This is a genomic window from Bradyrhizobium sp. LA6.1, from assembly GCF_040547805.1.
GTDB classification, from domain to species: domain Bacteria; phylum Pseudomonadota; class Alphaproteobacteria; order Rhizobiales; family Xanthobacteraceae; genus Bradyrhizobium; species Bradyrhizobium barranii.
The window spans coordinates 336,944-391,210 of record NZ_JBEPQK010000005.1; the positions used below are offsets into that span (position 1 = coordinate 336,944).

The window sequence follows — 54,267 nt, forward strand, 5'->3', positions numbered from 1 at the left end:
AGACGGTTGCGCGACAGGCCGGCGTTGACGTCGATGGTGACGGTCGGGTCGGTGTAGGGGCCCGAGGTGTCGTAGACCGGCAGGTTGGGCTCGCCGGCGCCCTCGGAGAGGATGATCTCGCGCAACGGCACGCGCATGTCGGGCGCAGCGTCCGGAGACGCGAAGATTTTTCGCGACGAGGGCAGCGGGCCGGTGGTGACGGCGGGGACGGTCTTTTCGGGGTTGGAGCGGATGTTCATGGGATCCTCCGTTGTATCTCTCGTTCAGGCGGCTTTGGCGGAATCGCCAAGCCATTGTTTGACCCGCGCGTCCGGGTCGGCGTTTTGGGTGACGTCGCTGACCACGGCGATGGAATCGGCGCCGGCGGCAAAGATCTCCGCGGCGTGCTCGAACTTGATGCCGCCGATCGCGACCAGCGGGATGGTGCCGATCCGCTTCTTCCATTCCGTGATTTTCGGAATGCCCTGCGGCTCGAAGCGCATCGATTTGAGCGTGGTGAAGAAGATCGGACCGAGCGCGACGTAGTCGGGCTCTGCGGCAAGCGCGGTCTCGAGCTCCGCGTCGTCATGGGTGGAGACGCCAAGCGACAGGCCAGCCTCGCGGATGGCCTTGAGGTCCGCGTCCGCCAGGTCTTCCTGGCCGAGATGCAGATACTTTGCGCCGGCGACGACGGCCGCGCGCCAATAGTCGTTCACGACCAGCTTGGCCTGCGTGTCCTTCGTGATCGCCAGCGCGTCGGTGACGATCTGGAGCGCGTCGGCGTCGTTGAGGTCTTTCGCGCGCAGCTGGATGGTGCCGACGCCGAGCTTGGTCAGGCGTTCGACCCATTTGAGGCTGTCGACGACGGGATAGAAACGATCAGGATACGGCATGCCAGAATGGTGTCCCAACGACAGGGGTGGAGGGGGAGGCGAAGTCGCGGGCGTTCATCAGCCCGGCTTCGTAGGCGGTGCGGCCGGCATCACAGCCGAGACGGAAGGCGTTGGCCATGGCGACGGGATCGGCGGCCTTTGCGATGGCCGTGTTGAGCAGCACGGCGTCGTAGCCGAGCTCGAGCGCCTCGGCCGCATGTGACGGCGCGCCGATGCCGGCGTCGACCACCAGCGTGATGTCAGGCAGCCGCTCGCGCAGCAGTTTCAGCGCGTCGCGGTTGGTGATGCCGCGGGCCGAGCCGATCGGCGCGGCCCAGGGCATGACGACCTTGCAGCCGGCATCGACCAGGCGGTTGGCGACCGAGAGATCCTCGGTGCAATAGGGGAACACTTCAAAGCCGTCCTTGATCAGGATGGCGGCGGCCTCGACCAGGCCGACGACGTCGGGCTGCAGCGTGTCGTTGTCGGCGATCACTTCCAGCTTGATCCAGGACGTGCCGAACAATTCGCGCGCGAGTTTTGCGGTCGTCACGGCCTCGCGCACGCTGCGGCAGCCGGCGGTGTTCGGCAGCACGCTGACGTCGAGCTCGCGGATCAGATTCCAGAACGCGTCGCCGGTCTTGCCGCCGGCGGCTTCGCGGCGCAGCGACACGGTGACGATGTTCGAGCCGGAGGCACGGATCGCCGCCTGCATGATCGCAGGCGAGGGATAGAGCGCGCTGCCGATCAGCAGGCGGGAGGGGAAGGTTTTGCCGTAGAAGGTCACCATGTCCGAGGTGTCTCCTCAAGTTCAACTGTCGTCCCCGCGAAGGCGGGGACCCATACCGCGTGATTTCTCTTGGGGCACGTGGGGAGAGACCGGCCGCCATAACCGCTCCCTGTGGTTATGGGTCCCCGCCTTCGCGGGGACGACAAGTGGAGAGAGCGTGCCATCATCACCTCACCCTCCCTGCCGCGGCGTGATGATCTCGATCTCGTCGCCGGCCTTGAGGTGGGTCTCCGCCCAGCGGCTCTTCGGCACGACGTCGTAATTGAGCGCGATCGCGAAATGGGTGCCCTCATAGTCGAGCTCGCTGAGCAGCGCGTCGACGCTGGCCGAGTTCACCTCGCGCTGCTCGCCGTTGACGATCACGCGCATTGCATCACCTCATTGTCGATCTGGCCGCGCTGGACGTACTGCAGCGTCAGCTCGGCGAGCGCCGGTGCGATCAGGAAGCCGTGGCGGTAGAGGCCGTTGACGGCGATCCTCTCGCCACGAATGCCGATGCGCGGCAGATTGTCGGGAAAAGCGGGGCGCAAGCCCGAGCCGAATTCGACGATGCGCGCCTCGCCGAAAGCCGGATGCACGGCATAGGCCGCACCCAGCAGCTCCAGCGCCGAGCGCACGCTGACGCCGGTGTCCTCGGCCTCGATCGAGGTCGCGCCCAGCATGAACAGATTGTCCTCGCGCGGGATCACGTAGAGCGGCCAGCGCGGATGGATCAGCCGCACCGGGCGCGCCAGCCGCACCTCGCCGGTCTCGATCAAAATCATCTCGCCCTTGACGCCGCGCAACTCCGGCTGCTCGTCGCGCGCGCCAAGGCCGCGGCAGTCGATCACGATACCGTCGAGGTCTTTGGCGGAGACGTCGCTATCAAACTTGATGGTGCCGCCGGCGGCGCGGATGCGCTCGTGCAGCTTCGGCAGCACGCGGCGCGGCTCGACATGGCCCTCGGTCGGGAAGAACAGCGCGTCGCGGAAGCGGCCCTCCAGCGACGGTTCGAGCTCGGCAAGGCTGGTCGCATCGAGCCGGCGGTGGCCTTCGGTCATCCGCGCAAAACGCTCGAAATCGTTGCGCTCGCGCGGGTGGGCGACGACGAGCGAGCCGTTGAAGGGCGTGTCCGGCAGCTCGCGCCGCCAGATGTCCAGGGAGCGCTGGCCGAGCCTGGAGATGATAGGTTCGGCGACCTCCGCCTCGCACCAGGGCGCGAGCATCCCGCCGGCCCAATGGCTGGTGGAATCGGTCATCGCGGCGTCACCGCGCTCGTGTAGCGTCACCGAATGGCCGGCCTGCGCGAACAAAAGCGCCTGCCAGGCACCTGCAATGCCTGCGCCGATGATGGATACCGGGGAATCCGGTCGCTTGGTGGTCTGCAACATCCCTGTCCCTTCGCCGGCATGACCCGGATCAGGTTCAAAGGGTCACCGCGGTCCTGGGCCTTCTGACCCATTTAGCGGTATCTCAGCTCCTCCTCGGAGCACCCCTCGGAACGGCTCTAATGTATGCCAGCGGGACGGGGTGGTCAACGCGCTAGCCACAGGGCTGACATTCCGGCGCGGTCCGCCGGACCGAACCCCGGGTGCGCAATTGCGCACCGGGGAAGCTCGAGATTCCGGGCTCGATGCTTCGCATCGCCCCGGAATGACGCTGGCTAGTGGTTGGGAACCTCCTGCGCCCGCGCATTGCTGACGCGCTGGGCCAGCTTCTTATGCGGCGCCATCCCGAGCATCGGCTGCGGATTGCCGTTCGGCTCGAGCCAGGTGTCGTTGCTGGCCTGCTGCACCATTTCCTGGCGCTGCCGCTTTGCAACGTAGTAATAGCCGCCCGCGAAATAACGCACGGCTCGGGCGTGGTCGCCATTGGCGGCGCGATAGGCGCCGGCGAGGTATTTGACGGCGTAGGTGAGGTTGGTGTTGGGATCGCGCAGGCCGGCGGCGTCGCCGGTGTAGCCGACCCCGCGGGCGGTCGCGAGCTTGATCTGCATCAGGCCGATGGTGCCGCCGCGACCGATCAGGCCGGGCTGATAGCGGCTCTCGCGCATGATGACGCGATGCACCAGCGCTTCCGGCACGCCGTTGGCGCGGGCATGGGCCGCGACCATCTCGGCATACTCGGCTTCGCCCGCGAATGCGGCCTGCGGCAACATCAGCCCGGCCGCAACGAGCGCGGCAATACGCAAAATTTTCATTGAATTATTCCTCGGCAGAACGAACCTGCACCCGTGCGCGTTAGGCCGTGGGAACACGGCGATGATGTGGCGAAACGCCGCCAGCGGCGATTTTCGCGGGGCCGTCGTTTTTACGACTCAAACCCAGGTTAGGATTGCACTTGGCGATGTGCGTTACGCGACAGCAGGTCTGTCTATTCGTGCATTCGCCCAAAAATCGCTATTCAAAATTCGGGAGAACGTCCATGACCCGAGCAGATATCGGCGACATCCCCAAGCAGAACCCCTGTGCGCAATGTGGGGCACCGATCCCGTCTCCGGACTGGATCGAGCCGGGCGAAGGCCGCGTTTCCTATCTCTGGAAATGCCACGCCTGCGGCTACCGCTTCGAGGCGGTGGCGATCTTCGAGGAGCACCCGATCGAGCATCCGCCGCTCGCCGCCTGAGGCGTGCCTTACGCCGCCCGCCGCGGCTGCTGCCACACCGGCAATTGCATCCGTACGATCAGCCCGTGCGGCGCGCGGTCGTGCAACGACAATTCGCCGCCATGAGCGATCGCGATCGCGCGCGCGATCGACAGGCCGAGCCCGAAGCCGGTGTGCTCGTCCATGGTGCGCGCGTCATCGCCGCGCGCGAACGGCTCCAGCATCTCCTGCTTGCGCGCATCCGAGATGCCGGGGCCGTCGTCCTCGACGTCGATGACGAGCGTGGTGCCGGATACGTCGAGGCGGATCGTCACTTCGGCGCCGAAGCGAACCGCGTTCTCGACGAGGTTGGTGACGCCCCGATGCAGCTCGTCGGGCCGCGCGGCGGCCGTCGCCGAAGCGGGGCCGTCATAGTGCACGACATGGCCCATGTCGCCGAACTGGTCGGCGATGACCTGGAGCGTGCTCGCGATGTCGACCAGCGTCACCGCCTCGATCTTGCGGTCGTTGCGCAGCAGCGACAACACGGATTCCAGCATCGAGCGCATCTGGTCGAGATCGATCAGCATGCGCCTGCGGTTGCCCTCGTCCTCGATGAACTCGGCGCGCAGGCGCAGCCGGGTGATCGGCGTTCGCAGGTCGTGGCTGATCGCCGCCAGCATCCGGGTGCGATCCGACATCAGCCGCGCGATCCGCTCATGCATGCGGTTGAGCGCGCGCGCGACCGAGCGGATCTCCTCCGGGCCGCGCTCGGGCAGCGGATCGGCCGCCCCGTCCAGGCTGAAATTCTCGGCGGCCCTGGCAAACGAGGACAGCGGCGCGGCCAGCGCGTAGGCCGCCCACAGGCCGAGCATCGTGACGCTGATCAGCGCGAACAGCAGCGTTATCATCCAGGGGCCGCCCCAGAACCGCGGCGGATGCGGGCCCTGCTCGACGCGACCTGCGATCACACTGCCGTCGGGAAGCTCGACCGCGACGCGGTGCACGCCGAAGTTCGGGGTCAGCGCGATCACCTTGTACTGATGGCCGAGATGCCGGCGCACGTTGCGCAGATGCGGGCCACCGCTGTCTTCGGCGACGGAGAAGGTCCCCGGCGCGAGGAGCTCGATGCCGGCATTCGGAAACGCACGCACGATATTGGCGAGGATGCGCGGCCGCTCGCTCGCATCCGTGCCGTTGAGCAGCAGGGCCGCGTCCGCAAGCTGATGGGCGGCGTCGGGCGGCGGCTCGGCCCGGTCCGGCCGGCTGATCAGGAAGCTGGCGGTGAGGATCAGATGCAGCGCGACGATCGACGCCACCACCAGCGCGGCGATCTGTCCACCGATGCTTTTGAGGTGGAAGAAGCGGAACGGCGTCATGACGACCGCTCCACTAACTGCTCAGGGTCGCCGCGACCGCTTCGTTGCCAGCTGCTTCAGTCCCGGCCGCTTCGGTTCTGGGCGTGAACAGATAGCCGCCGGAGCGCACCGTCTTGATGATGGTGGGATCGGCCGGATTGGGCTCGATCTTGCGACGGATGCGGCTGACCAGCACGTCGATCGAGCGTTCGAACGAGCCGGTGTTGCGCCCTTGCGTGAGGTCGAGCAGGCTGTCGCGCGACAGCACGCGGCCGGGCCGTTCGCAGAACGTCCGTAGCAGATCAAACTCGGCGCTGGTCACCGCGACGCGCGCGCCTTCCGGATTGCGCAATTCGCGCAGGCGCAGATCGATGCGCCAGCCCTCGAAGACGAGCGTGGAGGCGCCCTCGATCGAGCTTGCCGCCTGGGCTGCGACCTGGCGGCGTAGCACCGCGTTGATGCGCGCGAGCAGCTCGCGCGGGTTGAACGGCTTTGGCAGATAGTCGTCCGCGCCCATCTCGAGGCCGACGATGCGATCGACGTCCTCGCCGCGCGCGGTCAGCATGATGATCGGCGTCTGCGCCTCCGAGCGTACCTTGCGGCACAGGCTCAGGCCGTCCTCGCCGGGCAGCATGACGTCGAGGATGATGAGGTCGACCCTGTGATCGGCCAAGGCACGCGACATCTCCCGGCCATCGCTCACGGTGGTGACGTTGCAGGCGTTGTTGCGCAGGTACTTTGCAATCAACGTCCGGGTTTCGCGGTCGTCCTCGACGACCAGGATGTTGGGATTGGCCATGCGCTTTGTTTGTCCAAGATTCGGGCCAAAAGGCGAAGATTTTTGTTTCGGATTGTTTCTGACTGTCCGGGCGCAACAGCAGGCAATACCCGGGCAGGGAAGCGGCAAGGTCTCGTTAAGGCCGCTAACCATACCGTGGCGGTGTCGCTTACGAAACCCCGCAAAAGCCACGGAGCCATTATGACCTCGATTTCGGCGGCCTCCGCCGGTAACTACCAGTCGCCCCTGCAGCGGCTTCAGCAGCAATTGCAATCGGACGTTTCCGACGGCACGATCTCGTCGTCGGACCAGTCGGCGCTCTCGACCGCGCTGACCGACATCGACACCGCCTTGCAGTCGAGCCGATCCAGCGATCAGTCGAGTGGCACGCGTCCTTCCAAGGACGAGATGAAGTCGAAGATCGACGATCTCATCGCCAACGAAGTGTCGAACGGGACGCTGACCTCGGACCAGGCGGACGAACTGAAGAACGTGTTTCAGTCCGCTTTCGCCAAGGGGCCAGGCGGCGCCGGCGGTCCCGGTGGTCCGGGTGGTCCCGGTGGTGCGGGCGGACCGCCGCCCGGTCCGCCGCCGGATGACAGCTCGTCGGATTCGTCCTCGACGGACTCGACCAGCAGCACGTCGACCAACACGACCACGGCGGACATTCTCCAGCAATTCCTCCAGGCGCTCCAGCAGTCGCAATCGTCGAGCGCGTCCTACGGCGCCAGCGGCAGCTCATTCGGCGGTTCGGATTTCTCCGCACTTCTGATCGACTTCAAGAGCTGACCTGAGCGACGCAGGTCGGCGCGTTCCTCGCCGCGATCGTGCTTCACCCAGGGCGCATGATCGTCGGCGGGGAACTGTGCATCAGGAACGTTCCTCATCGAACCTTCCTGAGTGACGCAGGAACTTTCGTCGCAGCGCAGCGCCATCATCGCGTGACGAAATTGCCGCAGAAAAGGAACTGCGGATGATCGCCGCTGTTCTCTCCGCATAAGCTTTCTGCTGAAGGAGAGGACAACAATGTTGATGAAATCGATCGCCGCCGGCCTTGCCGGCACCGCACTGCTTGCGACCGTTGCGTTCGCGCAAAACCCGACGGCCACCACCGACAAGGCGGCGCCCGCGGCCACCACCACCACCACAACGACGACCGCGTCGGGCGAGTGGCGTGCCTCGAAGATGTCGGGCCTGAAGATCTACAACGACGCCAACGAGAACATTGGCTCGATCAACGACCTACTGATGGACAAGAGCGGCAACATCAAGATTGCCGTGATCGGCGTCGGCGGCTTCCTCGGCATGGGCGAGCATCTGGTCGCCGTCCCCTACGAGAAGCTGAAGTTCGTCAACGAGGCCGTCGCCTACACCGGCACCGGCGCGAAGCCTGCGGCGACCACGACCACTGGCGCTGCGACCGGCACCGAGAAGACCACGACGACCACGACGGCTACGACCGCCTCGTCCACGTCGAAATGGTATCCGGACCACGCCGTGTTCAATGCCAGCAAGGACGAGCTGAAGAACATGCCCGAGTTCAAGTACTCGGAGTAATGCTGCTCACGTGACGGCCGAAACGAGGCGCGCCCGGTTTTCACCGGGCGCGCTGTCGTGTCTTTCGTCTTTCACCTCGCCCCGCTTGCGGGGAGAGGTCGGATTGCATCGAAGATGCAATCCGGGTGAGGGGGAGTCTCGACGAGCCCAACTGGCGCCGTCCCCGCGGAGACTCCCCCTCACCCCAATCCTCTCCCCGCAAGCGGGGAGAGGGAGAAGACGTTCAGTGCGTCACCAGCGGGCAGCCGCCCTTGTCGAGGGGACGGAAGGCTTCGTCGCCGGGGACGGTGGCGATCAGCTTGTAGAGGTCCCACTCACCCTTGGACTCCTCCGGCTTCTTCACCTCGAACAGATACATGTCGTGCACCATGCGGCCGTCGATGCGGATCTTGCCGTTCCTGGCGAAGAAGTCGTTGACCGGGGTTTTGCGCATCTGCTCCATCACCTTCGGCGCCTCGTCGGTCTTGATGGCCTCGATCGCCTTCAGATAGTGCATGGTCGCCGAGTAGAGACCGGCCTGGATCATGGTCGGCATATGACCGACCTTCTCGTTGAACCGCTTCGAGAAGGCGCGCGTCTCCTCGTTCATGTCCCAGTAGAACGCGTCGGTGACGATCAGGCCTTGCGTCGCCTTGATGCCGAGCGAATGGGTGTCGGTGATCTCCTGGAGCAGCGCGATCATCTTCTGGCCACCCTGAACGAGACCGAATTCGGCCGCCTGCTTCAGCGCGTTGGTGGTATCGCCGCCGGCATTCGCCAGCGCGACCACCTTGGCCTTGGAGGCCTGGGCCTGCAGCAGGAAGGACGAGAAGTCCGAGGAATTGAGCGGATGGCGGACCTCGCCGAGCACCTTGCCGCCGCTCTCCTTGACCACGTTGGCGGCGTCGCGCTGCAGCGCCATGCCGAAGGCGTAGTCGGCGGTGACGAAGAACCAGGTGTCCTCGCCGCGCTTCACCATCGCCTTGCCGGCGACATTCGACAGCGCATAGGTGTCGTAGGTCCAGTGCACGGTGTTGGGCGAGCAGGCGACGCCGGTGATATCCGATGACCCGCCGCCGGAGTTGATGTTGATCTTGTTCTTCTCGCGCGTCAGCGCCGAGATCGGCAGTGCCACCGAGGATGTCGGCACGTCGAAGATCGCGTCGACCTTGTCGTTGTCGTACCAGTTGCGGGCGATGTTGACGCCGACGTCGGGCTTGTTCTGGTGATCGGCGGCGACCACCTGTACCGGCTTGCCCGCGACCTTGGCGCCGTAATCGGCAACCGCCATCTCGACGGCGGCGAGCGAGCCCTTGCCGGTCGCGTCCGCATAGAGGCTCGACATGTCCGTGAGCACGCCGATCTTGACGACGTCGTCTGAGATCTGCGCGTGGGCCGTGCCTGATGTGGCGGCGAGAGCAAGACCGGCCGCGACGGCGGCGATGAGTTTTTGCATATGTTTCTCCCTGTGTTGTTGTTTGGGTTTTGTTGCGGGGACTGTTCTAGCGACAATCGGTCGCGGGGGCAAAGCCGGGGATGTGTGAGGTGGCGTGAGAAATAAGTAGGGGGCTGCGGTGTTCTTACCCTCTCCCCTTGTGGGCCTGTTGCGTTATCGGCTTTTGAGGCTGAAGACGTCAGGAGAGAAGGCCTTGGTCCTGGCAATGCCTGCGAAGATCTGTAGTTGTTGCCCTCAGCGGGCAGCTCACGCGGCGATCGTGGCCCACCGCCTCATGTTGAAGGCGATTGAGGCGAGCAGAACTTGCCCGGTCGCCTTGATCAGACCGACGTAGCGGATGCAGGTCAGCCGCATGCGGCGTTTGAGAGTAGCGAAGGTGGTCTCGACCTGGGCTCGGCGGCGCGCGATGAGGAGGTTGTAGCGTTTGAGCCTCGGCGGCAACTCCGGGTGATGCCGGTTGGGCCGACGAGCAATGCGGGGTTTCTTGCCCTCCGCCTTCAGCCGGGCCCGTCGGGCATGGGTGTCGTAAGCCGCATCGGCCCACACCGCAGCTTCATCGCCGCGGATCAAAGCGTCCGCCGGTGTCGTGTCGTTGATGTTGGCCGGTGTGGTCAGTACCGTGCGGATCAAGCCGGATCCTTCGTCGACACCGACATGGGCCTTGTAACCGAACGTCGTGCCGCTCTTGCCTTGCCGCTTGGTGAAGCGGGCGTCGGGATCGTTTGAGGGGCGATCCTCCTTCGGAGGAGCCGACACCGCCTGGATCAAGGTCGCATCCAGCATCGTGCCGCGCTTGAGGATGACGCCGGCATTCTCAAGCTGACGATCCAGCTCACCAAACAGCTTCTCCAGCAGGCCTTGTTCGACAAGCTGGTTCCGAAAGCGGTTCAGGACCGTATGGTCGGGCGTCGCATCCTCAAGGCTCAAACCGACGAAGCGCTTGAACGACAACCGGTCGCCCAGCGCTTCCTCGAGTTCGCGCTCCGAAAGACCATACAGCGACTGCAACAGCACAGCACGAAACAGCACCAGCACCGGATAGCCTGGTCGACCGGGGCTCCCTTCATCCCGCAAATGGCCGATCAGCTTCTCGAACCGGTACCACTTGACCAGGCCAGCCAGCCGATCCAGCGCCGCATTGGCGCCGGCCCCCTTCGGCATCAGCGCTTCCACAAAGCTCGGCTGTCCCGTCCGCTTGACCGCCATCGCTACCCTCCAAGGCTTTGCCCTAGGGAATCACAATTGACGAATTACGCAACAGGCCCACAAGGGGAGAGGGAAGACAAACCTACTTCGGCAACAGCGCCTTCAGCTTGTCCATGTCGCGCACGTTCATCTTGAAGCCGCCGGGCATCACGATGTCACCGGGCTTCTGGTCGGGCTTGCAGGCCCCCAGCCACTTGGCTTCGAGCTGCATCGTGGTGTCGCGGCCTGCTGCGCCGGCGGCGCCGCCTTGCGCGTGCGACGAGGTCTTCACCGTATAGGCCGAGTTGAAATCGCCGGTGATCTCGGCATGCGAGGTCGTGCTGACGCCGGCGACGTTGCACTCGGAATCGCTGACATAGCCGGTCGCGGTCTTCTTGATGTCCTGCTTGGCGCAGATCTGCTTGGCCATCGGGGAGACGTTGTTGTTCATCTCCTTGTCGACGGTCTCGTCGGTGCAGTGCTGCATGGTCATCTCGGGCATAGGCGTGCCGGTCCTGACCATCTTCATTTCCCAGAGACCGGCCTTGCGCACCGGCAGATCGTCGGCGCTGGCGCTGCCTGCCGACACCACAAGACAAAGGGCCGAGCCGAGCAAAGCGAGCTTGCGCGTCATGTGGAAGCTCCCGACGTTCCGAAAGCGCCTCAGTACAGCGTGCGGATCGGCTGTTGGGCAGCGCCATAGGGCACCCAACGGCAGGAGAACGAGATGTAGCCGCCCTCAAAGGCCTGCACCGCGAGGAATTTCACGACCTTGCCGTAGCGCGCGCAGTGATCGACCGCGACCTGCCGCGCATCCGCCTGGGTCGCCAGCGAATAAGCGATGATGCCGCCGGTGTCGTTGCCCTTGAACGGAGGCACCGGAAGGAGATCGGCGCGTGCCGACTGGCTGGCCATCATACCCAGGGCAAGAAAGCCCGCGGCCGCAATGATTCGCATTCCCGTCACTCCAATTGGTTGGCGCCAGTTTACGGTGCCGGGAGGTCCATGAAAAGAACTGATGCCCCGCCGGCTGCGAGGTTGGGGTCAACTCTTGGCCAAGTGTTGCCGCGCTGCACTTGACCTGCCCCGGCCTTCGCGGCACCGTCCATCCTTCGCAAGACCCAGCTGTCCGGATTGCCCATGCGCGCCCTCCCCCTGAAATCGCTCCGCTTTGCCACCTTGCTTGGCCTCATGTTCGGAGCGCTGTCGCTCGGTGAGGCCAGGGCCGCCAATCCGCTGGAGCTGAACTTCTGGCTGAACGGGCCGCGCTATGACGGCGCCGTCGTCGATTGCGAGAGGGCGCTGCCGACAATCGCCACCCAGTTCTGGGAGAAGGAAAGCTCGTTCTGGAATTCCTCGTTGAAGATCACCGGCTTCGCCGCCGTTCACGAGATCGCGTTCCGGCCCTGGCAGTCCGACAACATTCCGCGCCGCTATTGCACCGGCGACGCCATGCTCAATGACGGCAAGGTGCGCAAGGTGCATTTCTCGATCATCGAGGATGGCGGCTTCTCCGGCTACGGCAATGGTGTGGAATGGTGCGTGGTCGGGCTTGACCGCAACTGGGCCTACAATCCGTCCTGCCGCGCCGCCAGGCCCTGAGCCTCGATCGAAAGGCCTGAATCGGACTGATCAGGCGCCCAGCGGGCCGGCCCGAATTTTGTTCTTGAAATGTTCTTGTTGCCTGCTAGGCTGATTGCACAGTCTAGTTGAGGGGCGTCGCCATGTTTCATTTTAGATTGCATTCGTTCACCCGTCTCGTGATCTCACTGACCCTTCCTCTGGTTCTGGTCGCGCTGCCGGGCGGCGCGAAGGCCCAGGACAAACGGCAGAACGCGCCCGGCGAATTCGATTTCTATGTGCTGTCGCTGTCATGGTCGCCCTCGTTCTGCGAGGAGGCGTCCGAGCGCAACCGCGGCGGCGGTGGTCGCTCGCAGATGCAGTGCAGCGGACGGCCCTACGCGTTCGTGGTGCACGGGCTGTGGCCGCAATATGAGAACGGCTTCCCCGAATATTGCCAGCGGCCGTCGCCACGCCTGAACCGCAACATCGTCTCTTCGATGCTCGATTTGATGCCGGCGCCGGGGCTGATCTTCAACGAGTGGGACAAGCACGGCACCTGCTCCGGGCTCGACAGCCGCAATTATTTCGAGACGATCCGAAAGGCGCGCGCCGCGATCAAGATCCCGGCGGAATATCTCGAACTGTCGCAGGCCAAGACTGTGGCGCCGGGCGAGGTGGAGGAAGCCTTTATCAAAGCCAATGCGGGCCTGAGCAACGCGGCCATCTCGGTCACCTGCAACCGGACCCGGCTCTCCGAGGTCCGCATCTGCCTCAGCAAGGACCTGCAATTCCGGGCCTGCGAAGAGATCGAGCGCCGCGCCTGCCGCCGCGACCAGGTGACGATGCCGCCGATCAGAGGTGGCTAGTCCAAGTGTTTGTGCCCCGGACGCAGCGCCGGTTCGGCGGTGCGCTGCAGAATCGGGGTCCATGCCGGCACAGACGCGTATGCCGCTTTGCTCAAGCCGTGACGTAGCGTAGTCCTGTCTCATGAACTACCGTCACGCCTTCCACGCTGGAAACTTCGCCGATGTCATCAAGCACATCGTGCTCGCGCGCATCATTACCTACCTTCAGGACAAGCCGGGCGCATTCCGTGTCATCGACACCCATGCCGGCGCCGGCCTCTATGATCTCGAAAGCGACGAGGCGCGCCGCAGCGGCGAATGGCTGACCGGCATCGCGCGGCTGATGCAGGCGCGCCTGTCGAACGACGCCGTGGCGCTGGCCAAGCCCTATCTCGACATCGTTCGTGCCTACAATCCGAAGGGCGAACTCAAGGCCTATCCGGGTTCGCCGCTGATCACGCGCGGCCTGCTGCGGCCGCAGGACCGCCTTGTTGCCTGCGAGCTCGAGCCGAAGGCGCGCAAGGCGCTGATCGGTGTGCTGCGCCGCGACGAACAGGCGCGCGTGGTCGATCTCGACGGCTGGGTCGCGCTGCCGGCCTTTGTGCCACCGAAGGAACGGCGCGGGCTCGTGCTGATCGACCCGCCGTTCGAGGCGAAAGACGAGTTCGAAAAGCTCGGCGACGCCTTCTCGGCGGCTTTCGTGAAATGGCCGACCGGTATCTATGTAATCTGGTATCCGGCCAAGAGCCGACGCGCCACCGACACGCTGGTGCAATCAGTGGCGCGGCTCGCAGCCGCAGCAAAACCACCAGGAAAATGTCTGCGTCTCGAATTCAGTGTCGCGCCGCAGCTTGATGGCGCCGCCCTCACCTCCGCCGGATTGTTGATCGTCAATCCGCCGTACACGCTGCATGGCGAGCTCAAGACGATCCTGCCCGAGCTGGAGATACCGCTCGGACAGGGCGGAGCTGCCAGATTCCGATTAGAGGTGCCGAGGCCGTAACACACCGGCATTCTTGGGAAAAAGATGCAGGAGCGGTAGTCAATCTGCAGAGAACCGTATTATGCTGTTTCCGTGACTGGCTTTACGTTCCGCTTCCGCGAATGGTTGCGGCGGAGTGAAGGCCTAAGAAAGATCCGATCGGACCGAAAGAAAGGTCCGCCCAAGGATGGCCAGCTCCCGGGCTTCGTAAGGCCCGGTCATGTCGTGACGTGAGTCTGCGTCGCGACGGAGGAGCAATGAGGGGGAGTTTCCCGATGGCCATGACGGGAACGGTCAAGTTTTTTAACGGCGAGCGCGGCTACGGTTTCATCAAGCCCGACGACGGCGGGCGCGACGTCTTCGTGCACATTACTGCTGTGGAGCGGGCGGGACTGAAAGACCTCGCCGAAGGACAGCGCATTACTTTTGAAGTCGAGCCGGACAAGAAGGGGAAGGGACCAAAGGCAGTCAATTTGGTCATCGTCTCCTAGAGCGTTTTCGAGCGAACACCTGGCGAAAAAAATCCCGGCCGCGAGCGGCCGGGAGGCTGTTGTCCGGTATTTTCTTCTTCAACTATCAGAAGTGATAGTTCACGCCTGCGCGCACAACGCTGGCGCTATAGCCGTTTGACACGCCGGTAATTGCGAACTGGCTCGTCGACAGATCGATGTAGAGATATTCGAGCTTGGCGCTCCAGTTCGGCGCGAAGCCGACTTCCGCGCCGGCACCGATGGTCCAGCCTGCGGTGGTGTGCGACTCCGTCCAGCCGAATGTCTGCGCGCGCAGTTCGCCGAAGGCGAGGCCGGCGGTGCCGTAGAACAGCACGTTGCTGAAGGCATAGCCCGCACGGCCGCGCAGCGTGCCGAACCAGGGGTTGGAGAACTTCCACGGCGCGAAGGTGTCATCAGCGCCCGCGGCCTGGATATCGCCCTCGACGCCGAACACCCATGGACCATTCTGAAAATTGTAGCCGGCCTGCACACCGCCGACGAAACCGGAGGGCTTGACGGGCGAATTACTCACCGAGCCCCACTCATAGCCGAGATTGGCACCGAGATACGGACCGGCCCAGCTATAGGCATTGAGCGGCTGATTGACGGTGTAGGGCGCACCCTGCCCGTAATTGAGATCGGCGGCCTCTGCCGAAGCTGTCCAGCCGGCTGCAACCAACACGGCTGCGCCTACAACGAACCCCCTCATCGGTACTCTCCAACGCAACGGCCGCCCCCCGCGATGCCTGCGCCGCCGCGCAAGGCAAAATCGCATGGTTACGGAACCTCCTCTTTTTCGCGTAAGATTTATCGAGAGTTTTAAGTTAAAGGCCTGTTAAGCCGGGTTACCGCGCTCTTAACAGGCTTAAGCAAGTGTTACCCGGAACCGCGCCGCCATCCTGTGTGTGCCGCAAGGCTGGAACTTCAAATCGGCACCCCCAGCGCTTAAATTCGCATCATGGCTCACGATTCCACCGACAATCCGGACGACGCACGCGCGCGCAAATCTCCGCGCGGCACGACCGCCGACGCCCCGCCGGAGAGCCTGGCGCCGCCGGACCTCGACCCCGCCACTACCGCTGGCGAGGACGAGGACGACGCGCTGCTGCCTGATATCCTGGAGGAGAGCGGCGCGGTCGGCGAAGAGCCGCTGGCGACCGGCCATGAGGCGATCGAGCGCGCGGTCCGCCTCGCGCCCACCTCGCCGGGCGTCTATCGCATGCTCAGCGCCAATGCCGACGTGCTCTATGTCGGCAAGGCCAAGAACGTCAAAAAGCGCCTGTCGAACTATGCGCGCCAGAGCGCGCCGCAACCGGCGCGCATCCTGCGCATGATCGCAGCCACGGTGACCGTGGAGATCGTCTCGACCAACACCGAGACCGAAGCGCTGCTGCTGGAAGCCAATCTCATCAAGCAGCTCCGGCCGCGCTTCAACGTGCAGCTGCGCGACGACAAGTCGTTTCCCTACATCCTGATCACCGGCGACCATTGGGCGCCGCAGATCCTCAAGCACCGCGGTGCGCAGACCCGGCCCGGCCGCTATTTCGGCCCGTTCGCTTCCGCCGGTGCGGTCAACCGCACCATCACCGCCTTGCAGCGCGCGTTCCTGATCCGCTCTTGCACCGATTCCTTCTTCGAAAGCCGCTCGCGGCCCTGCCTGCTCTACCAGATCCGCCGCTGCGCCGGCCCCTGCACCCGCGAGATCGATTTCCCCGGCTATACGACGCTGGTGCGCGAGGCGACCGACTTCCTCTCCGGCAAGAGCCAAGCGGTGAAGCAGGAGCTTGCCGGCGAGATGGAGAAGGCATCCGGCGAGCTCGAATTCGAGACCGCGGCACTCTACCGCGACCGCCTCGCCGCGCTGTCGGCGATCCAGTCGCAGCAGGGCATCAATCCGCGCACCGTGGAGGAAGCCGACGTGTTCGCGGTCCACCAGGAGGGCGGTTTCTTTTGCGTCGAAGTGTTCTTCTTCCGCACCGGTCAGAACTGGGGCAACCGCGCCTATTTCCCGCGCGCGGAGAAGACCTATACGCCGGAGGAAGTGCTGGGGTCCTTCCTCGCCCAGTTCTACGACGACAAGCCGCCGCCGAAGAACATCCTGCTCTCGCACGAGATCGAGGAGAGCGAGCTGCTCGCCAACGCGCTGTCGATCAAGGCCGGCCACAAGGTCGAGGTCACGGCGCCCAAGCGCGGCGAGAAGAAGGAGCTGGTCGCCCACGCGCTGACCAATGCGCGCGAGGCGCTCGGCCGCAAGCTCGCGGACACCGCGACGCAGAGCCGGCTGCTCGACGCCATGGCGACGACGCTGAGCCTGCCGCATTCACCCAAGCGCATCGAGGTCTACGACAACAGCCACATCCAGGGCACCAATGCGGTCGGCGCCATGATCGTCGCCGGCCCGGATGGGTTTGTGAAAAACCAGTACCGCAAGTTCAACATCAAGTCCGAAGGGCTCACGCCCGGCGACGATTACGGCATGATGCGCGAGGTGCTGGAACGCCGCTTCAAGCGCCTGATCAATCCGCCCGAGGACGCCGCCGGCAAGGCCAAGGACGACGACTTCCCGCAATGGCCCGATCTCGTGATCATCGACGGCGGTCGCGGCCAGCTCAACGCCGTCCGGGAGATCTTTACGAATCTCGGCCTGACCCAGGTGTCGCTGATGTCGGTCGCCAAGGGACCGGACCGGGATGCCGGCCGCGAAACCCTGTTCATGCCGGAGCGCGAGGCGATCAAGCTGGAGCCGCGCGATCCCGTGCTTTACTTCATCCAGCGCCTGCGCGACGAGGCCCACCGCTTCGTCATCGGCTCGCACCGCAAGCTGCGCAAGAAGGACATCCGCGAGGCCGGTTTGCAGGAGATTCCGGGCATCGGCCCGTCACGCAAACGTGCCTTGCTGCACCATTTCGGAACCCTGAAGGAGATCGAGCGGGCCTCGATCGCCGATCTCGGCAAGGTTCCGGGGGTGAGCGCCGAGAGCGCCCGCAGGATTTTCGACTATTTCCATCCCCAGCCGGGGTGAACTAAGGGGGCCGCGGTCATATGGTCGTCGCATGCTGCACCTCATTTGGGGAGCGGGACGGTTGACCTTCAGGCACGAGCGGTATTGGTAGGACGGATGAACATCGCCACGACACGAGGGACGACCAGCCGCGCGATGTCCCTCCCGAACATCCTGACCTATGGCCGGATCGCCGCGATCCCGGTCGTGGTCGGGTGCATCTATGCACAATCGATTCTGGATCAGCCGCTGTGGCTGCGCTGGGTCGCGGTCGCCATCTTCATCGCGGCAGCAGTGACCGATTACCTCGACGGCTATTACGCGCGGATCTGGAATCAGCAATCGGCGTTCGGCCGGATGCTCGATCCGATCGCCGACAAGCTGCTGGTGGCCTCCTGCCTGCTGATGCTGGCAGCCGACGGCATCATCCATGGCTGGTCGCTATGGGCCGCCATCGTGATCCTGTGCCGCGAGATCCTGGTCTCGGGCCTGCGCGAATATCTCGCGGCGTTGCGGGTGAGCGTTCCCGTGACCAAGCTTGCGAAGTGGAAGACGACCGTTCAGCTCATCGCCATCGGCTTCCTGCTCGCTGGCCCGGCCGGCGATGAGGTGGTGCCCGTGGTCTCGATGATCGGGCTGGCGCTGCTCTGGGCCTCGGCGATCCTCACCATTTACACGGGCTACGACTATTTCCGCGCCGGCATCCATCACCTCATCAAGGAGGATGAGGCATGAAGGTGAAGTACTTCGCCTGGGTGCGCGAGCGCGTCGGCAAGGCCGAGGAGACCATCGAGCCGCCGGCGACCGTGCGCACCGTCGAGGAGCTGATCGCCTGGCTGTCCGGCCAGAGCGAGGCCTATGCCTACGCCTTCGAGAAGCCGAAGGTGATCCGCACCGCGATCGATCATGCCCACGTCAAATCGGACGCCGTGATCGCGGGCGCCCGCGAGATCGCGTTTTTCCCGCCGATGACCGGCGGCTAGGCCATGACCTCCCCCGTAAGCACCGCCCCCGCCAGCCCCTGCCCCGTCACCATCCGAATCCAGCAGGATGATTTCGACATCGCGCGCGAGATCGCGATCCTGACCGGGAGCCGCACCGACATCGGCGCGGTCGTAAGCTTTTCCGGCATCTGCCGCGGCGACGAGAACAGCGCGAAGATCGCCGCCCTCACGCTCGAACATTATCCCGGCATGGCGGAAGAAGAGATCAAGCGCCATGCCGACGAAGCTACATCGCGCTGGCCGCTGAACGGCGTCACCATCATTCATCGCGTCGGGCGGTTCATGCCCGGGCAGAATATCGTGCTGGTGCTCACGGCGTCGCAGCACCGCCAGGCGGCGTTCCAGGCGGCCGAGTTCCTGATGGATTATCTCAAGACCAGCGCGCCGTTCTGGAAGAAGGAAGAGAGCGCCACCGGTACCGGCTGGGTCGAAGCCCACGCCCGTGACGACGAGGCCGCCGCACGCTGGACCCGATCCTGATGGCAAAAGCATCCAAGAAGACCACGCGCGGCCGCGCCGCGCCAAAGCTCGCGAAGATCGGCCGCGGCGAGCTGCTCACGCTGATCGATTTCGTGCGCTACGCCGTGAGCCGCTTCACCGAGGCGAAGCTCGCCTTTGCCCATGGCACGACCGATCCGGTCGCTGAAGCAGCCTTCCTGGTCTGCGAAGCCCTGCATCTGCATCCCGACCAGTTCGAGATCTTTGCCCATGCCTGCGTCACCTCGGCGGAAGGCAAGACCATCGTCGACCTCATCCATCAGCGCGTCACCACGCGCAAACCGGCCGCCTATCTCGTCAACAAGATCTACATGCGCGGCCTGCCCTTCTATGTCGACGAGCGCGTCATCGTTCCGCGCTCCTTCATCGGCGAACTGCTGGAGTCGCATTTCGGCGGCGACGGCGAGGCGGGCTCGCTGATCGACGACCCCACGGCCGTCGAACGCGTGCTCGATCTCTGCACGGGCTCGGGATGTCTCGCCATCCTCGCCGCGCATCATTTCCCGAATGCCACCGTTGATGCCGTCGACATCTCCAAGGGCGCGCTCGAAGTCGCCACACGAAATGTCGGCGAATTCGGGCTCGATGACCGGATCAGCCTGCATCGCGGCGACCTGTTCGCCCCGCTCGGCGACAACAGATACGACCTCATCATCACCAATCCGCCCTACGTCGATGCGGAAGGCATGGCCGCGCTGCCGCCGGAATGCCGGGCCGAACCAAAACTCGCCTTTGACGGCGGCGCCGACGGTCTCGACGTGGTGCGCCGCATCCTGCGCGATGCGCCCGATCACCTGACGCCGGATGGCGGCTTGATCTGCGAGATCGGCCGCGGCCGCGAACTGGTCGACGAGGCCTTTCCGGAACTGCCGCTGCTCTGGCTCGACACCGAGGAATCCGAGGGCGAGGTGTTCTGGATCGCGGCCGCCGATCTCGGCTGATCCGTCCCGGCACCCGCGCTCCGCGCGGAACAAGTCAAATTCCGCCACGTTCATCCCCCGACGATTTTTTCGTTCTCGGAGGATGTCCGCATGCTCGCGCCATCGGGCGAACTGCTGCGCGCCGGCATGGCGCTCAAGATCAATCACCTCAAGCGCGCCGCGCGATCGTACTTGCGCGACCGCACCAATCAGGCCACGGGCCGCGCGACGTCCTATGCGGTCGCGGCAGGACTGTTCGCAATGGCCGGGCTGTTCCTGATCGCCACCCTCTTTGTCGGCCTGATCGCCCTTTATCGTTGGGTCGCAATCACCCAGGGACAATTCTGGGGCTTTGGTGCCGTCGCGGCCGTGCTCCTGGTGCTGGCCGTATCCTGCGCCGGCGTGGCTCAGGCCCAAATGAAGCGTCGGGACAAGCCGATCGTGCCGCTTGCCAGCCGTATGCGCGTTGCGATCGCCACCCCGCGGATCCCGCGCGGAACGGTCAAGCAGGCGGTGAAAGAGGTCGCAACGACGATTCCACTGGTGTCGCCCGCACCGGGCGAGCGTGGCCGTGACGACAACGCCCTGTCGGCCCGGACCAACCGGCCCGTGCAGCTTGGTCTGATGCTCGCAGCCGTCGGGCTGCTGGGCTTCACGGCCGCACGGCGGCGGCGGCACGGCCGCAGATTGGACGCTTGAAGTGCGCGCGCGGCACACCGAGCACCTCGACAGTTGGTTGCTCGTTGCCGCCACGGCCGTCTTCGTGCTGTCTGCGGAACGCTACTTTCAGGAGTTCGGCCCCATCCGGTCGGGGCCTCCGCAACACCATCGCAACAATGAAGCAAATTTGCCGGAAACAAGCCCGGCCGGCGCAGCCATGCAGCCCGGCCACGGCCGGCGCGCGAAAAGCCCTTTCGCGATCCCGTGGGCGGGCTGGAAAGACATCTTCTGGCGCACCTATCAGCGCATCGACGACGATCGCCTGCTCGCGACTGCGGGCGGCGTCGTCTTCTTCGGGCTGCTCGCGATTTTTCCCGCCGTGACCGCGCTGGTCTCATCCTACGGCCTGTTCGCGGATCCCTCGACGATCAGTTCCAACCTGCATTCGCTCGCGATGCTGCTGCCCGAGGGCGCGTTCCAGATCGTCGAGGACCAGGTCGCGCGCGTGGTGTCCAACGGCAATACCGCCCTGGGTGTCACCTTCCTGTTTGGCCTCTTGCTCGCGATCTGGAGCGCCAATGCGGGCGTCAAAGCCATCTTCGATGCCCTCAACGTCGCCTATGAGGAGCGCGAAAAGCGCAGCTTCGTCCGGCTGAACACGGTGTCGTTGGCTTTCACCGTCGGCGGCATCGCGGCGCTGCTGCTGATGGTGGGCACCGTGGTCGCCTTCCCGCTCGCGCTCAACCATCTCGGCATCGCGCCGGAAAGCAGGCTGATCGTCGCTCTCGCGAGATGGCCGGTGCTGTTCGTCATCCTGCTGGCCGCGCTTGCCGTCCTCTACCGCTTCGCACCGAGCCGCGACGCGCCACGCTGGCAATGGCTGAGCCTCGGCGCGGTGACGGCCGCCATCCTCTGGATCGCCGGCTCGGCGCTCCTGTCCTGGTATCTCTCGGAATTCGCCAATTACAACGCGACCTACGGCTCGCTCGGCGCGGCGATCGGCTTGATGATGTGGATGTGGATGTCGGCGATCGTCATCATGTTCGGGGCCGAGCTGAACTCGGAGATCGAGCGGCAGACCCTTCGGGATACGACCACCGGACCGCCCAAGCCGCTCGGCACCCGCGAGGCCGTCTCGGCCGACACGGTCGGCGCCGCCGCGCCATCCTGATTGCCGGCGGTCAGGCCGGGGCTCGGCCTGACCGGATCACGACGGCAATTCAGCGCTTGCTGATCACGACCTCCAGATACTCGCTATGCACCACCACCGTACCGTCGTCGGCACGGTTGAATTCGCCGAGCAGCGCCATGAGATCGCGCCGCAGCGCGGCCTGGCCGGTCTCCTCCAGCGCCACGAACGCTTTCAGCATCGGCCCGTAATAGGATTTGAAAACCTCGAGCCAGTGCTCCGGAGAGCGATAGCGGAAGGCGAACATGCGCGGCTCGGCGGCGATCTCGGAGGCTTGGCTGCCGAACATCTCCTCAAGCCGTGCCGGCGTGCCCCACAAGGCCGGCGACTTCACGCCCGCCGGCGGCGGCAAATGCCTGCCGATGGTCTTGAAGAGCTGACCGATGAAGCCCTGGGGCGTCCAGTTGGCGAGGCCGATCTTGCCGCCGGACTTGCAGACCCGCGCGAGCTCGGACGCCGCCTTGTCCTGATCCGGCGTGAACATGACACCGAAGGTCGAGAGCACGACGTCGTAGCTGGCATCCGCAAACGGCAGCGCTTCGGCATCCGCTTCACGGAATTCGACCATCAAATGCTCCGCCGCGGCCCGTTCGCGTCCCCGCTTGAGCAACGCGGGAACATAATCGGTCGATGTGACGTCGCACCAGCGCCGCGCGGCGGCCAGCGTCGCATTGCCGTTGCCGGCGGCGACATCAAGCACCTTGCTGCCGGCGCGCAAGTCGAGCGCCTCGCAGAGTTGCTCGCCGACGATCTGCAAAGTGGTGCCGACAATGGCATAGTCGCCGGATGACCAGGCGCTGTGCTGGCGCTGCTTGACGGCGGCGAGATCTGGTTGGGCGAGGGCCGGCTTGAGCGCGGCGGATGTCGACATGGCAATTCTCCTGCGGTTGAAGACGCCGGGACGATAGGGCGCATGCGGCTCGCTGGCCTTGAGAGTGGCGTTATTTTACGCTGAGAACACCTTGATTTCCCCGCGCGAGCCGAGGGCGGCGTGACATTTCATTTCGAGGATTTCGTGCTCGACCCCGCGCGCCGCGAATTGCGGCGGGCAGAGACGCTCGTCGCGCTTGAGCCCCAGGTGTTCGATCTCCTGCTTTATCTGGTCCGCAACCGCGAGCGCGTGGTAACGCGGGACAATCTGCTCGACGCGATCTGGAATGGCCGCGTCGTCTCGGAATCGACGCTGACCAGCCGGATCAACGCGGCGCGGCGCGCGGTCGATGACAATGGCGAAGATCAGCGGCTGATCCGCACAGTCGCGCGCAAGGGCGTGCGGTTCGTCGGCGAAGTGACCGAACGCTCCGCCGCTGCCTCATCGTCGGCGCCGGGCAAGCCGCCCGACCCAACACCGACGGAATTGCCGCTGCCCGATCGTCCCGCAATTGCCGTCCTGCCCTTCACCAACATGAGCGGCGAGGCCGAGCAGGATTATTTCTCCGACGGCATCAGCGAGGACATCATCACCGCGCTGTCGAAGCTGCGCTGGTTCTTCGTGATCGCGCGCAACTCCTCCTTCATCTACAAGGGCCGCACGGTTCACCTGCGGCAGGTCGCCGAGGAGCTCGGCGTGCGCTATGTCGTCGAGGGCAGCGTCCGCAAGGAAGGCGATCGCGTCCGCATCACCGCGCAGCTCAACGATGTCGCCACCGGCAGCCATCTCTGGGCCGAACGCTACGACCGCGAGCTCGCCGACGTCTTCGCCGTACAGGACGAGATCACCGAACGCATCGTCGCCGCGATCGAGCCGCAACTCTATGCCGCGGAGAATTTTCGCGCCGAGCGCAAGCCGCCCGACAGCCTGGACGCGTGGGACCTTCTGATGCGCGCCCTCTCCCATTACTGGCGCGTGACGCGGCAGGATCACGTCGCGGCGCGAGCCCTGCTCGAAAAGGCCATCGCGCTCGACCCGAACTACGGCAAGGCGCTTGGGCTGCTCGGCACCAGCTACATGTTCACGGCGCATATGGGCTGGATGGAGATGGCCGCGGCGCTGCCGGTGGCCGAGCGCGCGGCGCGGGCCGCGATCCGCGCCGACGACCAGGATGCCTGGGCGCATAATGCGCTCGGCCATGTCGATCTGTTCGCACGCCGGTTCGAGGATTCACTTGCCGAATTCGAGACCGCGCTGCGGCTCAATCCGAACTTTGCGCTGGCGCAGGGCTATTATGGCCTGACGCTCAGCTATTGCGGCCGCTGGCGGGATGCCGACGAAGCCGCGCGGCGGGCGATCCGCCTCAGCCCGCGCGACCCCTATGCACCCGTCTATTTCGGCATCGCCGCCTTTGCCCGCTTCCTCGGCAGGGACTATGCGGAAGCGATCCGGCTCGCACAGGAGGCCCTGCGCCAGCGCAGTGACTTCGTCGGCGGGCACCGGGTGCTGACCGCGGCCGCGGCGATGGCCGGGCAAACCGAGACCGCCCGCGCGGCGCTGAAGGAACTCCAGCGTGCCCAGCCCAACGTCTCGCTCGCCTGGATCGCCGAGTTCATGCCGATCAGGCTCGCCGCCGACCGCGAGCACTACCTCGAAGGCTTTCGCCGGGCCGGCCTGACCTAGACTGCCCGAGCATGATCTCCGCGCAAACGCGTTCCCCGTTTGTCGCGAGGGAAAACCGTTGCACACTTTCCGGATCATGCTCCGGCGCCGCGAACAGGCCGCTATCCCCTCGAATCAACAATGATGTTAAGGTCGCCTTGCTTAGGGGAGCATGAGGCGTGACGGGTTCGCACACTGACCCGTGTTTTCCCGGATGAGGCAGTCAGCTCTTTGAGGCGTAACGCGCGGCATGATTCGCATTTCGACGATCTTCATCGCCATCTGCATGGTTCTGGTCGCGGCCTCGCTCGGGCTTGTCCTCTACTCGGTCGCCGGCATCAGCGGAACCGAATCCGCCATCGTGGCGCTAACCGCGCTGACCTTCCTGATCCTCTACAACGCGGTCTCGATGCGGCTGCGCGACCGCAGTGACGTCGGCGGCCAGATCGCCGACCTCTCGCGCGGCACCGCCGACCTCGCCCGCCAGGTCGCCGAGTTCGGCCGCCGGCTCGCGGCGATGGAGGGGCGCATCGCCTCGGCCAATTCGACCAACTCCGACCGCATCCAGTCAGTGGTCGGCGAGATCAACGAGCTCGGCGGGCTGGTCAGGCAGCTCGCCACCACCGTGTCAGCCCATGAAGACCTCTTGGCCGGGGCCGCGCCGACCCCCGCCCCCGCTCCGGTCGCCCGGCCAGAGCCGGAGGCGCCGCTCGACCTGATTGCGGCCTTCGAGGAGCGGCCGGCCGCCGCTCCGCCACTGCCCGCACCGCCGCCGCGGCCAGCACCGGCGATCCAGAGCCAGGCCGCCGTTCCGGTTCAGACGGGCAATGGCCGCAACCAGACCCAGTTACTGGCGACACTGCGCAACGCCATCGACGAGAACCGCATCGACATCTTCCTCCAGCCGATGGTGACGCTGCCGCAGCGCAAGGTGCGGTTCTACGAAGCCGTGACGCGCCTGCGCGACGAGCGCGACCAGCTGATCGCCGCCGAGGAATTCATCAGCATCGCCGAAGCCTCGGGTCTGATCGGACGCATCGACAACATGGTGATGCTGCGCTGTGTGCAGGTGCTGCGGCGCCTGATGGTGCGCAACAAGGATGTCGGCGTGTTCTGCAACGTCGCGGCCTCCACGCTCGGCAATTCCACCACCTTCGCGCAGTGCCTCGACTTCCTCGAAGCCAACCGGGCGCTGGCGCCATCGCTGGTGCTGGAGTTCAAGCAGTCGACCTTCCGCAATCTCGGTCCGGCCGAGACCGAGAATCTCGCGGCACTCGCCCAGCGCGGTTTCCGCTTCTCGATCGACCATGTCACAGACCTCAGGATCGAGCCGCGCGAGCTCGCCGATCGCGGCGTGCGCTTCATCAAGGTGCCGGCGTCCCTCCTGCTCGACCCCAGGCAGGCCTCGACCTCGGACATCCATCCTTCCGACCTCTCCGACCTGCTCGGCCGCTTCGGCATCGACCTGATCGCCGAACGGATCGAGGGCGAGCGCGCAGTGGTCGATTTGCTCGACTTTGACGTGCGGTTCGGTCAGGGGTTCCTGTTCGCGCCGCCCCGGCCATTGCGGCCTGAAGGGGCATCTGCTACCGGCGGGGCCTCGCCGAACCCGGCGCAGGAAATTCAGGGATCCAATGGCTCCGCTTCTCCCAGCCCAGGCGCCACGTCTTCAGCGCCTCCAGCCCAACGTATCACCGGCAACGCGGCGCTCGCGCGCCGGATTTGATCGGCCGCACGCATCATGACCACGCTGCATTTCGCCGAAAGCCTGCGCGAGCTCGTGGGCGGCGTTGACGTTGTGCTCAGCGACATCTGGGGCGTGGTTCACAACGGCCTGGAATCCTTCCCCGAGGCCTGCGAGGCGCTGCACACCTATCGCAGCCGCGGCGGTACGGTGATCCTGATCACCAATGCCCCGCGCCCGGCCGACTCTGTCCAACGGCAATTGCGCAAGCTCGGCGTCGCGGACGAGACCTATGACGCGATCGTCTCGTCGGGCGACCTGACGCGGCTCTATGTCGCCGAGCATCCCGGCCGCAAGATGTTCTGGCTCGGACCCGAGCGCGACAACTCGATCTATCGCGGCCTCGATGCGACGACCGCGCCGCTGGAAGAAGCCGACTACATCGTCTGCACCGGCCTCTATGACGACGAGACCGAGACGGCGGAAGACTATCGCGGCATGATGCTGAAGGCGCGCGAGCGCAAGCTGACGCTGGTCTGTGCCAACCCCGATATCGTGGTGGAGCGCGGCGACCGGCTGATCTATTGCGCCGGCGCGATCGCGGAACTCTATCGCGAACTCGGCGGCGAGGTGATCTTCTACGGCAAGCCGCATCGCCCGATCTACGAGCGCGCGATGATGCTCGCCGGCGAGCGCCAGGGCCACATGATCGACCGGAAAAAGGTGCTGGCGATCGGCGATTCCGTCCGCACGGACCTCACCGGCGCGCGCGAATTCGGCATCGACTGCCTGTTCGTCACCCGCGGCATCCATGCCGAGGAGTTCGAGGGCCTCGACCAGCTCGACCCGAATTCGGTGATGGAGTTGTTCGGCCACCCGCCGAAGGCGCTGATGCGCGAATTGAAATGGTGACGGTGGAGCCCACGCAGGCGCTGCGGGCTTAGACCAATTGCTTAGACCCAAATGCCGTCATGGCCGGGCTTAGCCGTCCGAAGGACGGCGTCGCTTCCGCTTGCCTACGCCCCGGCCATCCACGTCTTCATTTGCAGGATCCAAGAACGTGGATGCCCGGGACAAGCCCGGGCATGACGATCTCTATAGAGAGCTGCTATGCGGTCTGGCGGCGCTTACGCGCTCGCCATGTCCGGGAAGACCGCTTCGATCTTGGTCTTCAGCGTCGCCGCGTTGAACGGCTTGACGATGTAGTTGTTCACGCCGGCCTTCTTGGCCGCGATCACGTTCTCGGTCTTCGATTCCGCGGTGATCATGATGAAAGGCGTGGTGGCGAGGTTCGGATCCGCGCGCACTTCGCGCAGCAGGTCGTAACCCGTCATCGGCTCCATGTTCCAATCGGAAATCACGAGCCCGTACTTCTTGCCACGCATCTTGTTCAGCGCCGCCGAACCGTCGCTTGCATCATCGATATTCTCGAAGCCAAGCTGCTTCAGGAGATTCCTGATGATACGGATCATGGTGCTGTAGTCATCAACCACCAGAACCGACATCGACAAATCAACCGCCATCTCGACTCCCCCAACGCAAACCCAGGAAATATTACGATCGGACCCACCGGAGCCGGAGCCCCGCTGTTCCACATTTCAAGGACTAGCACCAAGGCGTTAAACAGCGCGTTAACTGGGGGCACCTCCGAAGGACTGAAATCACGTTCAATGCGGCCGCTCCCCTGCCGCTTGACTTCGTCCGGCCGGTCAAGCCACGGTCCGCAGGTCCTGCCGCTTCGAGAATTCCCCTGATGGTCCCGCATTTTACCGTTATCCGCGACACAACGCCGGATTCCGCGATTTTGAGGGGCGCCGTGGTCGCCATGGGCAATTTCGACGGCGTTCATCTCGGCCATCGCGCGGTGATCGCAGCCGCCCTGGAAATGGGCCGGGTGCATGGCCGCCCTGCGCTGGCGTTGACGTTCGAGCCGCATCCGCGCCGGTTTTTCAGCCCGAACACCCCGCAATTCCGCCTGACGGACGAGCCGGCCAAGCTGCGGCTTTTGGCCGGCACCGGGCTTGCCGGCGCCGTGGTCATGACCTTCGACAAGGCCAGGGCCGGGACCAGCGCGCAAGATTTCATTCACCATGACCTGATCGGGCGCCTCGGCGTCAGCGGCATCGCGGTCGGTTACGACTTTCACTTCGGCAAGGGGCGCGTCGGCTCGCCGAGCCTCCTGGTCAACGAGGCGCCCCGGCTCGGCATCGAGGTCGACGTGCAGGCCCATGTCGACATCGACGAGCGGCCGGTCTCCTCCAGCGCCATCCGGATCGCGCTCGCCGAGGGCCTCATCGACGAGGCCACCACCATGCTGGGCGCCCCCTGGTTCATCACCGGCGAGGTGATCCACGGCGAGAAGCGTGGCCGCGACCTCGGCTATCCCACCGCCAACATCCGCCTCGATGCCAATTGCGGCCTCAAGCACGGCATCTATGCGGTGCGGGTCGGCCGCGGCGCCGAGCGGCTGGACGGGGTGGCAAGCTTCGGCCGCCGTCCGACCTTTGATAATGGCGCGCCGCTGCTGGAAATCTTCCTGTTCGACTTCAAGGGCGACCTCTACGGACAAGCGCTCGACTGCGCCTTCGTCGGCTTCATCCGCGAGGAGCTGAAATTCGACAGCCTGGAGGCCCTGATCCGCCAGATGGACGACGATTCCGCCCGCGCCCGCGCCGTGCTGGCCGCCGCCCCGGACGCGTTTCCGCGGCTTGGCGTGATCGATTGAGGCCCAAATCCGGCCCGCCGAACCTTTTGCGCTTCTACCTTTTGCGCTTCCCTTGGCCCCCTGCTATGGAGAGCCCATGTTTGCGCGGCGCATCATAGGGATTAGCGGCCCGGCTTCCGCCTGAGCCTGAAGGCTCGGCGCAAGACCGGGATTTCGTCGTTTCACCCCGCGATTCCAGTCGCTATCCGTTTCCGCGCCCTTCCGAGCCAGTCAGCCCCATGTCCGAAAAGCCGCAAAAGTCCGACGCCAAAGACTATTCCAAGACCCTTTATTTGCCGCAGACGGATTTCCCGATGCGCGCCGGCCTGCCGCAGCGCGAGCCGGAACTGCTGAAGTATTGGAACGACATCGGCCTCTACGACAAGCTGCGCCGGGAAGCCCAGGGCCGCGCCAAATTCGTGCTGCATGACGGCCCGCCCTACGCCAACGGCAACATCCATATCGGGCACGCGCTGAACAAGATCCTCAAGGACGTCGTGACCAAGAGCCAGCAGATGCTCGGCTTCGACTCCAATTACGTGCCGGGCTGGGACTGCCACGGCCTGCCGATCGAATGGAAGATCGAGGAGGAGAACTACCGCAAGAAGGGCAAGCAGAAGCCCGATTTCCGCGACTCCGCCGCGATGGTGGCGTTCCGCAAGGAATGCCGCGCCTATGCGACGCACTGGATCAACGTGCAGCGCGAGGAGTTCAAGCGGCTCGGCATCATCGGCGACTGGGATCATCCCTATCAGACGATGAGCTATCCGGCCGAAGCGCAGATCGCCCGCGAGCTGATGAAATTTGCGGCCAACGGCACGCTCTATCGCGGCTCCAAGCCGGTGATGTGGAGCGTGGTCGAGAAGACCGCGCTTGCGGAAGCCGAGGTCGAGTACGAGGACTACACCTCCGACATGGTGTGGGTGAAGTTTCCCGTCACGTCACCGGCGCATGGCGCACTCGCCAGTGCCTCCGTCGTGATCTGGACCACCACGCCCTGGACGCTGCCCGGCAACCGCGCGATCTCGTTCTCGCCGAAAATCGCCTACGGCCTCTATAAGGTGACGGATGCGCCCGCCGACAACTGGGCCAAGACCGGCGATCTCCTGATCCTGGCCGATGCGCTCGCCGCAGAAGTGTTCAAGCAGGCGCGCGTCACGTCCTATGAGAAGGTGCGCGACATTCCCGGCGACACGCTGGACGCCGTGGAATGCGCCCATCCCCTGCGCGGGTTCGGTGGCGGTTACGAGTTCATCGTGCCGCTGCTCGCCGGCGAGCATGTCACCGACGACACCGGCACCGGCTTCGTGCACACCGCGCCGAGCCACGGCCGCGAGGACTTCGACGTCTGGACGGCCAACACCCGCGAGCTCGATGCGCGCGGCATCCCGACCGCGATCCCCTACACCGTCGACGAGAATGGCGCCTACACCGCGCAGGCCCCCGGCTTCACCGGCAAGCGCGTGCTCAACGACAAGGGCGAGAAGGGCGATGCCAACGAGGCCGTGATCAAGGCTCTGATCGAAGGCGGCAAGCTGCTCGCGCGCGGCCGCCTCAAGCACCAATATCCGCATTCGTGGCGCTCGAAGAAGCCGGTGATCTTCCGCAACACGCCGCAATGGTTCATCGCGATGGACAAGGACATCAGCGATGACGGCCATGCGAAGAAGGGCGACACGCTGCGCGCCCGCGCGCTGCACGCGATCTCGGTCACGCAATGGGTGCCGCCGTCGGGCGAGAACCGCATCAACGGCATGATCGCCAACCGTCCGGACTGGGTGATCTCGCGCCAGCGCGCCTGGGGCGTGCCGATCGCTGTGTTCGTGCGCGAGAAGAGCGACGGCTCGGCCGAGATCCTGCAGGACGAGATCGTCAACCAGCGCATCGCCGAAGCCTTCATGGAGGAAGGCGCCGACGCCTGGTACATGGACGGCGCCCGCGAGCGCTTCCTCGGCTCCCGCGCGAGCGAGGACTGGAAGAAGGTCGACGACATCTGCGACGTCTGGTTCGATTCAGGCTCCACGCACGCCTTCGTGCTCGAGGATCGCCAGAACTTCCCGCAGCTCGGCAACATCGTCCGCAAGATCGACGGCGGCAACGACACCGTGATGTATCTGGAAGGCAGCGACCAGCATCGCGGCTGGTTTCATTCCTCGCTGCTGGAAAGCGCAGGCACGCGGGGCCGCGCGCCCTACGACATCGTGCTCACCCACGGCTTCACGCTCGACGAGAACGGCCGCAAGATGTCGAAGTCGCTCGGCAACACCGTCGAGCCGCAGAAGGTGATCAAGGATTCGGGCGCGGACATCCTGCGCCTGTGGGTCTGCGCCACCGACTATGCCGACGACCAGCGCATCGGCCCGGAGATCCTGAAGAACACCATCGAGACCTATCGCAAGCTGCGCAACTCGATCCGCTGGATGCTCGGTACGCTGCATCACTTCAAGGCGAGCGAGAAGGTCGCCTATGCCGAGATGCCCGAGCTCGAGCGGCTGATGCTGCACGAATTGGCCGGCCATGCCGAAACCGTTCGCAAGGCCTATGCCGCCTTCGACTACAAGACCGTGGTCGCGAGCTTGGCAGCCTTCATGAACTCCGAGCTGTCGGCGTTCTACTTCGATATCCGCAAGGACACGCTCTATTGCGACCCGCCGTCCTCGGCGGCGCGCAAGGCCGCGCTCACCACGATCGACCTGTTGTGCGATGCGCTCCTGAAGTGGCTTGCGCCGATCCTGAGCTTCACGACCGATGAAGCCTGGCGCATGTTCCGGCCGAACGCGGAGCCTTCCGTCCATCTGACCCTGTTTCCCGAAGGCATCGAGACGCTCCGCGACGACAGGCTCGCCGCGAAGTGGGAGACCATCCGCAACGTCCGCCGCGTCGTCACCGGCGCGCTGGAGCTTGAGCGCGCCGCCAAGAACATCGGCTCGTCGCTCGAGGCCTCACCGGTGATCTATGTCGCCGACCGCGACATGCTGGCGACGCTGTTCGACACCGATCTCGCCGAGGTCTGCATCACCTCGAACTACGAGGTGCGTGAGGGCGAGGCGCCTGCGGACGCGTTCCGTCTCGATGCGGTGCCCGGCGTCGCGGTCGTCGTCGAGAAGGCGGTCGGCACCAAATGCGCCCGCTCCTGGAAGATCTCACCCATGGTCGGTGAGGACCCTGAATACCCCGACGTCACTCCGCGCGACGCCCAGGCGCTGCGCGAATGGAAGGCACTGGGGGTGGGGGTCTGATCCCCGGCCATGACCCCGCTTCGCGCCGGCATCCTCGCGGCCGTGGTCACGCTGGTGGCCGACCAGGCCTCAAAGCTGTGGCTCCTGAACGTGTTCGACCTTGCCCGCCGTGGCGTGGTGAAGGTGATGCCGTTCTTCGACCTGGTGCTGGCCTGGAACATCGGGATCAGCTTCGGCTGGCTCCAGAACGACGGCCAGTCGGCGCAGATCGCGCTGATGGCGGTCAAGGTCGTCGCCGTGGTCGCCCTGGCGATCTGGATGGCCCGCTCGCACACCCTGCTCGCCACGGTCGCACTCGGGCTGATCATCGGCGGCGCGATCGGCAACGGCATCGACCGCTTCGCCTACGGCGCGGTGGTCGATTTCGCCCTGTTCCACATCGAGATCGGCGGAAATACCTATAATTGGTATGTGTTTAACCTCGCGGACGTGGCCATCGTTGTCGGGGTGGCGGCGCTATTGTATGATTCCTTCCTGGGGGTACCCGCCGCAAAAGCGCCCTGATCCCGGCCGATACGGACCGGCAGGTGGAACCCTGCTTTTTGCGAGGATTGGCCGCGTGCGAGCGGCAAAGTGCAGCAATCTGCCACAATATGGAACAGGTACAGTGATGCGCAGCTCCGAGACCAGCGGTTCGATGGTTCGAGACCCCAAAGCAGGGTTCTGGCGGGCGTTGAAATTGTCCGCTGTCATGCTCGGCATCGGCCTCGTCATGTCGGCAGGCCCGGTCCGCGCCGGTGACGACGACGAGGATGATGACGGGATGACCTTCGAAGAGAAGATCATCGACAATCTGATGTCCGGCATCGGTGCCAAGAGCATGGAAAAGCCCGGCATCGAATACCGCGAGCGCTCGCCGCTCGTCGTGCCGCCCAAGCTCGACCTGCCGCCTCCGGCAACCCAGGCCAAGAATGCTCCGAACTGGCCGAAGGACCCCGAAGAGAAGCGCCGCAAGGAAGCCATCGCAGCGCGCAAGAAGGCGACCAAGGCGACGGAGAACTGGCAGGCGGCCCAACCGCTGACGCCCGCCGAGATGAAGGCCGGCGAGGTCGCCGCAGCCCCCCGTACAAGCAATGACCCGATCCAGCCGGGCACCAACGGCAACCCGTCGCTCAGTCCCACCGAACTCGGCTACGCCGGTGGTCTCTGGAACATGATGAAGGGCGGCAACAGCTCCGAAGAGAAGAAATTCACCAGTGAGCCGCCGCGTTCGTCGCTGGTCGAGCCGCCGCCGGGCTACCAGACGCCGTCCCCGAACTACGCCTATGGCGCCGGGCCGGACAAGTCGCGCCGGACCTATTTCGACATCATGTCGGGCAAGGAAAAGGAATAATACCGCTCCTGCCCCACCGCGACATCCTGACAGGCGCATCCTGGCACCGGCGGCTTACGCACGCCGGACGCAGCCTGCATATTGCTTATCAGTAACTTGCCACCGCGTTGAGTTCTCTGCTTCGTGACGCGAAGCCTCAGCCGCACGGTGTAGCATGCCGTGCCTCCGAGCCGGACATCCGGGTTCGGCCTTTTCATAAGGATTATGATGTCCTCTTACCGATCGGCCGCCTGCCTCCTTGCCGCGCTGCTTTCGACGAGTGTCCTCTCAGCCAGCGCCGCCCTCGCCCAGACCACGGTGACATCGGCTCCGCCCGCCAGCTTCACGCTCGCCAACGGCATGCAGGTCGTGGTGATCCCGGACCACCGCACGCCCGTGGTCACGGAGATGATCTGGTACAAGGTCGGCTCGGCCGACGAGACCCCGGGCAAGTCCGGGCTCGCGCACTTCCTCGAACATCTGATGTTCAAGGGCACCTCGAAGCATCCGGTCGGCGAATTCTCCCAGACCGTGCTCCGCGTCGGCGGCAACGAGAACGCCTCGACCTCGGTCGACTACACCAACTACTACCAGCGCGTGCCGAAAGAGCAGCTGCCGACCATGATGGAGTTCGAGGCCGATCGCATGACCGGCCTGATCCTCAAGGACGAGAACGTGCTGCCCGAGCGCGACGTCGTGCTCGAAGAGTACAACATGCGGGTCGCCAACAATCCGGACGCGCGGCTCAACGAGCAGATCATGGCCGCGCTCTATCTCAATCATCCCTACGGCCGGCCGGTGATCGGCTGGCACCAGGAGATCGAGAAGCTCGACCGCAAGGATGCGCTCGCCTTCTACCGCCGCTTCTACGCGCCGAACAACGCGATCCTCGTGATCGCCGGCGACGTGGAAGCCGCCGACATCCGCCCGCTGGTCGAGCGGAATTTCGGCTCCATTCCGGCCCAGCCCGCGATCCCGGAGCGCCGCATCCGTCCGCAGGAGCCGGAGCCAGCGGCGCCGCGCACGGTCACGCTGGCCGACCCGCGCGTCGAGCAGCCGAGCCTGCGCCGCTATTATCTCGTACCGTCGGCGACCACCGCCGCGGCCGGTGAAAGCGCCGCCCTCGACGTGCTGGCGCAGTTGATGGGCAGCGGCAGCAATTCCTATCTCTACCGCGCGCTCGTGGTCGACAAGCCGCTCGCGGTCTCCGCCAGCGCCAGCTATTCGAGCATCTCGCTCGACCCGACCCAGTTCGCGATCTCGGCCTCACCGAAACCGGGCGTCAGCTTTGCCGATGTCGAGCAAGTGGTCGACGGCGTCATCGCCGACATCGCACAGAACCCGATCCGCGCCGAGGACCTCGAGCGGGTCAAGACCCAGCTCATTGCGGAAGCGATCTACGCCCAGGACAACCAGGCGGTGCTGGCGCGCTGGTATGGCGGCGCGCTGACCACGGGCCTCTCGATCGAGGACATCAGGAGCTGGCCCGACCGCATTCGCGCGGTCACCGCCGAGCAGGTTCGCACTGTCGCGCAGAAATGGCTCGAGAAGAAGCGCTCGGTGACGGGCTATCTGATCAAGGACACCAGTGCCGCCAAGCGCGAGGAGAAGCGTTCGTGACCTATCCCTTCCTTCGACGTGTTGCATTCTCGCTTGCCACCGGCGCGGCACTCGCGCTGGCTACGGTCTCGCCGTCACAGGCGGCCGCAAAGATCCAGCACCTGACTTCGCCGGGCGGCATCGAAGCCTGGTTCGTACAGGATGCGACCGTGCCGCTGATCGCCATGGAATATTCCTTTGCCGGCGGCTCGGCGCAGGATCCCAAGGACAAGTCCGGCGTCGCCAATCTGGTCGGCGACCTCCTCGACGAAGGCTCCGGCGATCTCGACTCCAAGAACTTCCATGAGCGGCTCGACCGCCGCGCCATCGAGCTCTCCTTCAGCGCCACCCGCGATACGTTCCGCGGCAGCCTGCGGATGCTGCGCGACAACAAGGACGAAGCCTTCGACCTGCTCAGGAGCGCGCTGACCTCGCCGCATTTCGACACCGCCGACGTCGAGCGCATCCGCTCGCAGGTGATCTCGGGCCTGCGCCGCGAGACCACCAATCCGTCGTCGCTGGCGAGCCGCAAATTCCTGGAGGTTGCGTTCGGCGACCATCCCTATGGCCGGCAGACCAATGGCACGCTGGACAGCGTGCCGACCATCACGGTCGCCGACATGAAGGATTATGTCGGCCGCGTGATCGCGAAGGACGGGCTGAAGATCGCGGTGGTCGGCGACGTCGATCCGGCCACCCTCGGCAAGCTGCTCGACCACACTTTTGGTAGCCTGCCCGCAAAAGCCAATCTCACGCCGGTCGCCGACGTCGAGGCGGCAAAACCGCCGCAGCGCGCCTTCGTGCCGCTCGACGTGCCGCAGACCGTGATCACCTTCGGCGGCCCCGGCGTGAAGCGCAACGATCCGAACTTCATGGCCGCCTATGTCGTCAACCACATCCTGGGCGGCGGCGGGTTGTCCTCCCGGCTCTATCGCGAGGTGCGCGAGAAGCGCGGGCTGGCTTATTCCGTGTTCGAATCGCTGCTCTGGATGGAGCATTCGGCGGTCTTCATCGGCAACACCGGCACCCGCGCCGACCGCGCCGGCGACACCATCGACGCGATCGACAAGGAAGTCCGCCGCATCGCCGAGGAGGGCCCGACGCAGAAGGAGCTCGACGAGGCCAAGTCCTACCTCAAGGGCTCGCAGATGCTGGCGCTGGATACCTCCTCGAAGCTCGCGCAGGCGCTGCTGCAATACCAGCAGGACAAGCTGCCGATCGACTATATCGAGAAGCGCAACGCCATCGTCGATGCGGTGACGCTGGACGACGCCAAGGCGGCCGCCAAGCGCCTCTGGGGCCAGGGCCTCCTGACCGTCGTCGTCGGCCGCGCCCCACAGGCGGCCGCGCAACCGGCCGCGGCACCGGCGACGAAGTCGAACTGACTGACGCCCCCTGACGTTTCCTGAAATGGCCGGGCTCGCCCGGCCATTTGCGTTTCCAGGATGCGCCATTGCCGAACGTGGACGTCCGCGATATGTCCGGACATCACGAATGGTGCCATCATGCTGCGGATATCCCGCGATCTCGTCATCGACGAGGACGATATCGAGATCGGCTTCGTCCGCGCCTCCGGCCCGGGCGGGCAGAACGTCAACAAGGTCTCGACCTCGGCGCAGCTGCGCTTCGACACGCGCAAGCTGACCTTGCCGGAGGATGCGGTGATCCGGCTCGCCCGCATCGCCGGCCAGCGCATGACCAAGGACGGCGTGATCGTGATCCACGCCCAGCGCTTCCGCACCCAGGAGCGCAACCGTCAGGACGCCATCGACCGGCTCACCGAGATCCTGACCGAGGCGATGATACGGCCGAAGCCGCGCCGCGCCACGCGGCCGACCTTTGGCTCCAAGCAGCGCCGGCTCGACGGCAAGAAGCGCCGCAGCGACATCAAGGCAGGGCGCGGCGGCGGCCGCTTCGACGACTAGCAAAGCAGACCCAGTCAAAAAAACTCCGGCCGCAGGGCGACCGGAGTCTGCTTGCTTCACCCAGCGGGACTAGTAGCGCTTGCTCGGGGCTGCACCGCCCGTCGCGGAATCGTCGGCGGTTCCCTTGTGCGCGGCGCTACCGGTGGTGCCGACCGTGCCCCTGGTGCCTTTGGTCGACTTCATCCCCGTCTTCTCGCCCGCCGCGCCCGGCTGAGCATTCATCTCCTCATCCCCGCTGCCCATTGTGCTGCCTTGCATCGGCTTGCCTTGCACGGTGCCGCCTGTCTTGGCGGGTGGCGCGCCTTGCGCGAGAACCGGCGTCGCAATGAGAGCCGACAGAGCGCATGCGATCATCGAGGTCTTCACCAACTTCATCCATTTCTCCTGGATTTTTCCGCGACGAATGGCCCGGCTGCATCCTGCGCCGCTCACCTGCACCGGGTCATTGCATCGCGTAGAGAGTTCAAGCGGCGCGGTCGTCATGCAATGCGCATGGTGTGGTGATCGTTTAGGGATTTGACGGCGGTTTCGCGGAATTGTGCTCCGCATATAAGGCATCGCGGAACACACGCGGCCACCAGTGTCTCCGCGCGCATCGAAACAGCCCGCTACTACCACCGCATCTTTGACGCCGCCTAGAGTTTGCGCACGTTGATGTGGATGGGCGGATTCTTGGCGATGCGCGCAGTCGTGCTTGGATTGTGCACCGCGATGGTGCTGGTGACGCGGGTTGCCGATGCGCAAATGCCCCTGCCGGCCGCCAAGCCGCCGGATGGCGCGACGCTGTTCAAGCAGCAATGCGCGGTGTGCCACACGACAAACCTGTCAGAACCGGCGCGGCAAGGCCCCGCGCTGGTGAAGGTCATTGGCCGTCCCGCCGGCAAGACCGAAGGTTTTAAGTACTCAGAGGCGCTGTCGAAAGCGGACTTCGCCTGGGACGAGACCAGGCTCGACGCCTGGCTGAGCAATCCGCAAGCCGTCATTCCCGGCGTGACCATGGTCTACCGGCAGGCGAAGCCGGAGACGCGCGCCGCCATCATCACCTACCTGAAGGAGCTGAACTGAATGGCAAAGCCCGTTCATTCCATGATCCGCGTGCTCGACGAGGCCCGCTCGCTCGACTTCTACAAGCGCGCCTTCGGCCTGGAGGTCGCCGACCATCTGAAATTTTCGGACTTTGCTCTGATCTACCTGCGTCACCCCTCCTCACCTTTCGAGGTGGAGCTGACGGTGAATTTCGATCGCAAGGAGCCGTACCAGCTCGGCGACGGCTACGGACATATTGCCGTGGTGGTCGACGATCTCGATACCGAACATGCCCGCTTCGAGCGCGAGAAGCTCGCACCGGGACCGCTGCGCGACTTCAAGCACGACGGCAAGGCGCTAGCGCGCTTCTTCTTCGTCAGCGATCCCGATGGCTACAAGATCGAGGTGATCCAGCGAGGGGGTCGTTTCGGCTGATCAAAATCACAAAAATCCAAATCACAAAATCTACGGAGGAATGCCATGAGAGAAGTCGATCGTCGAAGCAAGCACAGCCGCCGCGTCTTTCTCAAGGGCGCGGCGACCGCCGTTCCGGTCGTCGCTGTCGCGACCAGCGTCGCCGTCAGCATCGAGGATGCCTGGGCGGATGATGCCAGCACGCTCTCGCCCGCAACGATGAAGACGCTGCTGAAGGTCGCGCGCGACATCTATCCGCACGACGTCCTCGGCGACAGCTACTACATCACCGCGATCAAGCCGTGGGACGGCAAGGCGGCCAAGGACCCCGCCGTCAAGTCTCTGATCAGCGACGGCATCACGCGGCTCGATCAGAACGCGCGGGATCGCCACAAGGTGGCTTACGCCGAAGTGCCATGGGAGGCCGACCGCGTGGTGCTGCTGACGGAGATCGAGCAGAGCGACTTCTTCCAGAAGGTGCGCGGCGACCTCGTCGTGTCGCTCTACAACCAGAAAGAGGTCTGGCCGCGGTTCGGCTATGAGGGCTCCTCCGCCGAGCACGGCGGCTACATCAACCGCGGCTTTGCCGACATCGACTGGCTGCCGAAGGCTTAAGGCTCACCCAACGGTTCAGGAGAACGCATATGGCAAAATTCGATCTGAACGACTCCAGCGTTGTGGTGATCGTCGGCTCCGGTGCCGGCGGCGGCACGCTGGGCAACGAGCTCGCGCAGAAGGGCGTCAAGGTGGTCATCCTTGAAGCCGGCCCACGCATCGAGAACCAGGATTTCGTCAACGACGAGTGGGAGAGCTTTTCCCAGCTCGCCTGGACCGATGCCCGCACCACGTCGGGGACATGGCGCGTCGCCAAGGATTTTTCGGGCCTTCCCGCCTGGATCGTCAAGGCGGTCGGCGGCTCGACCACGCATTGGGCCGGCGCGTCGCTGCGCTTCGACGAGCATGAGTTCAAGGTGAAGAGCACCTACGGCGGCCTGCCCGGCGCGAACCTGCTGGACTGGCCGGTGACGCTCGCCGAGATCGAGCCATGGTACGCCAAGGCCGAGAACAAGATGGGCGTGACCCGCACCAACGGCATTCCCGGACTTCCCGGCAACAATAATTTCAAGGTGCTGGAGGCCGGTGCGAAGAAGCTCGGCTACAAGACCGTGCATACCGGCAATATGGCCATCAACAGCCAGCCGCGTGACGGCCGCGGCGCCTGCCAGCAGATCGGCTTCTGCTTCCAGGGCTGCAAATCCGGCGCGAAATGGTCGACGCTCTACACCGAGATCCCCAAGGGCGAGGCGACCGGAAATCTCGAGGTACGGCCGAGCAGCATGGCGGTCAAGATCGAGCACGACGCCGGCGGTAAGGTCACCGGCGTGGTGTACGCCGACGAGAGTGGCGCTATGCAGCGCCAGAAGGCGCGTATCGTTGCGGTGGCCGGCAATTCGATCGAGAGCCCGCGGCTGCTCTTGAACAGTGCTTCGACCATGTTCCCCGATGGTCTCGGCAATTCATCGGGCCAGGTCGGGCGCAACTACATGCGGCACATGACCGGCAGCGTCTACGCCGTGTTCGAGAAGTCGGTGCACATGTATCGCGGCACCACCATGGCCGGCATTATCCGTGATGAATCCGCCAACAATCCGAAGCGCGGCTTCGTCGGCGGCTACGAGATGGAGACGCTGTCGATCGGCCTGCCGTTCATGGCGGCCTTCCTCAACCCCGGCGCCTGGGGCCGTCCGTTCACCGCAGCGCTCGACGGCTATCCCAGGATGGCCGGCATGTGGCTGGTCGGCGAGGACATGCCGCAGGAGACCAACCGCATCACGCTCGATCCCGTCGTCAAAGACAAGTTCGGCCAAGCGGTCGCGAGCGTCCATTTCGACGACCATCCCAACGACCTCGCGATGCGCGCACATGCCTACAAGCAGGGTGCGGCCGTCTACGACGCCGTCGGCGCCACCGTGACCTATCCAACGCCACCCTATCCGAGCACGCACAATCTCGGCACCAACAGGATGAGCGAGAAACCGCGGGATGGCGTGGTCAACAAGTTCGGACAGAGCCACGACGTCAAGAATCTGTTCGTCTCGGATGGCAGTCAGTTCACCAGCGGGGCGGCGTGCAATCCGACGCTGACCATCGTCGCGCTCGCGATCCGGCAGGCTGATTACATCGCCGGCGCGATGCAGAAAAAGGAGATCTGACGTCGGGCGTTATCCCGTCTGATTGGAAGAACGTGGCAGGCATTTCGCTTGCGGCCATCCTTCGAGACGCCCGCCTACGGCGGGCCCTCAGGATGAGGTCGTGTTGCGCGGCGAGATATCAGACCCTCATGGTGAGGAGCCCGCCGAGGCGGGCGTCTCGAACCATGCAGGCCAAGAACGTTCGGCATGATGGCATTGAGAATGCGGATGCGGGCCGCCACAGCAACGGCTACTCGGCCGCATCGAGGATGGGCGCGACGGTTGCCTTGAACTCCTGCACCTGCGTCACGCTCCGGGAGCGGTAGATCAGGCAGGAGCAGCGCAGCAGCGAGGCGAAATTATTGACCTCGCCGTGATGGTCGAGCACCTCATTGTAGAGCGTGGTCAGGAACTTGCCGACGCTCATGCTCTCCTTGGCCGCGATCTCCTCCAGCGTGTCCCAGAACGCCATTTCCAGCCGGATCGAGGTGCAGTGCCCGCCGATCCGCAACGAGCGGGTCTGGGATTCGTAGTTGCGTTGGGGCTGGTGCGCGAAGAAATTGCACATGGCGTCCTCCCGTCCTGTTGCCATTTTTTCACGATGCTACACCGCTGCCCGTGCCCCCACAATCAGGACGGCAGGCAGGGCGACCGCTCCGTCCCGGTTGCGCAATTTTCTCGAACGTCCAATCCCTTCAATGTGATAGGCATCCCTCTTCCCCAGCCCGCCACACGGCTGTTGCCCAACACATGCTTTTGACGCAACACGGCCTAGAATAGCGCCGTCAGCGAATCCAGATCGAAAGCCCCATGCCCGTCCGCCAGCTGCCAGAGCAAGTCGTCAACCGCATCGCCGCCGGCGAGGTGGTCGAACGTCCGGCAAGCGTGGTCAAGGAACTGGTCGAGAACGCCATCGATGCCGGCGCGAGCCGGATCGACGTCTTCACCGATGGCGGCGGCCGGCGGCGGATCGGCATCACCGACGACGGCGGCGGCATGACCGCGAAGGACCTCGCGCTCGCGGTCGAACGCCATGCCACGTCAAAGCTTGACGACGAGGATCTGCTCCAGATCCGCACGCTCGGGTTCCGCGGCGAGGCGCTGCCCTCGATCGGCTCTGTCGCGCGTCTCTCCATCACCACGCGGCACGCGAGCGAGCCACATGCCTGGGCGCTGTCAGTCGAGGGCGGCGAGAAATCCGAGATCATGCCGGCGGCGCTGGCGCATGGCACGCGCGTCGAGGTCAACGACCTCTTCTATGCAACGCCCGCGCGGCTGAAATTCCTGAAGACCGACCGCACCGAGGCCGAGGCGATCCGCGAGGTGGTCAGGCGCCTCGCCATGGCGAGGCCCGACGTCGCCTTCACGCTCGCGGGCGAAGAGCGCGCGCCGATGACCTGGACCGCCGCGCTGCCCGGCGCCGCCGGACGGCTGACGCGGCTCGGCGACATTTTGGGCGCGGAGTTCCGCAGCCACGCCATCGAGGTCCATGCCGAGCGCGAGGGCGTCGTCGTCGCCGGCTATGCGGCAGCGCCGGCGCTGACCAAGGCCAATGCGCTCGGGCAATACCTCTTCGTCAACGGCCGCCCGGTGCGCGACAAGCTGATCCTCGGCGCCGTGCGCGGGGCCTATGCCGACTATCTGCCGCGCGACCGCCATCCGGTGCTGGCGTTGTTCGTCACGCTCGATCCGCGCGAGGTCGATGCCAACGTGCATCCGGCCAAGACCGAGGTGCGCTTCCGCAATGCCGGCCTCGTGCGCGCGCTGATCGTGCACGGATTGAAGGACGCGCTCGCGCGCGAGGGCCGGCGCACGGCCGCCAACAGTGGCGAGAGCGCGTTGTCCTCGTTCCGGCCGGCGTTTACGCCGCGGCCGGCGAGCTGGGACTGGCGCGCCTCGCCATCCGCCCCGGTCGCGCCGATGCCGTCGTTCGACGGATTGGCTGCGCCCGTCTTCGCCGAGCGCGCACAGGCGGCATTCGATGTCGGCGGGCACAGTGCGGACGTGCGGATCGAGACCCAGCCCGTCAGCGACCTCGTCGACCGCCCGCTTGGTGCTGCGCGCACGCAGATCCACGAGACCTACATCGTCTCGCAGACCCGCGACGGCCTGATCATCGTCGACCAGCACGCCGCGCATGAGCGCATCGTCTATGAGCGGCTGAAGGCCTCGCTCGCCGCCAACGGCGTGCAACGGCAGATCCTCCTGATCCCCGAAATCGTCGAGATGGACGAGGCCACGGTGGAGCGCCTGCTGGAGCGCAGCGAAGAGCTCGCATCGTTTGGCCTCGCCATCGAGTCCTTCGGCCCCGGCGCGGTCGCGGTGCGCGAGACGCCGTCGCTGCTCGGCAAGACCAATGCAGGCGGGCTGCTGCGCGATCTCTCCGAGCACATGGCCGAATGGGACGAGGCGCTGCCGCTGGAGCGCCGCCTGATGCACGTCGCCGCCACCATGGCCTGTCACGGCTCGGTGCGCGCCGGCCGAAGGCTCAGGCCCGAGGAGATGAACGCCCTGCTCCGCGAGATGGAGGACACCCCGAACTCCGGCCAGTGCAATCACGGCCGCCCGACTTATGTCGAGCTGAAGCTGAGCGATGTGGAGAAGCTGTTCGGGCGGAGATGATCTTCGTAGGGTGGGCAAAGGCGCAACGCGCCGTGCCCACCATCTGTTCATGATCGCGATAGAAGTGGTGGGCACGCTACGCTTTGCCCACCCTACGGCAGCGAGACTACGGCGTCTTCAAAAACACGAACTCCGTGTCGTCATACGCCCGCCGCTCCAATTCCTCGAAACCTTCCGGCGTCACGAACTCCGCGGCCTTCGCCTCTTCCACCACGAGCAGCGCACCCGGCGTGAGCCAGCCACCGTCGCGCAGGCTCGCAAGCGCCTTCTCCGCAAATCCCTTGCCGTAGGGCGGATCGAGGAACACCAGCGAGAACGGCTCGACGGGATGCGCAGGGCCAAGATCCGTCGCATCGCGGCGATAGACCTTGGTGACGCCGCCGAGGCCGAGCGTCTCGACGTTGTTACGCAGCAGCGCGCGGGCCTCGGCGCCGTTGTCGACGAACAGTGTGAACTTCGCCCCACGCGACGACGCCTCGATGCCGAGCGCGCCGGTGCCGGCGAAGAGATCGAGCACGCGCGCATCCTCAATCGGATCGTCATAGGCGTGCACGAGGATGTTGAACACGGACTCGCGCAGCCGGTCCGCCGTGGGGCGGATGTCGCGCGAGGACGGTGAGGCGAGATTTCGCCCCTTCAAACGACCGCCGACGACGCGCAATTAGTCCTCCCGCGGCGTCAGATCGCGCTTGCCGTGATAGCCGCGCTTGGGGCGGCGCGGCGGGCCGTAGCCGTTGGCCTCGGACTCGTTGCGCTCGCGAGCCTCCTCGCTGCCGGTGCGCTGCACCAGCACGCGGCGGCCCTTGCGATCGTTGATCACGTCACGCTTGCTGGCAGGCTTCTTCTCGCGTGGCGCTTCGCTGTCGGGTGAAGAAGATTTCTTCGGCACGTCGAACTGCGCGCCAGACTTCTCGATCACCTTGTCGCCGAGCTGATCACGCAGCACACGCGACTTGATCTCCTCGACCTGGCCTTCGGGGACCTCGCCAAGCTGGAACGGCCCGTAGGACACGCGGATCAGCCGGTTCACCTCCAGCCCGAGATGGGCGCAGACGTTGCGCACCTCGCGGTTCTTGCCTTCGCGGATCGCGAACACCAGCCAGACATTGGCGCCCTGGTCGCGCTCCAGCGTCGCCTCGATCGGACCGTATTTGACGCCCTCGACCTCGATGCCGTTCTTCAATTCGTCGAGCTGCGCCTGGGTGACGTCGCCATGGGCGCGGACGCGGTAGCGGCGCAGCCAGCCGGTGTCCGGCAGCTCGAGCGTGCGCGCGAGCCCGCCGTCGTTGGTGAGCAGCAGCAGGCCTTCGGTGTTGAAGTCGAGCCGACCGATCGAGATCAGCCGCGGCAGGCCTTCGGGCAGATTGTCGAACACGGTCGGACGGCCCTCGGGGTCGTCATGCGTGGTCATCAGCCCGCGCGGCTTGTGGTAGAGGAACAGGCGCGTACGCTCGCGCTCCGGCAACGGCTTGCCGTCGACAGTGACGACGTCGTTCGAGGTGATGTCGAGCGCCGGCGAATTGATGACGCGGCCGTTGACGGCGACCCGGCCCTGCGTAACCATCTCCTCGGCATCGCGGCGCGAGGCGAGGCCCGCACGCGACAGCACTTTTGCGATACGCTCGCCGGCCTTCTTCGGCTTCGGTGCTTCGTCACGGCGCGGACGGCCCTCGAAATCCCGATCACGGTCACGATAGGCGCCGCGGCCACCGAAGGCGGGGCGCTTCTCGAAGATCCTGCTCTCATCCTCGTTTTCACGGCGCGGACGGTCGCCGAAGCGGCCTTCGTTGCGCGGATGCTCGTGCCAGTCGGAGCGGCCCTCGGAGCGCTCGCGCGGACGATTGAATTTGGGACGGTCACCGCCGCGTTCGCCATCGCCATCACTACGGGGCCGATCGAATTTCGGACGGTCGTCGCGCGGCCGATCGAACTTGGGTCGATCGAACTTCGGCCGCTCGCGGAACGGACGATCGCCGGACGCGCGATCGTCGCGCGAGCGCGAGAAACGCGGACGGTCATCGCCGCCACCCTGCCGATCGTCGCGCTTCTGCCAGGGCTTGTCTTCGCTGCGGTCGCGGCCGCCGAAATCCTTGCGCGGACCTTTGCTGAAGTCCTTGCGCGGCGGACGATCGCCACGCGGACCCACGTCGCGCTTCTGCCACGGCTTTGAATCGCTGCGCTCGCCACGGTCGCGCGGACGGTCGCCGAAGTCGCGCGGGCGGTCGCTGCGGTCCGGTGCGCCGCGCGAAAACTTCCGCTCGCCGTCGAACTTGCGTTCCGGGCGGTCGCCACGCGGCGCGTAGGGCCGCTTGTCGCCGAACTTCTTGTCACCGAACCGACCGGCGGGACGGGAATCGTCGCGATCCCGGCTGCGCGGCGGACGGTCGTCACGGCCATAGGACGGACGATCACCACGCGGCTTGAACGGCCGCTTCTCGCCATCGCGCGAGCCGCGATCGGAGAACGGGCGGTCGCCGCGCGGCTTGAAGCTGCGCTCGCCGCGCTCCTCACCACCACGGTCGTCGCGCTTGAATTTCGGACGGTCGCTGAAATCGCGGCGCGGGGCATCGCCCTCCTCGCGGCGGCGGAACGGACGATCCCCGCGGTCGGCGCGAGGCGGACGGCTGTCGCGGTCGCCACGGGGCGGGCGGGCGTCGCCCCTGCCCTCAGGGCCGCGCTTGGCGAATTTCTTCTCAGGGCCGCGCGGCTTGCCGGACCGGCCCTTGGGCGGGCCACCCCTGCCCGGGCCTCGATCACGCCGGCCGCGGGAATCGTTGTCTTTGTCGCTGTCGCGAGGCATGAATAAACTCACTTAGGGGGTGGCCAGAAAGCATTGTGCGCGCTCGTTTCGAGCCGCATGCTCAGGCAAATCCGGTATTCACTCTTGCTGAAGGCGGAGCTACTAGCAGGTTTCTGGCGATGATACGAGGCTTGAAAGCCCCCTCTTTCATGGATTTGGCGCTCAAAACGGCCGAAAATGCCGGAAAGGCGGGCGAAGTTCCGATCGGATGCGTCGTGGTCCGCAATTACGAGGTCATCGCGACTGCGGCGAACCGGACGCTGACCGACTACGACCCGACCGCCCATGCCGAGATCATTGCGCTGCGCGAGGCCGCCAAAAAGATCGGCAGCGAGCGTCTGGTCGACTGCGACCTCTACGTGACGCTGGAGCCCTGCACCATGTGTGCGGGCGCGATCTCCTTTGCAAGGGTCAGGCGGCTCTATTACGGCGCCGCCGATCCCAAGGGCGGCGCGGTCGAGTCCGGCGTGCGGTTCTTCGCTTCACCCACCTGCCATCATGCGCCGGATGTCTATTCCGGGGTCGGCGAGAGCGAGGCGGCGCGGCTGCTCAAGGACTTCTTTCGGGAGCGGCGGTAGATTCACATATTCCGCCGTCATGCCCCGCGAAGGCGGGGCATCCAGTACGCCGCGGCCTATCGATCAACCACCACCGTCTCGGAGTACTGGATCGCCCGGTCAAGCCGGGCGATGACAGTTGTGTGTGTCGCGACAGCTTAGTTCAGCCTGCGAAGAACTCGCGCAGCGCCTTTGCGGTGGCGTCCGGGTTCTCCTCGGTGAGGAAATGGCCGGCGTCCACCGGCATGCCGTCGACGTTGGTTGCCCATTGCTTCCACGTATCGAGCGGCGTCGCGGCGGCCTGGGCGATGCCCGCGCCACCCCAGAGGGCCAGCATCGGCACCGTGATCTTCTTGCCGGCCTCGAAATCGGTCTTGTCTAGGTCGTAATCGAAATAGGCGCCGGCGCGGTAGTCCTCGCACATCGCATGCACGCGGGCGGGATCGCGGAACGGGGCGATGTAATGTTCGAGTGCGCGCGGGTCGATGGCGTCCAGCGTCTTCGACTTGGTCTGGCTCGCCATCTTGAAGCGCAGGAAGAACTCGCCATTGCCCGAGATCAGCGTCTCCGGCAGCGGCGCGGGCTGGGCGAGGAAAGTCCAGTGATAGATCTTCAGCGCGTAGGCGCGGTTCATCCGCTCCCAGTAATTATAGGTCGGCAGGATATCGAGCACGGCGAGCTTCGACAGCCGGCCGGGATGGTCGAGCGCCAGCCGATACGACACCCGGCCGCCGCGGTCGTGGCCGGCAAGCGCGAAGTGGACGTGGCCGAGTTGCTCCATCGCCTCGACCATGGCCTTCGCCATCGCGCGCTTGCTGTAGGGGATGTGCTGCGCATCGCTCTCGGGCATGTCGGACCAGCCATAGCCCGGCAGATCGGCGATGATCAGCGTGAACTTGTCGGCGAGCTGCGGGGCCACGCGGTGCCACATCACGTTGGTCTCGGAGAAGCCGTGCAGCAACAGCAGCGGCGGCCCCTTGCCGCCGACGCGGGCGAAGATGCGGCCCAAGGAGGTGTTGATCCATTCGGAGGCGAAGCCGGGGTAGAGGTCGGCGAGATCGGACATCTTCGGCATCCTTATCTGGTCAGTCCTGTCTGGTCAGTCCTGTCTGGTCAGTCCTGGGCCGCCTCAAACAAAAATGTCGAAAACAACCCCATGCACAGTAGCACGGTGGTCACCTGTGAGGGTTGCTAACCCCAACAGGCGATTGCGCAATTTTGGAATGTCGATGTGGCGGGGCGGAGGCACGCGGCAATCTTGATGCCCGCATGCGCGTATTCCGGAAAAAAGCCCGTCAGCCCCGGGCCTTCTCGGCTTCCACCGCCTGCCAGCCGATGTCGCGGCGGCAGAAGCCTTCCGGCCAGTTGATGCGGTCGACGGCCTGATAGGCACGCGCCTGCGCTTCCGTCACGGTCTTGCCGAGCGCGCAGACATTGAGCACGCGGCCGCCATTGGCGAGGATCGCGCCGTCCTTCTCAACCGTGCCCGCATGGAAGATCTCGACGGTCTCGACCTTGGCGGCGTCATCGAGGCCTTCGATGCGCGTGCCCTTCTGATAGTCGCCGGGATAGCCCTTCGCCGCCATTACCACGGTGAGCGCGGAGTCCGGATGCCAGCGCAGGTCGAAGTGCTTAAGCTCCCCGTCGCAGGAGGCGAGGAACGCCGGCACGATGTCGGATATCATCCGCAGCATCAGCACCTGACACTCGGGATCGCCGAAGCGAACGTTGAACTCGAACAGCTTTGGGCCATGGGTGGTCAGCATGATCCCGGCGTAAAGGATGCCGCGGAACGGCGTGCCGCGCTGCTTCATGCCGGCAACCGTCGGCAGAATGATCTTGGCCATGATCGCATCGTGGATCGCAGGCGTGACCAGCGGCGTCGGCGAATAGGCGCCCATGCCGCCGGTGTTCGGGCCGACGTCGTGGTCGAACACGCGCTTGTGGTCCTGCGCGGAAGCGAGAGGGATGGCCGTCTCGCCGTCGCACAGCGCGAAGAAGCTGATCTCGCGGCCGGGCAAGAACTCCTCGATCACGACCTCGGCGCCGGCCTCGCCAAAGGCGCCCTCGAACATCATGGCGATGGCGTCCTCGGCCTCGCGCACGGTCTTGGCGACCACGACGCCCTTGCCGGCGGCAAGGCCGTCGGCCTTGACTACGATCGGCGCACCCTGGCTCTGGACGTAGGCACGCGCATCATTGGCGTTGGTGAAACGCTTGTAGGCACCGGTCGGAATGCCGAATTCGGTGCAGAGCGCCTTGGTGAACCCCTTGGAGCTTTCGAGCTGTGCCGCCACCCCGCTCGGCCCGAACGCCTTGATGCCGGCGGCGGTGAGATCGTCGACGATGCCGGCGGCCAGCGGCGTCTCCGGGCCGACCACCACGAGCTCGACCGCATTCGTCTTGCAGAAGTCGATCACGGTGGCATGGTCGGCGACATCGAGCGCCACACATTCCGCCTCCCGCGCGATGCCGGCATTGCCGGGCGCGCACCAGAATTTGGTCACCAGGGGGGAGGCTGCGATTTTCCACGCCAGGGCATGTTCGCGGCCGCCGGAACCGAGCAGGAGAATGTGCATCGAGGGCTCAGAATAAGGGGTTTGCTGGGGGCGGAGGTCGCACGAATCGCGGCGGGTCTCAAGGGGAAACGCCCCGAACTCCCCGTCATTCCGGGGCGTGGCGAAGCCGCGAGCCCGGAATCCATAACCACCATCGTGAGTATGGATTCCGGGCTCGCGCCTAAGGGGGCGCGCCCCGGAATGACGGCGGAGAGAGGGGAACGCCCGAGAACGACAATCGCCGCTAAACCTGCTTCCCCGCAATGATCTCCTGCAACGTCGCCACATGGCGCGCGAAGGCGCCGCGGCCGGCGGCGGTGGCGGTGACTGTGGTCTGCGGCTTCTTGCCGACGAAGGCCTTGTCGACCTGGACGTAGCCCGCCTTCGCCAGCGTCTCGATGTGCGCGCCGAGATTGCCGTCGGTGGCGCCGGTGAGCTTTTTCAATCGCGAGAACTCCAGACCTGCCGTCGCAGGCAGCGCGTTCAGCGCCGCCATGATCTTCAGCCGCAGCGGCTGGTGGATGATGTCGTCGAGCTCGGCCATGCGCTAGATCCGCCGCATCCAGAGGCCGCCGAGGATCAGACCGCCGCCATTGACGAACGCCATCCAGAGCGGGAACGCCTCCCCGATGTAGAAGAAACCGATCAGCGTCAGCGCAGCGATGCCAAGGCCGATCGCGACGAAGGCGTAGCCGAACCAGAGGCCCGCCAGCGTATAGAACAGCATGAAGTAGAGCGGCCAGAACGCGCCGAGCTGGCGTGGACCGAAATGGCCGACGACGTTGGTGCAGAGATAGCCGAAAGCGAAGAACAGCACGAAGACCAGAACGAGCCTGATATCGAAGGCGGCACCATGCGGACGGGGCGATGGATTGAGCAACCGGATTCCGACCAGACCGCCGACGCCCAGAATGTCCACGGCAACCCAGGCGTGGACCGCGTAGACCGGCCAGAGCCAGGTCACGAGATTGCCTGCGAACACCAGGACTCCCCACCAGACCGCGGCGAGGCTTGCGAGCTCGTAGAGCTGCGATTGCTTCACGCGCTGGACGATGTCGTCGATGTCGGCCAGCGCTGCAGACGCCTCCTTGCTGTCGATCATGACTGGCCTGCTCCGCGCGTTGCCACGTCCTCGGCGATTGCATTGACCGCCTTCGGGTTGGTGACCATGCCCATGTGATTGACGCCGTCGATCATCTTGACGTCGACCGACGGCTTCACCGCCTGCACGGTCTCGGCATATTTGTCCGAGATCATCATCTCATCGTCGGCGCCGCCGAAAATCGTCATCGGGTGTGTCACCCCGGGCAGATCGAGGCGATAACCGCGTGTCGCAAAGTTGCGCATCAGGCGGTCGGAATAGGTAGAGGTGAGGTACTTGGCCGAATTCGCCGGCACGGCGAAGGCGAGCACCGGAAGCTGCGCACAGCATTCGATGCCGAGCTTGCGCAGCGCCGCCAGCCCGAAGTAGCGCGGAAGGTCAGCATTGGCCCAACCGCCGGCGTGCGGTTTGTTGGTCGGCGCGTCGTAGCCGAGATAGGGCGCGATCAGGACAGTGCGGACGAACAGGTCCTGCATGATCGGCGTCGCGGCAACACGCAGCGAGAAGCCGGCGCCTGCGGAATGACCGATCAAGGTCAGTGGCAAATCGGGCGCGCTCTTGCGGACATGGGCGACGAAGTCGACCAGATCGTCCTCGAGCTGGCCGACATAGCCGATATCACCGCGCGTGCCGGAGGCGCCGTGGCCGCGCGTATCGAGTGCCCAGGTCTCGACGCCGTGCGCGGCGAATGCCGCCGTCAGGGCATGGTTGACGGTGCCGGAGGAACCGGACGATCCATGGATGAAGATGGCGCCGCGGTCGGTGGCCGTCCCCTTCGGCGCGTAGTGCCGGAAGCCAAGCCAGGTACCGTCGCGGGCCTGGAATCGCTCCAGCGGCGGGAGGGTAGACCAGTCGATCCCCTTGGCAGAGTCCGAGACCGAGCGCATCTCGGCAGGCCGCTCCAGCGGCGTCGCGATCAGGGCGGTGAGCAGCAGCGCAACGGCGCCAACCGCGCACAGGCCCCATTTCAACAGGCTTAGAGAACCCCGCAGCAACCGCATCGCCATCGCAAACTCCCTCGAACTGATCATTTATAGAGAACTCTATATCACAGAGTACTCTCCATATCAATCCCAGGATTGGCGCCGCGCGGCGAAAATCCTTAACGTCGGGTCTGACCCCAAAATGCCGAATCGTTTGCCGATGCCGCCTGCGGAACCACTGCTCAACGCCCCCGAATTCACCGTCTCCGAGCTCTCGCAGTCCCTGAAGCGGACGGTGGAGGACGCCTTTGGCCATGTCCGGGTCCGCGGCGAGATTTCCGGTTTCCGCGGCGCCCACTCCTCCGGCCACTGCTATTTCGCGCTCAAGGACGAGAGCGCCAAGATCGAGGCGGTGATCTGGAAGGGCGTGCACGGGCGGATGCGCTTCAAGCCCCAGGAAGGGCTCGAGGTCATCGCCACCGGCAAGCTCACGACCTATCCGGGCTCTTCCAAGTACCAGATCGTGATCGAGGCGCTGGAGCCGGCCGGCATCGGCGCGCTGATGGCGCTGATGGAGGAGCGCAAGAAGAAGCTCGCCGCCGAGGGCCTGTTCGACGAGGCGCGCAAGCAGTTGCTGCCCTGGCTGCCGGAGGTGATCGGCGTGGTGACCTCGCCGACCGGCGCCGTCATCCGCGACATCCTGCATCGGCTGGAGGATCGCTTTCCCCGCCACGTGCTGGTGTGGCCGGTCAAGGTGCAGGGTGAAGGCTCGGCCGAGCAGGTCGCAGCCGCGATCCGCGGCTTCAACGCGCTGCCGGAAGGCGGCAAGATTCCGCGGCCCGACGTGCTGATCGTCGCGCGCGGCGGCGGCTCGCTGGAGGACCTCTGGTCGTTCAACGAGGAGATCGTGGTGCGGGCGGCAGCCGAGAGCATGATCCCGCTGATCTCGGCGGTCGGGCACGAGACCGACATCACCCTGATCGACTTCGTCGCCGACAAGCGCGCGCCGACACCGACGGCGGCGGCCGAGATGGCGGTGCCGGTGCGCAGCGATCTGTTCGTCGAGGTCGCCGATCTCGCGCGGCGCACCCGGGCCTATTGGCAGCGTGCCCATGAGAGCCGCCGCAGCGAGCTGCGCGCCGCCGCGCGCGCGCTGCCCGCGGCAGGCGACCTGCTCGCAATCCCGCGGCAACGGCTGGATTCGGCGGGCGCGTCGCTACCCCGCGGCCTCAAGGCCAACACGCACGCGCATTTCCGCCGGTTTACCGCGGCGAGCGCAAAGCTGACGCTGCGGGTGCTGCACGGGCAGATTTCGCAGGCCGATCACCGCCTCACCGTGTGCGGCGAGCGGCTCGGCCTGTCCGCGCGCTCGCTGCTGCGGCAACGGCGCGACCGTTTTGCCGGGCTGGAGGTGCGCTTGCGCGCCTCGAAACTTTCGAATGCACAGGCGCAGCGCAACGCAATTGCCCGCCAGCGCGAGCGCACGCATCGTCTGGCCGAGCGCGCCAACCGCGCGCTTGTCACGCTGTTGCAGCGGCTGGATGCCCGCATCGAGAACAGCGGCAAGCTGCTCTCCGCTTTGTCGTATCGCGGCGTGCTCGCACGCGGTTTTGCTCTGGTACGGGACGAGGCCGGCCATCCCTTGCATTCGGCCGACGCGATTGGTCCCGGCGCACGCCTCGAGATCGAGTTTGCGGACGGCCGTGTCGGCGCGACGGCGGATGCGGATCGCCCGGCGCCTGCCGCAAAGCGCGCGCCGTCGCAGGCAAAGCCGGCCGCACAGGACGCAAAACCTGCGCCGAAGCGCGCGGGCAAGCCGGTGGATCAGGGCACGTTGTTCTGAGCGCGAGGATAGCGCTCCACTCTCGGGGTCATTCCCCGCGAAAGCGGGGAATCCAGTACGCCGCGGCTTCTCGATCAATCGCTGACGTCTCGGAGTACTGGATCGCCCGGTCAAGCCGGGCGATGACAGCAAGGGTGTGGAAACAGCTCGCCGCCCGCCTACCGGCAGGACAATCCCGCGTCGATCGTGGTCCAGAAGCCGCAATGTTCCGGCGCGATCATCGGCGCGCCGGCGTGGGCTTCGAACAGGAAGATCGCGACGGTGAAGACGATCAGTGCGGATGAGAACAGGACGAAGCGATTGCGCATGAGGACTGCGTTTAATCGACATCGTGGTCGAACTAAGGCGCCGTCACCTGCTGAAACCGCCGCGACACGCGATACGTAGATTCACGGTCGGCCATACTCCGTGCAGGGCGGTGGTCGATGCGGGGCTGTCCGCCTAACGTTGTTCCTCGGGCGGCCCCGCTTCCGCCTTCGCTCTATCGAGCTACGGCGGGACAAGCCCGCTCCATCCGGGCTACAGGACCGCCCTCACCGCGCCAGCCACTCCGCGACTTCCCGCTGCGACTCCGCGCGCGCCTCTGCGTCCGTGCCGAGATGGCCGTGCTCGGGCGCGGCGGCATCGGTGGTGCCGGCAGCTGCGTGCAGCGGCGTATTGGCGCGGTCGAAATCGTGATAGGCGCCGGGATAGACCACGATGCGCGTGAGCGCGCTGCGGCCGCGCGCGCCGTCGACCATCTGGCGGCAGGCCGGCGGCGACGAGACGTCGTCATTGGCGCCGATCAGCACCAGGGTCGGCACCCGCGCGCTCCAGCCGAGGCCGGCGGAGATCCGGCAATCCGGATAGAACGCGATCGCCGCGCGAAAATCCGGCCCGGCTTCGCGCGCGGCGCTCTGCGGACGCACCGCCCAGAGCAGCGCGCTGGCACCGTTGGCCCAGCCGATCAGGCTGACGCGGTCGCGCGCGACCCAAGTCTGCTTCATCAGCCAGGCGCGCGATGCCGCGATGTCGGCGACGCGCTCGCGACGGGCCTTGACGTGCATCTCCTTGACGCGGCATTGCGGCCCGAGCTCGCGCGAGCCGTAGCTGTCGGGCAGCAGCACGGCGTTACCGGCCTTCAGCAGTTGCAGCGCCCAGTCGCGATAGCGCGGCAGCACCGATTCTGAATGATTGCCGAGGCCGCCGCAGCCGTGCAGCGCGATCACGGTCGGAAACGGCCCCTCGCCTTCGGGCTTGTAGAGCTGCCCATGCAGGATTCCGGACGACAGCGGAATGTCGACCTGCTGCGGCGCCGGCGCGGCGTGCGCGGCCGACATCAGCAGCATCATGAACAGGGCGGTCAGTCGAAGGCGCATCGGATTCTGCCGTGGAAGATGCCGGAACCGGCCATCCCTCGCGCGAAGCACTATCATGCGGAAACGGCGGCAAAACATCACAAACCGGTGGGTTTACCGGGCGGACAAGCCACCCTATCTATGCTAAATCCGGTGCAACACATCGTGCCCTCCAGCGTTTTCCACGGAGAGGCCTTCCACGGAGACTTTCGACCGTGCTGAACAAGT

At 65.4% G+C, this 54,267-nt stretch carries 58 protein-coding genes and 1 riboswitch (2 of these 59 only partly in view); of the genes, 32 read left to right on the forward strand and 26 right to left on the reverse strand.

Annotation, left to right across the window (positions count from 1 at the left end; all coding sequences use genetic code 11):
* The 6 genes from thiC to ABIB99_RS15440 form a co-directional block, all read right to left on the reverse strand.
* A protein-coding gene (gene thiC / locus ABIB99_RS15415) for a phosphomethylpyrimidine synthase ThiC (RefSeq protein WP_354176440.1) crosses the window boundary here: on the reverse strand, positions 1 to 239 show its 5' end (the start). The gene continues 1,660 nt to the left of window position 1, outside the view; only the first 239 of its 1,899 coding nucleotides appear in the window; the start codon lies at positions 237 to 239; its stop codon lies off the left edge, out of view.
* 24 nt (positions 240 to 263) lie between these two features.
* Positions 264 to 872, reverse strand: coding sequence for a thiamine phosphate synthase (locus ABIB99_RS15420; protein WP_354176442.1), 609 nt, complete (start codon positions 870 to 872; stop codon positions 264 to 266).
* The gene (locus ABIB99_RS15425) at positions 859 to 1,641 is read right to left on the reverse strand and encodes a thiazole synthase (protein WP_247304187.1); all 783 of its coding nucleotides are present in this window, start codon (positions 1,639 to 1,641) and stop codon (positions 859 to 861) included. Before ABIB99_RS15425 ends, ABIB99_RS15420 begins: the two co-directional genes overlap by 14 nt.
* Before the next feature lie 171 nt (positions 1,642 to 1,812).
* A complete protein-coding gene (gene thiS / locus ABIB99_RS15430; protein WP_063981493.1) occupies positions 1,813 to 2,010 on the reverse strand; it encodes a sulfur carrier protein ThiS in 198 nt (65 codons plus the stop codon).
* On the reverse strand, positions 2,001 to 3,011 hold the full coding sequence (locus ABIB99_RS15435; protein ID WP_354176443.1) for an FAD-dependent oxidoreductase: 1,011 nt from the start codon (positions 3,009 to 3,011) through the stop codon (positions 2,001 to 2,003). The genes thiS and ABIB99_RS15435 overlap by 10 nt, the downstream gene beginning before the upstream one ends.
* Positions 2,999 to 3,127: riboswitch (TPP riboswitch) on the reverse strand. Its footprint overlaps the gene before it by 13 nt.
* Positions 3,128 to 3,283: 156 nt before the next feature.
* The gene (locus tag ABIB99_RS15440) at positions 3,284 to 3,820 is read right to left on the reverse strand and encodes a lytic transglycosylase domain-containing protein (RefSeq protein ID WP_063981495.1); all 537 of its coding nucleotides are present in this window, start codon (positions 3,818 to 3,820) and stop codon (positions 3,284 to 3,286) included.
* A 224-nt stretch (positions 3,821 to 4,044) separates the two neighbouring features.
* On the opposite strand from ABIB99_RS15440, the gene ABIB99_RS15445 reads away from it, so the two are divergent.
* The gene (locus ABIB99_RS15445) at positions 4,045 to 4,245 is read left to right on the forward strand and encodes a hypothetical protein (protein ID WP_063981496.1); all 201 of its coding nucleotides are present in this window, start codon (positions 4,045 to 4,047) and stop codon (positions 4,243 to 4,245) included.
* A gap of 8 nt (positions 4,246 to 4,253) precedes the next feature.
* Here the strand turns inward: ABIB99_RS15445 and ABIB99_RS15450 are convergent, their stop codons facing one another.
* Positions 4,254 to 5,582, reverse strand: coding sequence for an ATP-binding protein (locus tag ABIB99_RS15450; protein WP_354176445.1), 1,329 nt, complete (start codon positions 5,580 to 5,582; stop codon positions 4,254 to 4,256).
* Positions 5,583 to 5,595: 13 nt separating this feature from the next.
* Positions 5,596 to 6,360, reverse strand: coding sequence for a response regulator (locus ABIB99_RS15455; RefSeq protein WP_063981498.1), 765 nt, complete (start codon positions 6,358 to 6,360; stop codon positions 5,596 to 5,598).
* Between the two features lie 180 nt (positions 6,361 to 6,540).
* Between ABIB99_RS15455 and ABIB99_RS15460 the strand changes: the two genes are divergently transcribed.
* Positions 6,541 to 7,128, forward strand: coding sequence for a hypothetical protein (locus ABIB99_RS15460; protein WP_063981499.1), 588 nt, complete (start codon positions 6,541 to 6,543; stop codon positions 7,126 to 7,128).
* Between the two features lie 237 nt (positions 7,129 to 7,365).
* Positions 7,366 to 7,896: a PRC-barrel domain-containing protein gene (locus ABIB99_RS15465; RefSeq protein WP_354176447.1), complete on the forward strand. Its 531-nt coding sequence runs from the start codon at positions 7,366 to 7,368 to the stop codon at positions 7,894 to 7,896.
* Positions 7,897 to 8,119: 223 nt separating this feature from the next.
* Here ABIB99_RS15465 and ABIB99_RS15470 read toward each other — a convergent pair whose 3' ends face one another.
* The 4 genes from ABIB99_RS15470 to ABIB99_RS15485 all read right to left on the reverse strand — a co-directional run bounded on the left by ABIB99_RS15470 (position 8,120) and on the right by ABIB99_RS15485 (position 11,473).
* Positions 8,120 to 9,331, reverse strand: a complete 1,212-nt coding sequence (locus ABIB99_RS15470) for an ABC transporter substrate-binding protein (protein ID WP_028156330.1) — start codon at positions 9,329 to 9,331, stop codon at positions 8,120 to 8,122.
* A 246-nt stretch (positions 9,332 to 9,577) separates the two neighbouring features.
* On the reverse strand, positions 9,578 to 10,537 hold the full coding sequence (locus ABIB99_RS15475; RefSeq protein ID WP_166348444.1) for an IS5 family transposase: 960 nt from the start codon (positions 10,535 to 10,537) through the stop codon (positions 9,578 to 9,580).
* 82 nt (positions 10,538 to 10,619) lie between these two features.
* On the reverse strand, positions 10,620 to 11,150 hold the full coding sequence (locus ABIB99_RS15480; RefSeq protein ID WP_354176449.1) for a DUF3617 domain-containing protein: 531 nt from the start codon (positions 11,148 to 11,150) through the stop codon (positions 10,620 to 10,622).
* A gap of 29 nt (positions 11,151 to 11,179) precedes the next feature.
* Complete coding sequence (locus ABIB99_RS15485) at positions 11,180 to 11,473, reverse strand: hypothetical protein (protein WP_063985576.1); 294 nt, start codon at positions 11,471 to 11,473, stop codon at positions 11,180 to 11,182.
* Positions 11,474 to 11,656: 183 nt separating this feature from the next.
* Here ABIB99_RS15485 and ABIB99_RS15490 point away from each other — a divergent pair, with 183 nt between their 5' ends.
* The 4 genes from ABIB99_RS15490 (at position 11,657) to ABIB99_RS15505 (ending at position 14,397) form a co-directional block, all read left to right on the forward strand.
* On the forward strand, positions 11,657 to 12,118 hold the full coding sequence (locus ABIB99_RS15490; protein WP_063985577.1) for a hypothetical protein: 462 nt from the start codon (positions 11,657 to 11,659) through the stop codon (positions 12,116 to 12,118).
* A gap of 122 nt (positions 12,119 to 12,240) precedes the next feature.
* The gene (locus tag ABIB99_RS15495) at positions 12,241 to 12,945 is read left to right on the forward strand and encodes a ribonuclease T2 family protein (protein WP_354176450.1); all 705 of its coding nucleotides are present in this window, start codon (positions 12,241 to 12,243) and stop codon (positions 12,943 to 12,945) included.
* 121 nt (positions 12,946 to 13,066) lie between these two features.
* Positions 13,067 to 13,927 carry a 23S rRNA (adenine(2030)-N(6))-methyltransferase RlmJ gene (locus tag ABIB99_RS15500; RefSeq protein WP_085403342.1) on the forward strand — a complete coding sequence of 287 codons (861 nt, stop codon included), beginning with the start codon at positions 13,067 to 13,069 and terminating at the stop codon, positions 13,925 to 13,927.
* 254 nt (positions 13,928 to 14,181) lie between these two features.
* Complete coding sequence (locus ABIB99_RS15505; protein WP_063986700.1) at positions 14,182 to 14,397, forward strand: cold-shock protein; 216 nt, start codon at positions 14,182 to 14,184, stop codon at positions 14,395 to 14,397.
* Positions 14,398 to 14,482: 85 nt separating this feature from the next.
* On the opposite strand, the gene ABIB99_RS15510 is transcribed toward ABIB99_RS15505, so the two are convergent.
* Complete coding sequence (locus tag ABIB99_RS15510) at positions 14,483 to 15,106, reverse strand: outer membrane protein (protein WP_014491976.1); 624 nt, start codon at positions 15,104 to 15,106, stop codon at positions 14,483 to 14,485.
* 249 nt (positions 15,107 to 15,355) lie between these two features.
* Between ABIB99_RS15510 and uvrC the strand changes: the two genes are divergently transcribed.
* The 7 genes from uvrC to ABIB99_RS15545 all read left to right on the forward strand — a co-directional run bounded on the left by uvrC (position 15,356) and on the right by ABIB99_RS15545 (position 21,651).
* The gene (uvrC, locus tag ABIB99_RS15515) at positions 15,356 to 17,419 is read left to right on the forward strand and encodes an excinuclease ABC subunit UvrC (protein ID WP_354176452.1); all 2,064 of its coding nucleotides are present in this window, start codon (positions 15,356 to 15,358) and stop codon (positions 17,417 to 17,419) included.
* A 96-nt stretch (positions 17,420 to 17,515) separates the two neighbouring features.
* On the forward strand, positions 17,516 to 18,133 hold the full coding sequence (gene pgsA / locus ABIB99_RS15520) for a CDP-diacylglycerol--glycerol-3-phosphate 3-phosphatidyltransferase (RefSeq protein WP_014491974.1): 618 nt from the start codon (positions 17,516 to 17,518) through the stop codon (positions 18,131 to 18,133).
* Complete coding sequence (gene moaD, locus ABIB99_RS15525) at positions 18,130 to 18,381, forward strand: molybdopterin converting factor subunit 1 (RefSeq protein WP_014491973.1); 252 nt, start codon at positions 18,130 to 18,132, stop codon at positions 18,379 to 18,381. Before pgsA ends, moaD begins: the two co-directional genes overlap by 4 nt.
* 3 nt (positions 18,382 to 18,384) lie before the next feature.
* Positions 18,385 to 18,882: a molybdenum cofactor biosynthesis protein MoaE gene (locus ABIB99_RS15530; protein WP_208084516.1), complete on the forward strand. Its 498-nt coding sequence runs from the start codon at positions 18,385 to 18,387 to the stop codon at positions 18,880 to 18,882.
* Positions 18,882 to 19,841 carry a 50S ribosomal protein L3 N(5)-glutamine methyltransferase gene (gene prmB / locus ABIB99_RS15535; protein ID WP_354176454.1) on the forward strand — a complete coding sequence of 320 codons (960 nt, stop codon included), beginning with the start codon at positions 18,882 to 18,884 and terminating at the stop codon, positions 19,839 to 19,841. The genes ABIB99_RS15530 and prmB overlap by 1 nt, the downstream gene beginning before the upstream one ends.
* Positions 19,842 to 19,931: 90 nt before the next feature.
* Positions 19,932 to 20,519: a phage holin family protein gene (locus tag ABIB99_RS15540; protein WP_354176456.1), complete on the forward strand. Its 588-nt coding sequence runs from the start codon at positions 19,932 to 19,934 to the stop codon at positions 20,517 to 20,519.
* Position 20,520: 1 nt separating this feature from the next.
* Positions 20,521 to 21,651: a YihY/virulence factor BrkB family protein gene (locus ABIB99_RS15545; protein ID WP_354176458.1), complete on the forward strand. Its 1,131-nt coding sequence runs from the start codon at positions 20,521 to 20,523 to the stop codon at positions 21,649 to 21,651.
* Positions 21,652 to 21,700: 49 nt separating this feature from the next.
* Here ABIB99_RS15545 and ABIB99_RS15550 read toward each other — a convergent pair whose 3' ends face one another.
* A complete protein-coding gene (locus tag ABIB99_RS15550; RefSeq protein ID WP_063985583.1) occupies positions 21,701 to 22,540 on the reverse strand; it encodes a class I SAM-dependent methyltransferase in 840 nt (279 codons plus the stop codon).
* 120 nt (positions 22,541 to 22,660) lie between these two features.
* Between ABIB99_RS15550 and ABIB99_RS15555 the strand changes: the two genes are divergently transcribed.
* From ABIB99_RS15555 to ABIB99_RS15565, 3 genes are all read left to right on the forward strand, one after another.
* Entirely contained in the window at positions 22,661 to 24,223 is a 1,563-nt protein-coding gene (locus tag ABIB99_RS15555) for a winged helix-turn-helix domain-containing tetratricopeptide repeat protein (protein ID WP_354176460.1), read from the forward strand.
* Between the two features lie 229 nt (positions 24,224 to 24,452).
* The gene (locus tag ABIB99_RS15560) at positions 24,453 to 25,928 is read left to right on the forward strand and encodes an EAL domain-containing protein (RefSeq protein ID WP_354176461.1); all 1,476 of its coding nucleotides are present in this window, start codon (positions 24,453 to 24,455) and stop codon (positions 25,926 to 25,928) included.
* A 15-nt stretch (positions 25,929 to 25,943) separates the two neighbouring features.
* The gene (locus ABIB99_RS15565) at positions 25,944 to 26,798 is read left to right on the forward strand and encodes a TIGR01459 family HAD-type hydrolase (protein ID WP_063985586.1); all 855 of its coding nucleotides are present in this window, start codon (positions 25,944 to 25,946) and stop codon (positions 26,796 to 26,798) included.
* 215 nt (positions 26,799 to 27,013) lie between these two features.
* On the opposite strand, the gene ABIB99_RS15570 is transcribed toward ABIB99_RS15565, so the two are convergent.
* The gene (locus tag ABIB99_RS15570; RefSeq protein WP_007596883.1) at positions 27,014 to 27,409 is read right to left on the reverse strand and encodes a response regulator; all 396 of its coding nucleotides are present in this window, start codon (positions 27,407 to 27,409) and stop codon (positions 27,014 to 27,016) included.
* Positions 27,410 to 27,639: 230 nt separating this feature from the next.
* On the opposite strand from ABIB99_RS15570, the gene ABIB99_RS15575 reads away from it, so the two are divergent.
* The 7 genes from ABIB99_RS15575 to arfB all read left to right on the forward strand — a co-directional run bounded on the left by ABIB99_RS15575 (position 27,640) and on the right by arfB (position 36,665).
* The gene (locus ABIB99_RS15575) at positions 27,640 to 28,611 is read left to right on the forward strand and encodes a bifunctional riboflavin kinase/FAD synthetase (protein WP_354176463.1); all 972 of its coding nucleotides are present in this window, start codon (positions 27,640 to 27,642) and stop codon (positions 28,609 to 28,611) included.
* Between the two features lie 218 nt (positions 28,612 to 28,829).
* Positions 28,830 to 31,829: an isoleucine--tRNA ligase gene (gene ileS / locus ABIB99_RS15580; RefSeq protein ID WP_354176465.1), complete on the forward strand. Its 3,000-nt coding sequence runs from the start codon at positions 28,830 to 28,832 to the stop codon at positions 31,827 to 31,829.
* A gap of 9 nt (positions 31,830 to 31,838) precedes the next feature.
* Positions 31,839 to 32,333, forward strand: coding sequence for a signal peptidase II (lspA, locus tag ABIB99_RS15585; protein WP_166103609.1), 495 nt, complete (start codon positions 31,839 to 31,841; stop codon positions 32,331 to 32,333).
* A 106-nt stretch (positions 32,334 to 32,439) separates the two neighbouring features.
* Positions 32,440 to 33,162 (forward strand): hypothetical protein, encoded by a 723-nt coding sequence (locus tag ABIB99_RS15590; protein ID WP_354176683.1) that lies wholly within the window; start codon positions 32,440 to 32,442, stop codon positions 33,160 to 33,162.
* A 204-nt stretch (positions 33,163 to 33,366) separates the two neighbouring features.
* Positions 33,367 to 34,761, forward strand: a complete 1,395-nt coding sequence (locus ABIB99_RS15595; protein WP_502917502.1) for a M16 family metallopeptidase — start codon at positions 33,367 to 33,369, stop codon at positions 34,759 to 34,761.
* Complete coding sequence (locus ABIB99_RS15600) at positions 34,758 to 36,125, forward strand: M16 family metallopeptidase (RefSeq protein ID WP_354176468.1); 1,368 nt, start codon at positions 34,758 to 34,760, stop codon at positions 36,123 to 36,125. The genes ABIB99_RS15595 and ABIB99_RS15600 overlap by 4 nt, the downstream gene beginning before the upstream one ends.
* Positions 36,126 to 36,245: 120 nt before the next feature.
* The gene (arfB, locus tag ABIB99_RS15605) at positions 36,246 to 36,665 is read left to right on the forward strand and encodes an alternative ribosome rescue aminoacyl-tRNA hydrolase ArfB (protein ID WP_063985592.1); all 420 of its coding nucleotides are present in this window, start codon (positions 36,246 to 36,248) and stop codon (positions 36,663 to 36,665) included.
* A 69-nt stretch (positions 36,666 to 36,734) separates the two neighbouring features.
* Here the strand turns inward: arfB and ABIB99_RS15610 are convergent, their stop codons facing one another.
* Entirely contained in the window at positions 36,735 to 37,040 is a 306-nt protein-coding gene (locus tag ABIB99_RS15610) for a hypothetical protein (RefSeq protein ID WP_038955600.1), read from the reverse strand.
* 303 nt (positions 37,041 to 37,343) lie between these two features.
* On the opposite strand from ABIB99_RS15610, the gene ABIB99_RS15615 reads away from it, so the two are divergent.
* From ABIB99_RS15615 to ABIB99_RS15630, 4 genes are read left to right on the forward strand one after another with little or no spacing between them, the layout of a single operon-like run.
* Positions 37,344 to 37,730, forward strand: a complete 387-nt coding sequence (locus ABIB99_RS15615; RefSeq protein ID WP_354176470.1) for a c-type cytochrome — start codon at positions 37,344 to 37,346, stop codon at positions 37,728 to 37,730.
* Positions 37,731 to 38,126 (forward strand): VOC family protein, encoded by a 396-nt coding sequence (locus ABIB99_RS15620; RefSeq protein WP_354176472.1) that lies wholly within the window; start codon positions 37,731 to 37,733, stop codon positions 38,124 to 38,126.
* A 45-nt stretch (positions 38,127 to 38,171) separates the two neighbouring features.
* Entirely contained in the window at positions 38,172 to 38,720 is a 549-nt protein-coding gene (locus tag ABIB99_RS15625; RefSeq protein ID WP_063985596.1) for a hypothetical protein, read from the forward strand.
* Positions 38,721 to 38,749: 29 nt separating this feature from the next.
* On the forward strand, positions 38,750 to 40,318 hold the full coding sequence (locus ABIB99_RS15630; protein WP_354176474.1) for a GMC family oxidoreductase: 1,569 nt from the start codon (positions 38,750 to 38,752) through the stop codon (positions 40,316 to 40,318).
* 229 nt (positions 40,319 to 40,547) lie between these two features.
* Here the strand turns inward: ABIB99_RS15630 and ABIB99_RS15635 are convergent, their stop codons facing one another.
* Entirely contained in the window at positions 40,548 to 40,865 is a 318-nt protein-coding gene (locus tag ABIB99_RS15635; protein ID WP_063985598.1) for a ribbon-helix-helix domain-containing protein, read from the reverse strand.
* Positions 40,866 to 41,107: 242 nt separating this feature from the next.
* Between ABIB99_RS15635 and mutL the strand changes: the two genes are divergently transcribed.
* The gene (gene mutL / locus ABIB99_RS15640) at positions 41,108 to 42,919 is read left to right on the forward strand and encodes a DNA mismatch repair endonuclease MutL (protein WP_354176476.1); all 1,812 of its coding nucleotides are present in this window, start codon (positions 41,108 to 41,110) and stop codon (positions 42,917 to 42,919) included.
* A 106-nt stretch (positions 42,920 to 43,025) separates the two neighbouring features.
* Here the strand turns inward: mutL and rsmD are convergent, their stop codons facing one another.
* Complete coding sequence (rsmD, locus tag ABIB99_RS15645) at positions 43,026 to 43,580, reverse strand: 16S rRNA (guanine(966)-N(2))-methyltransferase RsmD (RefSeq protein WP_354176477.1); 555 nt, start codon at positions 43,578 to 43,580, stop codon at positions 43,026 to 43,028.
* A complete protein-coding gene (locus ABIB99_RS15650) occupies positions 43,581 to 45,719 on the reverse strand; it encodes a pseudouridine synthase (RefSeq protein ID WP_354176478.1) in 2,139 nt (712 codons plus the stop codon).
* A gap of 119 nt (positions 45,720 to 45,838) precedes the next feature.
* Here ABIB99_RS15650 and ABIB99_RS15655 point away from each other — a divergent pair, with 119 nt between their 5' ends.
* On the forward strand, positions 45,839 to 46,297 hold the full coding sequence (locus ABIB99_RS15655) for a nucleoside deaminase (RefSeq protein WP_071909524.1): 459 nt from the start codon (positions 45,839 to 45,841) through the stop codon (positions 46,295 to 46,297).
* Between the two features lie 142 nt (positions 46,298 to 46,439).
* On the opposite strand, the gene ABIB99_RS15660 is transcribed toward ABIB99_RS15655, so the two are convergent.
* The 5 genes from ABIB99_RS15660 to ABIB99_RS15680 form a co-directional block, all read right to left on the reverse strand.
* Complete coding sequence (locus ABIB99_RS15660; RefSeq protein WP_354176480.1) at positions 46,440 to 47,342, reverse strand: alpha/beta fold hydrolase; 903 nt, start codon at positions 47,340 to 47,342, stop codon at positions 46,440 to 46,442.
* 229 nt (positions 47,343 to 47,571) lie between these two features.
* Positions 47,572 to 48,855, reverse strand: coding sequence for a phosphoribosylamine--glycine ligase (gene purD, locus ABIB99_RS15665; RefSeq protein WP_354176481.1), 1,284 nt, complete (start codon positions 48,853 to 48,855; stop codon positions 47,572 to 47,574).
* A gap of 223 nt (positions 48,856 to 49,078) precedes the next feature.
* A complete protein-coding gene (locus ABIB99_RS15670; protein ID WP_354176483.1) occupies positions 49,079 to 49,378 on the reverse strand; it encodes a winged helix-turn-helix domain-containing protein in 300 nt (99 codons plus the stop codon).
* 3 nt (positions 49,379 to 49,381) lie between these two features.
* Complete coding sequence (locus tag ABIB99_RS15675) at positions 49,382 to 49,936, reverse strand: hypothetical protein (protein WP_354176484.1); 555 nt, start codon at positions 49,934 to 49,936, stop codon at positions 49,382 to 49,384.
* A complete protein-coding gene (locus ABIB99_RS15680; protein ID WP_071909519.1) occupies positions 49,933 to 50,943 on the reverse strand; it encodes an alpha/beta hydrolase in 1,011 nt (336 codons plus the stop codon). The genes ABIB99_RS15675 and ABIB99_RS15680 overlap by 4 nt, the downstream gene beginning before the upstream one ends.
* Before the next feature lie 136 nt (positions 50,944 to 51,079).
* Here ABIB99_RS15680 and xseA point away from each other — a divergent pair, with 136 nt between their 5' ends.
* Positions 51,080 to 52,702 carry an exodeoxyribonuclease VII large subunit gene (xseA, locus tag ABIB99_RS15685; protein ID WP_354176685.1) on the forward strand — a complete coding sequence of 541 codons (1,623 nt, stop codon included), beginning with the start codon at positions 51,080 to 51,082 and terminating at the stop codon, positions 52,700 to 52,702.
* A gap of 158 nt (positions 52,703 to 52,860) precedes the next feature.
* On the opposite strand, the gene ABIB99_RS15690 is transcribed toward xseA, so the two are convergent.
* Positions 52,861 to 53,010, reverse strand: a complete 150-nt coding sequence (locus ABIB99_RS15690; protein ID WP_008130160.1) for a hypothetical protein — start codon at positions 53,008 to 53,010, stop codon at positions 52,861 to 52,863.
* A 225-nt stretch (positions 53,011 to 53,235) separates the two neighbouring features.
* Positions 53,236 to 54,060: a dienelactone hydrolase family protein gene (locus tag ABIB99_RS15695; RefSeq protein ID WP_354176486.1), complete on the reverse strand. Its 825-nt coding sequence runs from the start codon at positions 54,058 to 54,060 to the stop codon at positions 53,236 to 53,238.
* Between the two features lie 194 nt (positions 54,061 to 54,254).
* Here ABIB99_RS15695 and ABIB99_RS15700 point away from each other — a divergent pair, with 194 nt between their 5' ends.
* On the forward strand, positions 54,255 to 54,267 hold the beginning of the coding sequence (locus ABIB99_RS15700) for a DUF2093 domain-containing protein (protein ID WP_014491939.1). 215 nt of this gene lie beyond the right edge of the window; only the first 13 of its 228 coding nucleotides appear in the window; it begins with the start codon at positions 54,255 to 54,257; the stop codon falls past the right edge of the window.

Excerpts from the sequence above, each read along its gene's own strand:
- ABIB99_RS15530 (WP_208084516.1), top strand. The coding sequence starts at position 18,385 with ATGACCTCCCCCGTAAGCACCGCCCCCGCCAGCCCCTGCCCCGTCACC.
- ABIB99_RS15565 (WP_063985586.1), top strand. The coding sequence starts at position 25,944 with ATGACCACGCTGCATTTCGCCGAAAGCCTGCGCGAGCTCGTGGGCGGC.
- uvrC (WP_354176452.1), top strand. The coding sequence starts at position 15,356 with ATGGCTCACGATTCCACCGACAATCCGGACGACGCACGCGCGCGCAAA.
- ABIB99_RS15470 (WP_028156330.1), bottom strand. The coding sequence starts at position 9,331 with ATGCAAAAACTCATCGCCGCCGTCGCGGCCGGTCTTGCTCTCGCCGCC.
- ABIB99_RS15595 (WP_502917502.1), top strand. The coding sequence starts at position 33,367 with ATGATGTCCTCTTACCGATCGGCCGCCTGCCTCCTTGCCGCGCTGCTT.
- ABIB99_RS15475 (WP_166348444.1), bottom strand. The coding sequence starts at position 10,537 with ATGGCGGTCAAGCGGACGGGACAGCCGAGCTTTGTGGAAGCGCTGATG.
- ABIB99_RS15670 (WP_354176483.1), bottom strand. The coding sequence starts at position 49,378 with ATGGCCGAGCTCGACGACATCATCCACCAGCCGCTGCGGCTGAAGATC.
- ABIB99_RS15445 (WP_063981496.1), top strand. The coding sequence starts at position 4,045 with ATGACCCGAGCAGATATCGGCGACATCCCCAAGCAGAACCCCTGTGCG.
- lspA (WP_166103609.1), top strand. The coding sequence starts at position 31,839 with ATGACCCCGCTTCGCGCCGGCATCCTCGCGGCCGTGGTCACGCTGGTG.
- ABIB99_RS15450 (WP_354176445.1), bottom strand. The coding sequence starts at position 5,582 with ATGACGCCGTTCCGCTTCTTCCACCTCAAAAGCATCGGTGGACAGATC.
- ABIB99_RS15425 (WP_247304187.1), bottom strand. The coding sequence starts at position 1,641 with ATGGTGACCTTCTACGGCAAAACCTTCCCCTCCCGCCTGCTGATCGGC.
- ABIB99_RS15660 (WP_354176480.1), bottom strand. The coding sequence starts at position 47,342 with ATGTCCGATCTCGCCGACCTCTACCCCGGCTTCGCCTCCGAATGGATC.
- ABIB99_RS15690 (WP_008130160.1), bottom strand. The coding sequence starts at position 53,010 with ATGCGCAATCGCTTCGTCCTGTTCTCATCCGCACTGATCGTCTTCACC.
- ABIB99_RS15615 (WP_354176470.1), top strand. The coding sequence starts at position 37,344 with ATGCGCGCAGTCGTGCTTGGATTGTGCACCGCGATGGTGCTGGTGACG.
- ABIB99_RS15590 (WP_354176683.1), top strand. The coding sequence starts at position 32,440 with ATGCGCAGCTCCGAGACCAGCGGTTCGATGGTTCGAGACCCCAAAGCA.
- thiS (WP_063981493.1), bottom strand. The coding sequence starts at position 2,010 with ATGCGCGTGATCGTCAACGGCGAGCAGCGCGAGGTGAACTCGGCCAGC.
- xseA (WP_354176685.1), top strand. The coding sequence starts at position 51,080 with ATGCCGCCTGCGGAACCACTGCTCAACGCCCCCGAATTCACCGTCTCC.
- ABIB99_RS15650 (WP_354176478.1), bottom strand. The coding sequence starts at position 45,719 with ATGCCTCGCGACAGCGACAAAGACAACGATTCCCGCGGCCGGCGTGAT.
- mutL (WP_354176476.1), top strand. The coding sequence starts at position 41,108 with ATGCCCGTCCGCCAGCTGCCAGAGCAAGTCGTCAACCGCATCGCCGCC.
- ABIB99_RS15495 (WP_354176450.1), top strand. The coding sequence starts at position 12,241 with ATGTTTCATTTTAGATTGCATTCGTTCACCCGTCTCGTGATCTCACTG.
- moaD (WP_014491973.1), top strand. The coding sequence starts at position 18,130 with ATGAAGGTGAAGTACTTCGCCTGGGTGCGCGAGCGCGTCGGCAAGGCC.
- ABIB99_RS15675 (WP_354176484.1), bottom strand. The coding sequence starts at position 49,936 with ATGATCGACAGCAAGGAGGCGTCTGCAGCGCTGGCCGACATCGACGAC.
- ABIB99_RS15620 (WP_354176472.1), top strand. The coding sequence starts at position 37,731 with ATGGCAAAGCCCGTTCATTCCATGATCCGCGTGCTCGACGAGGCCCGC.
- pgsA (WP_014491974.1), top strand. The coding sequence starts at position 17,516 with ATGAACATCGCCACGACACGAGGGACGACCAGCCGCGCGATGTCCCTC.
- ileS (WP_354176465.1), top strand. The coding sequence starts at position 28,830 with ATGTCCGAAAAGCCGCAAAAGTCCGACGCCAAAGACTATTCCAAGACC.
- ABIB99_RS15435 (WP_354176443.1), bottom strand. The coding sequence starts at position 3,011 with ATGTTGCAGACCACCAAGCGACCGGATTCCCCGGTATCCATCATCGGC.
- ABIB99_RS15540 (WP_354176456.1), top strand. The coding sequence starts at position 19,932 with ATGCTCGCGCCATCGGGCGAACTGCTGCGCGCCGGCATGGCGCTCAAG.
- ABIB99_RS15440 (WP_063981495.1), bottom strand. The coding sequence starts at position 3,820 with ATGAAAATTTTGCGTATTGCCGCGCTCGTTGCGGCCGGGCTGATGTTG.
- ABIB99_RS15420 (WP_354176442.1), bottom strand. The coding sequence starts at position 872 with ATGCCGTATCCTGATCGTTTCTATCCCGTCGTCGACAGCCTCAAATGG.
- ABIB99_RS15630 (WP_354176474.1), top strand. The coding sequence starts at position 38,750 with ATGGCAAAATTCGATCTGAACGACTCCAGCGTTGTGGTGATCGTCGGC.
- ABIB99_RS15485 (WP_063985576.1), bottom strand. The coding sequence starts at position 11,473 with ATGCGAATCATTGCGGCCGCGGGCTTTCTTGCCCTGGGTATGATGGCC.
- ABIB99_RS15610 (WP_038955600.1), bottom strand. The coding sequence starts at position 37,040 with ATGAAGTTGGTGAAGACCTCGATGATCGCATGCGCTCTGTCGGCTCTC.
- ABIB99_RS15505 (WP_063986700.1), top strand. The coding sequence starts at position 14,182 with ATGGCCATGACGGGAACGGTCAAGTTTTTTAACGGCGAGCGCGGCTAC.
- ABIB99_RS15460 (WP_063981499.1), top strand. The coding sequence starts at position 6,541 with ATGACCTCGATTTCGGCGGCCTCCGCCGGTAACTACCAGTCGCCCCTG.
- ABIB99_RS15550 (WP_063985583.1), bottom strand. The coding sequence starts at position 22,540 with ATGTCGACATCCGCCGCGCTCAAGCCGGCCCTCGCCCAACCAGATCTC.
- purD (WP_354176481.1), bottom strand. The coding sequence starts at position 48,855 with ATGCACATTCTCCTGCTCGGTTCCGGCGGCCGCGAACATGCCCTGGCG.
- ABIB99_RS15695 (WP_354176486.1), bottom strand. The coding sequence starts at position 54,060 with ATGCGCCTTCGACTGACCGCCCTGTTCATGATGCTGCTGATGTCGGCC.
- ABIB99_RS15575 (WP_354176463.1), top strand. The coding sequence starts at position 27,640 with ATGGTCCCGCATTTTACCGTTATCCGCGACACAACGCCGGATTCCGCG.
- arfB (WP_063985592.1), top strand. The coding sequence starts at position 36,246 with ATGCTGCGGATATCCCGCGATCTCGTCATCGACGAGGACGATATCGAG.
- ABIB99_RS15510 (WP_014491976.1), bottom strand. The coding sequence starts at position 15,106 with ATGAGGGGGTTCGTTGTAGGCGCAGCCGTGTTGGTTGCAGCCGGCTGG.
- ABIB99_RS15500 (WP_085403342.1), top strand. The coding sequence starts at position 13,067 with ATGAACTACCGTCACGCCTTCCACGCTGGAAACTTCGCCGATGTCATC.
- ABIB99_RS15655 (WP_071909524.1), top strand. The coding sequence starts at position 45,839 with ATGATACGAGGCTTGAAAGCCCCCTCTTTCATGGATTTGGCGCTCAAA.
- ABIB99_RS15455 (WP_063981498.1), bottom strand. The coding sequence starts at position 6,360 with ATGGCCAATCCCAACATCCTGGTCGTCGAGGACGACCGCGAAACCCGG.
- ABIB99_RS15570 (WP_007596883.1), bottom strand. The coding sequence starts at position 27,409 with ATGGCGGTTGATTTGTCGATGTCGGTTCTGGTGGTTGATGACTACAGC.
- ABIB99_RS15635 (WP_063985598.1), bottom strand. The coding sequence starts at position 40,865 with ATGTGCAATTTCTTCGCGCACCAGCCCCAACGCAACTACGAATCCCAG.
- ABIB99_RS15560 (WP_354176461.1), top strand. The coding sequence starts at position 24,453 with ATGATTCGCATTTCGACGATCTTCATCGCCATCTGCATGGTTCTGGTC.
- ABIB99_RS15480 (WP_354176449.1), bottom strand. The coding sequence starts at position 11,150 with ATGACGCGCAAGCTCGCTTTGCTCGGCTCGGCCCTTTGTCTTGTGGTG.
- ABIB99_RS15625 (WP_063985596.1), top strand. The coding sequence starts at position 38,172 with ATGAGAGAAGTCGATCGTCGAAGCAAGCACAGCCGCCGCGTCTTTCTC.
- ABIB99_RS15680 (WP_071909519.1), bottom strand. The coding sequence starts at position 50,943 with ATGGCGATGCGGTTGCTGCGGGGTTCTCTAAGCCTGTTGAAATGGGGC.
- ABIB99_RS15490 (WP_063985577.1), top strand. The coding sequence starts at position 11,657 with ATGCGCGCCCTCCCCCTGAAATCGCTCCGCTTTGCCACCTTGCTTGGC.
- ABIB99_RS15465 (WP_354176447.1), top strand. The coding sequence starts at position 7,366 with ATGTTGATGAAATCGATCGCCGCCGGCCTTGCCGGCACCGCACTGCTT.
- prmB (WP_354176454.1), top strand. The coding sequence starts at position 18,882 with ATGGCAAAAGCATCCAAGAAGACCACGCGCGGCCGCGCCGCGCCAAAG.